Annotated in this window: 54 protein-coding genes; 42 read left to right on the top strand and 12 right to left on the bottom strand. The window is 45.4% G+C overall.

The annotated features are described in order from the left end of the window. The first annotated feature begins 213 nt into the window (after positions 1 to 213). The 18 genes from AACU59_RS03435 to flhB all read left to right on the top strand — a co-directional run bounded on the left by AACU59_RS03435 (position 214) and on the right by flhB (position 17,840). Positions 214 to 1,680 (top strand): sigma-54 dependent transcriptional regulator, encoded by a 1,467-nt coding sequence (locus AACU59_RS03435; RefSeq protein ID WP_088729045.1) that lies wholly within the window; start codon positions 214 to 216, stop codon positions 1,678 to 1,680. A 130-nt stretch (positions 1,681 to 1,810) separates the two neighbouring features. Further along, complete coding sequence (locus AACU59_RS03430) at positions 1,811 to 2,869, top strand: sensor histidine kinase (RefSeq protein ID WP_094145631.1); 1,059 nt, start codon at positions 1,811 to 1,813, stop codon at positions 2,867 to 2,869. After that, positions 2,869 to 4,278, top strand: coding sequence for a sigma-54-dependent transcriptional regulator (locus AACU59_RS03425; RefSeq protein WP_026028065.1), 1,410 nt, complete (start codon positions 2,869 to 2,871; stop codon positions 4,276 to 4,278). Before AACU59_RS03430 ends, AACU59_RS03425 begins: the two co-directional genes overlap by 1 nt. An 84-nt stretch (positions 4,279 to 4,362) precedes the next feature. Then, positions 4,363 to 4,674 (top strand): flagellar hook-basal body complex protein FliE, encoded by a 312-nt coding sequence (gene fliE / locus AACU59_RS03420; RefSeq protein WP_026028064.1) that lies wholly within the window; start codon positions 4,363 to 4,365, stop codon positions 4,672 to 4,674. A gap of 14 nt (positions 4,675 to 4,688) precedes the next feature. Further along, complete coding sequence (gene fliF / locus AACU59_RS03415) at positions 4,689 to 6,431, top strand: flagellar basal-body MS-ring/collar protein FliF (protein WP_019281597.1); 1,743 nt, start codon at positions 4,689 to 4,691, stop codon at positions 6,429 to 6,431. After that, positions 6,424 to 7,473, top strand: a complete 1,050-nt coding sequence (gene fliG / locus AACU59_RS03410; protein WP_013856310.1) for a flagellar motor switch protein FliG — start codon at positions 6,424 to 6,426, stop codon at positions 7,471 to 7,473. Before fliF ends, fliG begins: the two co-directional genes overlap by 8 nt. Positions 7,474 to 7,503: 30 nt before the next feature. Beyond that, positions 7,504 to 8,307, top strand: coding sequence for a flagellar assembly protein FliH (fliH, locus tag AACU59_RS03405; RefSeq protein WP_047687806.1), 804 nt, complete (start codon positions 7,504 to 7,506; stop codon positions 8,305 to 8,307). After that, positions 8,307 to 9,629 carry a flagellar protein export ATPase FliI gene (gene fliI / locus AACU59_RS03400; RefSeq protein ID WP_094145630.1) on the top strand — a complete coding sequence of 441 codons (1,323 nt, stop codon included), beginning with the start codon at positions 8,307 to 8,309 and terminating at the stop codon, positions 9,627 to 9,629. Before fliH ends, fliI begins: the two co-directional genes overlap by 1 nt. A 3-nt stretch (positions 9,630 to 9,632) precedes the next feature. Beyond that, entirely contained in the window at positions 9,633 to 10,085 is a 453-nt protein-coding gene (gene fliJ / locus AACU59_RS03395) for a flagellar export protein FliJ (protein WP_094145629.1), read from the top strand. 172 nt (positions 10,086 to 10,257) lie between these two features. Continuing rightward, the gene (locus AACU59_RS03390; RefSeq protein WP_094124706.1) at positions 10,258 to 12,309 is read left to right on the top strand and encodes a flagellar hook-length control protein FliK; all 2,052 of its coding nucleotides are present in this window, start codon (positions 10,258 to 10,260) and stop codon (positions 12,307 to 12,309) included. 33 nt (positions 12,310 to 12,342) lie between these two features. Beyond that, on the top strand, positions 12,343 to 12,840 hold the full coding sequence (fliL, locus tag AACU59_RS03385) for a flagellar basal body-associated protein FliL (protein WP_013856316.1): 498 nt from the start codon (positions 12,343 to 12,345) through the stop codon (positions 12,838 to 12,840). 7 nt (positions 12,841 to 12,847) lie between these two features. Continuing rightward, positions 12,848 to 13,900 carry a flagellar motor switch protein FliM gene (gene fliM / locus AACU59_RS03380; RefSeq protein WP_013856317.1) on the top strand — a complete coding sequence of 351 codons (1,053 nt, stop codon included), beginning with the start codon at positions 12,848 to 12,850 and terminating at the stop codon, positions 13,898 to 13,900. 17 nt (positions 13,901 to 13,917) lie between these two features. Beyond that, the gene (fliN, locus tag AACU59_RS03375) at positions 13,918 to 14,328 is read left to right on the top strand and encodes a flagellar motor switch protein FliN (RefSeq protein ID WP_010318705.1); all 411 of its coding nucleotides are present in this window, start codon (positions 13,918 to 13,920) and stop codon (positions 14,326 to 14,328) included. A 33-nt stretch (positions 14,329 to 14,361) separates the two neighbouring features. Next, the gene (gene fliO, locus AACU59_RS03370; RefSeq protein WP_013856319.1) at positions 14,362 to 14,742 is read left to right on the top strand and encodes a flagellar biosynthetic protein FliO; all 381 of its coding nucleotides are present in this window, start codon (positions 14,362 to 14,364) and stop codon (positions 14,740 to 14,742) included. Then, positions 14,729 to 15,628: a flagellar type III secretion system pore protein FliP gene (gene fliP / locus AACU59_RS03365; protein ID WP_038170156.1), complete on the top strand. Its 900-nt coding sequence runs from the start codon at positions 14,729 to 14,731 to the stop codon at positions 15,626 to 15,628. The genes fliO and fliP overlap by 14 nt, the downstream gene beginning before the upstream one ends. A gap of 11 nt (positions 15,629 to 15,639) precedes the next feature. Beyond that, positions 15,640 to 15,909 (top strand): flagellar biosynthesis protein FliQ, encoded by a 270-nt coding sequence (gene fliQ, locus AACU59_RS03360; RefSeq protein ID WP_013856321.1) that lies wholly within the window; start codon positions 15,640 to 15,642, stop codon positions 15,907 to 15,909. 8 nt (positions 15,910 to 15,917) lie between these two features. Next, complete coding sequence (fliR, locus tag AACU59_RS03355) at positions 15,918 to 16,700, top strand: flagellar biosynthetic protein FliR (protein WP_094124522.1); 783 nt, start codon at positions 15,918 to 15,920, stop codon at positions 16,698 to 16,700. A 9-nt stretch (positions 16,701 to 16,709) separates the two neighbouring features. Continuing rightward, a complete protein-coding gene (flhB, locus tag AACU59_RS03350) occupies positions 16,710 to 17,840 on the top strand; it encodes a flagellar biosynthesis protein FlhB (RefSeq protein ID WP_013856323.1) in 1,131 nt (376 codons plus the stop codon). 56 nt (positions 17,841 to 17,896) lie between these two features. Here the strand turns inward: flhB and smrB are convergent, their stop codons facing one another. After that, positions 17,897 to 18,427 carry an endonuclease SmrB gene (gene smrB / locus AACU59_RS03345; RefSeq protein WP_013856324.1) on the bottom strand — a complete coding sequence of 177 codons (531 nt, stop codon included), beginning with the start codon at positions 18,425 to 18,427 and terminating at the stop codon, positions 17,897 to 17,899. A gap of 63 nt (positions 18,428 to 18,490) precedes the next feature. Between smrB and prmB the strand changes: the two genes are divergently transcribed. Together prmB and aroC are read left to right on the top strand one after the other, a co-directional pair. Further along, a complete protein-coding gene (gene prmB, locus AACU59_RS03340; RefSeq protein ID WP_013856325.1) occupies positions 18,491 to 19,423 on the top strand; it encodes a 50S ribosomal protein L3 N(5)-glutamine methyltransferase in 933 nt (310 codons plus the stop codon). 183 nt (positions 19,424 to 19,606) lie between these two features. After that, complete coding sequence (aroC, locus tag AACU59_RS03335; RefSeq protein WP_026028357.1) at positions 19,607 to 20,692, top strand: chorismate synthase; 1,086 nt, start codon at positions 19,607 to 19,609, stop codon at positions 20,690 to 20,692. Between the two features lie 153 nt (positions 20,693 to 20,845). On the opposite strand, the gene AACU59_RS03330 is transcribed toward aroC, so the two are convergent. After that, positions 20,846 to 21,469 carry a trimeric intracellular cation channel family protein gene (locus AACU59_RS03330; RefSeq protein WP_026027295.1) on the bottom strand — a complete coding sequence of 208 codons (624 nt, stop codon included), beginning with the start codon at positions 21,467 to 21,469 and terminating at the stop codon, positions 20,846 to 20,848. A 234-nt stretch (positions 21,470 to 21,703) separates the two neighbouring features. Between AACU59_RS03330 and AACU59_RS03325 the strand changes: the two genes are divergently transcribed. The 3 genes from AACU59_RS03325 to AACU59_RS03315 all read left to right on the top strand — a co-directional run bounded on the left by AACU59_RS03325 (position 21,704) and on the right by AACU59_RS03315 (position 23,172). Next, positions 21,704 to 22,234, top strand: a complete 531-nt coding sequence (locus tag AACU59_RS03325; protein WP_088729041.1) for an elongation factor P hydroxylase — start codon at positions 21,704 to 21,706, stop codon at positions 22,232 to 22,234. Between the two features lie 32 nt (positions 22,235 to 22,266). Then, complete coding sequence (locus AACU59_RS03320) at positions 22,267 to 22,530, top strand: YfcL family protein (RefSeq protein WP_013856329.1); 264 nt, start codon at positions 22,267 to 22,269, stop codon at positions 22,528 to 22,530. A 117-nt stretch (positions 22,531 to 22,647) separates the two neighbouring features. After that, complete coding sequence (locus AACU59_RS03315) at positions 22,648 to 23,172, top strand: NADPH-dependent FMN reductase (protein ID WP_026027294.1); 525 nt, start codon at positions 22,648 to 22,650, stop codon at positions 23,170 to 23,172. A gap of 114 nt (positions 23,173 to 23,286) precedes the next feature. On the opposite strand, the gene mnmC is transcribed toward AACU59_RS03315, so the two are convergent. After that, entirely contained in the window at positions 23,287 to 25,314 is a 2,028-nt protein-coding gene (gene mnmC / locus AACU59_RS03310) for a bifunctional tRNA (5-methylaminomethyl-2-thiouridine)(34)-methyltransferase MnmD/FAD-dependent 5-carboxymethylaminomethyl-2-thiouridine(34) oxidoreductase MnmC (RefSeq protein WP_094145628.1), read from the bottom strand. A 127-nt stretch (positions 25,315 to 25,441) separates the two neighbouring features. Between mnmC and fabB the strand changes: the two genes are divergently transcribed. From fabB to AACU59_RS03295, 3 genes are all read left to right on the top strand, one after another. After that, positions 25,442 to 26,653 (top strand): beta-ketoacyl-ACP synthase I, encoded by a 1,212-nt coding sequence (fabB, locus tag AACU59_RS03305; RefSeq protein ID WP_094145627.1) that lies wholly within the window; start codon positions 25,442 to 25,444, stop codon positions 26,651 to 26,653. Between the two features lie 226 nt (positions 26,654 to 26,879). After that, positions 26,880 to 28,025 (top strand): 4-phosphoerythronate dehydrogenase, encoded by a 1,146-nt coding sequence (locus AACU59_RS03300; protein ID WP_094145626.1) that lies wholly within the window; start codon positions 26,880 to 26,882, stop codon positions 28,023 to 28,025. Beyond that, on the top strand, positions 28,009 to 29,022 hold the full coding sequence (locus AACU59_RS03295; protein ID WP_013856334.1) for an aspartate-semialdehyde dehydrogenase: 1,014 nt from the start codon (positions 28,009 to 28,011) through the stop codon (positions 29,020 to 29,022). The genes AACU59_RS03300 and AACU59_RS03295 overlap by 17 nt, the downstream gene beginning before the upstream one ends. A gap of 115 nt (positions 29,023 to 29,137) precedes the next feature. On the opposite strand, the gene fcrX is transcribed toward AACU59_RS03295, so the two are convergent. Beyond that, positions 29,138 to 29,587: a ferric iron uptake transcriptional regulator FcrX gene (gene fcrX, locus AACU59_RS03290; RefSeq protein ID WP_010318689.1), complete on the bottom strand. Its 450-nt coding sequence runs from the start codon at positions 29,585 to 29,587 to the stop codon at positions 29,138 to 29,140. 214 nt (positions 29,588 to 29,801) lie between these two features. Here fcrX and AACU59_RS03285 point away from each other — a divergent pair, with 214 nt between their 5' ends. Continuing rightward, positions 29,802 to 30,320, top strand: a complete 519-nt coding sequence (locus AACU59_RS03285) for a DUF4442 domain-containing protein (RefSeq protein ID WP_010318688.1) — start codon at positions 29,802 to 29,804, stop codon at positions 30,318 to 30,320. Here the strand turns inward: AACU59_RS03285 and AACU59_RS03280 are convergent. After that, positions 30,317 to 31,201, bottom strand: coding sequence for a LysR family transcriptional regulator (locus AACU59_RS03280; RefSeq protein WP_094145625.1), 885 nt, complete (start codon positions 31,199 to 31,201; stop codon positions 30,317 to 30,319). The genes AACU59_RS03285 and AACU59_RS03280 overlap by 4 nt on opposite strands. 117 nt (positions 31,202 to 31,318) lie before the next feature. Between AACU59_RS03280 and AACU59_RS03275 the strand changes: the two genes are divergently transcribed. Both AACU59_RS03275 and AACU59_RS03270 read left to right on the top strand, forming a co-directional pair. Beyond that, on the top strand, positions 31,319 to 31,765 hold the full coding sequence (locus AACU59_RS03275) for a CidA/LrgA family protein (protein WP_013856338.1): 447 nt from the start codon (positions 31,319 to 31,321) through the stop codon (positions 31,763 to 31,765). Continuing rightward, positions 31,762 to 32,463, top strand: a complete 702-nt coding sequence (locus AACU59_RS03270; protein WP_094144632.1) for an LrgB family protein — start codon at positions 31,762 to 31,764, stop codon at positions 32,461 to 32,463. Before AACU59_RS03275 ends, AACU59_RS03270 begins: the two co-directional genes overlap by 4 nt. A gap of 66 nt (positions 32,464 to 32,529) precedes the next feature. Here AACU59_RS03270 and fldA read toward each other — a convergent pair whose 3' ends face one another. The 3 genes from fldA to AACU59_RS03255 form a co-directional block, all read right to left on the bottom strand. Next, on the bottom strand, positions 32,530 to 33,063 hold the full coding sequence (gene fldA / locus AACU59_RS03265) for a flavodoxin FldA (protein ID WP_013856340.1): 534 nt from the start codon (positions 33,061 to 33,063) through the stop codon (positions 32,530 to 32,532). A 48-nt stretch (positions 33,064 to 33,111) separates the two neighbouring features. Continuing rightward, positions 33,112 to 33,333 (bottom strand): DUF2788 domain-containing protein, encoded by a 222-nt coding sequence (locus tag AACU59_RS03260; RefSeq protein WP_010318683.1) that lies wholly within the window; start codon positions 33,331 to 33,333, stop codon positions 33,112 to 33,114. A gap of 108 nt (positions 33,334 to 33,441) precedes the next feature. Beyond that, a complete protein-coding gene (locus AACU59_RS03255; protein WP_017045728.1) occupies positions 33,442 to 34,212 on the bottom strand; it encodes an alpha/beta fold hydrolase in 771 nt (256 codons plus the stop codon). A 92-nt stretch (positions 34,213 to 34,304) separates the two neighbouring features. Between AACU59_RS03255 and seqA the strand changes: the two genes are divergently transcribed. Both seqA and pgm read left to right on the top strand, forming a co-directional pair. After that, positions 34,305 to 34,850 carry a replication initiation negative regulator SeqA gene (gene seqA, locus AACU59_RS03250; RefSeq protein ID WP_094144631.1) on the top strand — a complete coding sequence of 182 codons (546 nt, stop codon included), beginning with the start codon at positions 34,305 to 34,307 and terminating at the stop codon, positions 34,848 to 34,850. A 110-nt stretch (positions 34,851 to 34,960) separates the two neighbouring features. Beyond that, the gene (gene pgm, locus AACU59_RS03245; protein ID WP_026028060.1) at positions 34,961 to 36,607 is read left to right on the top strand and encodes a phosphoglucomutase (alpha-D-glucose-1,6-bisphosphate-dependent); all 1,647 of its coding nucleotides are present in this window, start codon (positions 34,961 to 34,963) and stop codon (positions 36,605 to 36,607) included. A gap of 68 nt (positions 36,608 to 36,675) precedes the next feature. Here the strand turns inward: pgm and AACU59_RS03240 are convergent, their stop codons facing one another. After that, on the bottom strand, positions 36,676 to 37,434 hold the full coding sequence (locus tag AACU59_RS03240; RefSeq protein WP_017048880.1) for a DUF1853 family protein: 759 nt from the start codon (positions 37,432 to 37,434) through the stop codon (positions 36,676 to 36,678). 86 nt (positions 37,435 to 37,520) lie between these two features. Between AACU59_RS03240 and AACU59_RS03235 the strand changes: the two genes are divergently transcribed. Continuing rightward, positions 37,521 to 38,276 carry a Nif3-like dinuclear metal center hexameric protein gene (locus tag AACU59_RS03235; RefSeq protein WP_094145846.1) on the top strand — a complete coding sequence of 252 codons (756 nt, stop codon included), beginning with the start codon at positions 37,521 to 37,523 and terminating at the stop codon, positions 38,274 to 38,276. Positions 38,277 to 38,361: 85 nt separating this feature from the next. Here the strand turns inward: AACU59_RS03235 and AACU59_RS03230 are convergent, their stop codons facing one another. Continuing rightward, positions 38,362 to 39,651, bottom strand: coding sequence for a citrate synthase (locus AACU59_RS03230; RefSeq protein WP_013856346.1), 1,290 nt, complete (start codon positions 39,649 to 39,651; stop codon positions 38,362 to 38,364). Between the two features lie 396 nt (positions 39,652 to 40,047). Between AACU59_RS03230 and sdhC the strand changes: the two genes are divergently transcribed. From sdhC to sucD, 8 genes are all read left to right on the top strand, one after another. Next, complete coding sequence (sdhC, locus tag AACU59_RS03225) at positions 40,048 to 40,440, top strand: succinate dehydrogenase cytochrome b556 subunit (protein WP_010318676.1); 393 nt, start codon at positions 40,048 to 40,050, stop codon at positions 40,438 to 40,440. After that, on the top strand, positions 40,434 to 40,781 hold the full coding sequence (gene sdhD, locus AACU59_RS03220) for a succinate dehydrogenase, hydrophobic membrane anchor protein (RefSeq protein ID WP_010318675.1): 348 nt from the start codon (positions 40,434 to 40,436) through the stop codon (positions 40,779 to 40,781). The genes sdhC and sdhD overlap by 7 nt, the downstream gene beginning before the upstream one ends. Beyond that, the gene (sdhA, locus tag AACU59_RS03215) at positions 40,782 to 42,548 is read left to right on the top strand and encodes a succinate dehydrogenase flavoprotein subunit (RefSeq protein ID WP_013856347.1); all 1,767 of its coding nucleotides are present in this window, start codon (positions 40,782 to 40,784) and stop codon (positions 42,546 to 42,548) included. Positions 42,549 to 42,563: 15 nt separating this feature from the next. Then, positions 42,564 to 43,277, top strand: coding sequence for a succinate dehydrogenase iron-sulfur subunit (locus AACU59_RS03210; protein WP_013856348.1), 714 nt, complete (start codon positions 42,564 to 42,566; stop codon positions 43,275 to 43,277). Positions 43,278 to 43,366: 89 nt separating this feature from the next. Beyond that, positions 43,367 to 46,177, top strand: coding sequence for a 2-oxoglutarate dehydrogenase E1 component (sucA, locus tag AACU59_RS03205; protein ID WP_094145847.1), 2,811 nt, complete (start codon positions 43,367 to 43,369; stop codon positions 46,175 to 46,177). 30 nt (positions 46,178 to 46,207) lie between these two features. Continuing rightward, the gene (gene odhB / locus AACU59_RS03200) at positions 46,208 to 47,416 is read left to right on the top strand and encodes a 2-oxoglutarate dehydrogenase complex dihydrolipoyllysine-residue succinyltransferase (RefSeq protein WP_013856350.1); all 1,209 of its coding nucleotides are present in this window, start codon (positions 46,208 to 46,210) and stop codon (positions 47,414 to 47,416) included. 201 nt (positions 47,417 to 47,617) lie between these two features. Then, a complete protein-coding gene (gene sucC, locus AACU59_RS03195; RefSeq protein ID WP_013856351.1) occupies positions 47,618 to 48,784 on the top strand; it encodes an ADP-forming succinate--CoA ligase subunit beta in 1,167 nt (388 codons plus the stop codon). Continuing rightward, on the top strand, positions 48,784 to 49,656 hold the full coding sequence (gene sucD / locus AACU59_RS03190; RefSeq protein WP_013856352.1) for a succinate--CoA ligase subunit alpha: 873 nt from the start codon (positions 48,784 to 48,786) through the stop codon (positions 49,654 to 49,656). The genes sucC and sucD overlap by 1 nt, the downstream gene beginning before the upstream one ends. 77 nt (positions 49,657 to 49,733) lie before the next feature. Here sucD and znuB read toward each other — a convergent pair whose 3' ends face one another. Together znuB and znuC are read right to left on the bottom strand one after the other, a co-directional pair. After that, positions 49,734 to 50,513, bottom strand: a complete 780-nt coding sequence (znuB, locus tag AACU59_RS03185; RefSeq protein ID WP_094145851.1) for a zinc ABC transporter permease subunit ZnuB — start codon at positions 50,511 to 50,513, stop codon at positions 49,734 to 49,736. Continuing rightward, positions 50,506 to 51,288 carry a zinc ABC transporter ATP-binding protein ZnuC gene (gene znuC, locus AACU59_RS03180; protein WP_094145848.1) on the bottom strand — a complete coding sequence of 261 codons (783 nt, stop codon included), beginning with the start codon at positions 51,286 to 51,288 and terminating at the stop codon, positions 50,506 to 50,508. The genes znuB and znuC overlap by 8 nt, the downstream gene beginning before the upstream one ends. Before the next feature lie 84 nt (positions 51,289 to 51,372). Here znuC and znuA point away from each other — a divergent pair, with 84 nt between their 5' ends. Further along, entirely contained in the window at positions 51,373 to 52,251 is an 879-nt protein-coding gene (znuA, locus tag AACU59_RS03175; RefSeq protein ID WP_094145849.1) for a zinc ABC transporter substrate-binding protein ZnuA, read from the top strand. Positions 52,252 to 52,423: 172 nt separating this feature from the next. Continuing rightward, positions 52,424 to 55,786 carry an AraC family transcriptional regulator gene (locus AACU59_RS03170; protein ID WP_094145850.1) on the top strand — a complete coding sequence of 1,121 codons (3,363 nt, stop codon included), beginning with the start codon at positions 52,424 to 52,426 and terminating at the stop codon, positions 55,784 to 55,786. Positions 55,787 to 56,318: the final 532 nt, after the last annotated feature.

Here is a 56,318-nt window from a genome sequence, read left to right as displayed (position 1 = left end):
GTTTTAACTGATGTCACACCAGCTCATTGCTTGGTTGCCTTATTTTTTTTATTCCATAGAATAGAAGCCATTACTAGCCTAATGGCTTTTTTTGTTGCTGAATTCCACAAATTGTCTATCGTTTAATCAAGTGATTATAGAAAAACAAAACTGAATAACGATTTTCAGAAGTGCGGCCACAATTTCTCTGATTTAAGGCAAATATTCTCACCTATGCAAGGTTTAGCAAAACTGCTTGTGATAGAAGACGATCCGCAGATCCGTCTCAATCTAAGTAACATTTTAGAATTTGTTGGAGAGCACTGCGAGGCGATCGAGTCATCCCAAATCAAGGATATTGATTGTTCAAGATTGTGGGGGGGCTGCATTATTGGATCGCTAAAAAGTGAGCAGTTAACTGATGAGATAGCTCAGTGGTTGACTAAGGCCAACTATATTCCACTTCTAATGGCAAACAAGCAGCCATATTCATTGGAAGAATTTACTCAATACGTCGGTGAACTTGAGTCACCCCTTAATTACCCTCAACTGAGTGACGCATTACGACATTGCAAAGAATTTTTAGGACGTAAAGGCGTGCAAGTTCCCTCTACATCGCGTAAGAATACCTTATTTCGTAGCCTTGTAGGCCAAAGTCATGGTATCCAAGAAGTTCGTCATTTGATTGAGCAAGTCTCAGGCACAGAAGCTAATGTGCTGATCTTAGGTGAATCTGGAACGGGCAAAGAAGTGGTTGCGCGTAACATCCATTATCATTCTGCACGCCGCAACGGCCCGTTTGTGCCGATTAACTGTGGTGCGATTCCGGCTGATTTACTTGAAAGTGAATTATTTGGTCATGAAAAAGGGGCGTTTACCGGAGCGATAACTGCGCGTAAAGGTCGTTTTGAGCTTGCCGAAGGCGGTACTTTATTTCTCGATGAGATCGGTGATATGCCGATGTCGATGCAGGTAAAGTTGTTGCGTGTGTTACAAGAGCGCTGCTTTGAACGTGTGGGCGGTAACACCACCATTAAAGTGAATGTGCGTGTGGTGTCAGCGACTCACCGCAATTTAGAAAACATGATTGATGATGAATCATTTCGTGAAGATCTTTACTATCGACTCAATGTTTTCCCAATTGAAATGCCAGCGCTAAAAGATCGCAAAGACGACATCCCATTGCTGTTACAAGAACTCATGACACGTATGGAAGCGGAAGGTGGACAGCCATTTTGTTTTACCCCGCGAGCTGTCAATTCGTTAATGGAACACAATTGGCCGGGCAATGTTCGTGAACTAGCGAATTTAGTTGAGCGGATGATCATTCTCTATCCAAATAGTCTCGTCGACGTCAATCATTTACCAACTAAATACCGCTATAGTGATATTCCAGAATTCCAACCAGAGCACAGCTGCTATGGCTCTGTTGAAGACCAAGAACGTGATGTGCTGGCGGGTATTTTCTCTGAAAACTTCAGTTTTGAAGACGTCGAAGAGATGCACGAAAATCTCAACGCACCGCAGTCATTGCCTCCTGAAGGCGTGAATTTGAAAGAGCTATTGGCGGATTTGGAAGTCAATATGATCAACCAAGCCCTTGAAGCTCAAGGCGGAGTGGTAGCGCGTGCCGCTGATATGCTGGGTATGCGCCGTACGACCTTGGTTGAAAAAATGCGCAAATACAATATGCAACGGTGATTCAAAAAACAGCATGGGTAAAGTTTAGTCAATATATTGGCAATGGATTAATTCTTTGATTTTAAAGAAAAATAGCCTGGCATGTATTTTGCGTGTTAGGCTATTGTTGTTTTATAGGTAGAATTTCGACATGCAGTCTCCTGACACACCCATTAATCAATCTCACTTAGATTCTGTAGAGGATCAAGTTGAGCGCTATAAACAGGTTCTTGATGTGATGCCTGCTGGCGTCATTTTGCTCGATACTCAAGGAGTAGTCAGAGAAGCTAACCCTGAAGCTCAGCGGTTATTGCAAGTCCCATTGGCGGGTGAAAAATGGTATTCCGTCATTCAAAGTGCTTTTGCGCCGAGAGAAGATGATGGGCATGAAATCTCGCTGCGCAATGGTCGTAAAGTTAGATTAGCCATTTCAGCATCAGCAACAGGCCAATTGATATTAATCACCGATTTAACCGAAACTCGGTTACTTCAATCGCGCATCAGTGATTTACAGCGCTTATCCTCACTCGGTCGAATGGTGGCGTCTTTGGCACACCAAGTTCGCACACCGTTATCCAGTGCCATGCTCTATGCCTCAAATTTAGGTGCCCCTAACTTGCCAAACGCTACAAGAGAGCGTTTTCAGTCTAAGCTGATGGATAGGCTTCATGATCTTGAAAAACAAGTCAATGATATGTTGTTGTTTGCCAAAGGTGGTGACAATAAAGTCATTCAGCCGTTTACAGTGACAGACTTGGTCAACGAATTTGTTCCCATGGTGGAAACGGCATTAAAAAATAGCGCAATTGATTATCATCAGGAAGTGGAACAAGAAGGGACAGTGGTGTTAGGCAATGCAAATGCCATTGCCTCTGCACTGAGTAACTTAGTGATGAACGCAATACAAATTGCGGGTAAGGCGTCACAAATTGATGTCTTTTTTCGCCCGGTAAATGGTGAGCTGAAAATCTCGGTACAAGACAGTGGCCCGGGAGTCCCTGCTGCGCTGCAAAGCAAAATTATGGAACCGTTTTTTACCACTCGCTCACAAGGAACGGGGTTAGGGTTAGCGGTGGTACAAATGGTCTGCCGCGCCCATGATGGGCGATTGGAATTAATTTCAGAAGAAGGGGAGGGTGCTTGCTTTACTATGTGCATTCCACTCGAGCGTCATGCCCCTTCTTCACCAACAGAGACTGGAGAAGGATGATGGCTCAAAGCAAAGTCTTAATCGTTGAAGATGATGAAGGTCTACGCGAAGCGTTAGTCGATACTTTGGCGCTGGCCGGTTATGAATGGCTGGAAGCTGATTGCGCCGAAGATGCACTGATTAAACTCAAAGCACATCCTGTTGATATTGTTGTCTCTGACGTTCAAATGGCTGGCATGGGTGGCCTTGCACTGCTGCGCAACATCAAACAGCATTGGCCCAATTTACCCGTGTTGCTGATGACGGCGTACGCCAATATTGAAGATGCGGTCTCGGCAATGAAAGAGGGCGCCATTGATTACATGGCAAAACCCTTTGCCCCCGAAGTGCTACTCAACATGGTTAGCCGTTACGCGCCAGTGAAATCGGATGATAACGGTGATGCGGTTGTTGCCGATGAGAAAAGCCTGCGCTTATTGTCACTTGCCGACAAAGTGGCAAAAACCGATGCTAACGTCATGATTTTGGGCCCAAGTGGCTCAGGAAAAGAGGTCATGTCTCGCTACATTCATAACTCATCTCCGCGTAAAGATGGGCCATTTGTGGCGATCAACTGCGCCGCCATTCCAGACAACATGCTCGAAGCCACCTTATTTGGTTATGAAAAAGGGGCATTTACAGGTGCGGTACAAGCTTGTCCGGGTAAATTTGAACAAGCACAAGGTGGGACCATTTTACTCGATGAGATCAGCGAGATGGATCTGAACCTACAAGCAAAACTGCTGCGTGTACTCCAAGAGCGTGAAGTGGAACGCTTGGGGGGGCGTAAAAGCATTAAGCTTGATGTCCGCGTATTGGCGACCAGCAACCGCGACCTAAAGCAGTATGTGCAGGAAGGCAATTTCCGTGATGATTTATATTATCGCCTCAACGTCTTCCCAATCTCATGGCCAGCGCTACGTGACCGCAAAGGGGATATTGAACCGCTGGCTCACCACCTTGTAGAGCGTCACTGCACTAAGCTTGGTTTACCTGTGCCTCGTATCGCGCCGCAAGCCATTAACAAGTTGCTTAGTTACGCTTGGCCGGGCAACGTCCGTGAACTTGATAACGTCGTGCAACGCGCGCTGATCTTGAGCGAGCAAGGAGACATTGCAAGTGAACATATCTTGTTGGAAGGGGTTGATTGGCAAGATGCTAGCAGCCTGCAACAAGTCGTAGAGCGCAGCGATATTGCCACACCAGAGATTAAGCCTGTAGCACAAGCCGAAGTGAACAAGCTGTTTAATAACAATGGCGCTGCATTGGGTGATGAGCTGAGAGATCAAGAGTACACCATTATCATGGATACTTTAGTCGAGTGCCAAGGCCGCCGTAAAGAGATGGCTGACAAGCTCGGAATTAGCCCTAGGACACTGCGTTATAAATTAGCGAAAATGCGTGATGCAGGAATTGATATCCCGAATTAACCCCAAAGTGGGTGATGGCATATAAATTGCTGCATCACAGAAAGAAGCAGCACAGCAGTCAAAGATTTGGCGTTAGAGGTAGCAATGAGACTTGATGGTTTAAACAGCGAAATGCAAACAATGATGTTGGAAGCAACCAATGCTCGTCCTACGGCAACTGGACAAAGTGTGAGTGCTGATTTTGGCGACATGCTTTCCAAAGCCATTAATAACGTGAACAGTTTGCAAAAGACCTCAGGTAATTTACAAACCCGCTTTGATCGGGGAGATGAAAATGTCTCACTATCGGATGTGATGATTGCTCGTAATAAGTCGAGTGTAGCCTTTGAAGCGACGATTCAAGTTCGGAATAAACTTGTCGACGCCTACAAAGAACTCATGAATATGCCCGTATAAATTAGGTAGCCGCCGTGGCAGAAGATAAGCAAACAACCGATCTTACCGTGACCAGTGGTTCTGACCACGCTTTAATGGCGAGCTCAGATCTAGACATGGACACGCAAAACCCAGATCTTGAAGAGAAGAGTTCATCCAAAAGTGATTTTGCGATGGGCGACTTGGACTTGTTGCGCCAGGTGGTGTTAGTCCTCTCTATTTCCATCTGTGTGGCACTGATTGTCATGTTGTTCTTTTGGGTTCGAGAACCTGAAATGCGCCCGCTTGGCGCTTATGAAACCGAAGAACTTATTCCTGTCCTCGATTATCTTGATCAGCAGAAACTGACCTACAAATTAGATGGTAATACTATCTTAGTGCCATCCAGTGAATACAACAGCTTAAAACTCAACCTCGTCCGTGCAGGGTTAAATCAAAACAAGCAAGCGGGCGATGAAATCTTGATGCAAGACATGGGCTTTGGTGTTTCTCAGCGCCTTGAGCAAGAGCGCCTTAAACTTAGCCGTGAACGTCAGCTTGCCAAAGCGATTGAAGAGATGAAGCTCGTCAACAAAGCTCGTGTGTTATTGGCGCTGCCTAAGCAAAGTGTATTTGTTCGTCATAACCAAGATGCTTCTGCCTCCGTATTTCTTACCTTGCGAACTGGCGCGAACCTTAAACAAGAAGAGGTCGACTCTATTGTCGATATGGTCGCCAGCGCTGTGCCAGGGATGAAACCCAATCGAATTACCGTGACTGATCAACATGGTCGGCTGCTCAGCTCAGGCTCTCAAGACCCCGTCTCTTCTGCTCGTCGTAAAGAACAAGAACTTGAACGCAAGCAAGAAGAGGCGCTGCGTGAAAAAATTGATTCGGTATTAATCCCTATTCTAGGTTTTGGTAATTACACCGCCCAAGTGGATATCCAACTGGATTTCAGTGCCATTGAACAAACGCGTAAACGCTTTGACCCGAATACGCCAGCGACACGCAGCGAATATACGCTTGAAGACTATAACAACGGCAATGTGGTGGCTGGCGTTCCAGGTGCATTAAGTAATCAGCCACCTGCGGATGCTTCGATCCCACAAGACGTCGCGCAGATGAAAGATGGCTCGGTACTTGGGCAAGGTTCGGTCCATAAAGAAGCCACGCGCAATTTTGAACTCGATACCACCATCAGTCATGAACGTAAACAATCGGGTGTAGTGAATCGTCAGACCGTTGCGGTGGCGATTAAAAACCGACCATCGGTTAACCCAGAGACTGGCGAAGTCACCTATACTCCCTTGAGCGAAAGTGAAATTAGCGCCGTGCGACAAGTATTGATTGGGACGGTTGGCTTTGATGAAAACCGTGGCGATTTGTTGAATGTCTTGAGCATGCAATTTGCCGTGCCTGAAGTTGAATCAATGGTTGATGTCCCTATTTGGGAGCATCCAAACTTCAATGATTGGGTACGCTGGTTTGCTAGTGCCTTGGTTATTGTGGTTGTGGTGCTGGTGCTGGTTCGCCCTGCGCTGAAAAAACTGCTCAACCCTGCTGCGGATGATGATGACCCAATGTACGGACCTGATGGTTTGCCGATTGGTGCTGATGGTGAAACCAGTTTAATTGGCAGTGGTATTGACGGTGGTGATCTCTTTGAGTTTGGTTCCGGTATTGATTTGCCAAACTTACACAAGGATGAGGATGTACTGAAAGCGGTGCGTGCTCTAGTGGCCAATGAGCCTGAACTTGCGGCTCAAGTAGTGAAGAATTGGATGCAAAATGCCTGATAATAAAAATAAGAGTGGAACAGAAGTGACAGAATCATCGGTTGATATTTCAACAATTTCTGGTGATGAAAAAGCGGCTATTTTGTTGTTGAGCTTAAACGAAGAGGACGCCGCTGGCATCATCCGCCATCTTGAACCTAAGCAGGTACAACGAGTCGGTAGCGCGATGGCGAAAGCGAAAGAGCTTAGCCAAGAGAAAGTGGGCGCGGTGCATCGTGCTTTCCTCGAAGATATTCAGAAATACACCAATATCGGTATGGGCAGCGAAGACTTTATGCGTAACGCGCTTATCGCTGCATTAGGTGCCGATAAAGCCAATAACTTGGTCGATCAAATTTTGCTTGGCACGGGTTCAAAAGGGTTGGATTCATTGAAATGGATGGACCCACGACAAGTGGCGAGCATCATTGTTAATGAACACCCACAAATCCAAACCATTGTTTTATCGTATTTAGAACCGGATCAATCGGCTGAAATTTTGGCACAGTTTGCTGAACGTGACCGTTTAGACTTATTGATGCGCATTGCCAACCTTGAAGAAGTACAACCTTCGGCATTGGCTGAGTTGAATGAAATCATGGAGAAACAATTTGCCGGTCAAGCGGGCGCGCAAGCGGCGAAAATTGGTGGCTTGAAAGCCGCGGCTGATATCATGAACTACCTCGATAACAATATCGAAGGCATCCTCATGGATCAGATGCGTGAGCAAGATGAAGACATGGCAACACAGATCCAAGATCTGATGTTCGTGTTCGAGAACTTAGTCGAAGTGGACGACCAAGGCATTCAAAAATTGCTGCGTGATGTACCGCAAGATGTACTGCAAAAAGCACTTAAAGGTGCTGATGACGCATTGCGCGAGAAGATCTTCAAAAACATGTCAAAACGTGCAGCTGAGATGATGAAAGATGATCTGGAAGCCATGCCTCCGATTAAAGTATCAGATGTCGAAGCGGCGCAAAAAGAGATTCTGGCGATTGCACGTCGTATGGCCGACAGTGGCGAAATTATGCTGTCTGGCGGCGCAGACGAATTCTTATAATCTAACCCTGACTCAACAATAGGTAGCATTATGTCTGGAGAAAGAAAACGCGGCTTTTTACGTTTAGATGCAGACGCTAATATTGAACAAGCCAAAAAGTGGGGGTTGCCGGACTACGGCGCAGAGATCAATAAAAAAGCCAAAGAAACGGCAATGAACTACGACCCCGGTTGGATGCCAAGTTTTGATGAGCCTGTGGTTGAAGAGCCGCTGCAACTCAGCGAAGAAGAGATTGGCCAGATCAAACAAGGGGCTTATCAAGAAGGTTTGCACCAAGGTCAAGAAGCCGGATTCAAACAAGGCTATGAAAAAGGCAAAGAAGAAGGACTGATTGCAGGACACCAAGAAGGTGTTGAGCAAGGCAAAACCGAGGGTGTCGCTGAAGGGCAAACCCTCATCCAGCAGCAGGTTGATATTTTCGTTGGTCTTGCCAATCAATTTGCTCAACCGCTAGAGTTGATGAATGCCCAAGTCGAAAAACAGCTGGTCGATATGGTTTTAACCTTGGTCAAAGAAGTCGTTCACGTTGAGGTACAAACTAATCCGCAAGTGATCTTAGATACCGTCAAATCGTCGGTTGAATCCCTGCCTGTATCCGGTCATGCCATCACATTAAAACTCCATCCAGAAGATGTTGACGTGATTCATTCTGCTTATGGCGAAAAAGAGCTGGATTTCCGAAACTGGACATTGGTCAAAGAGCCGGCATTAAATCGCGGTGACGTCCAGATTGAAGCAGGTGAATCGAGTGTGAATTATCGAATGGAAGATCGCATTCGTAGCGTGTTGAAAAGTTTTTGTGGCACCAATCGTCACCAACAAGGTGATCAATAGTGTTGTCTCTTGCCGATCGCCTTAGTCAATATAAAACCGAAGGGTTAACCTGCCGCCCAATGGCATCCGGCAAACTGGTCCGTGTGGTTGGTTTAACCCTTGAGGCTACTGGTTGTAAAGCCCCCATTGGCAGCTTATGTAAAGTAGAAACCATGTCCGGAGAAATGGAAGCGGAAGTGGTTGGCTTTTCTGGCGATAACCTCTATCTGATGCCCAGCGAACAGATAACAGGCGTACTGCCCGGAGCTAAAGTTACCCCAATAACAGGGGACGCTGGCCTACCAGTCGGGATGGAGCTGCTTGGACGGGTGATTGATGGTGTCGGTAATCCACTCGATGGGCTGGGGCCTATTTATACCGAAAAGCGCGCATCGTTTAATGCTGACCCCATCAATCCATTAGCTCGCAAACCCATAACAGAACCTCTGGACGTTGGCCTAAAAGCGATCAACGGTTTACTGACGGTGGGTAAAGGGCAGCGGATTGGTTTATTTGCCGGTTCTGGTGTCGGTAAGTCGGTAACGCTTGGCATGATGACTCGTGGCACAACCGCTCAAGTGGTGGTGGTGGGGCTGATTGGTGAACGTGGCCGCGAAGTAAAAGAGTTTATAGAAGAGATTTTAGGCGTTGATGGACGTCAACGTTCAGTTGTAGTAGCCGCGCCTGCGGACTCCTCACCGCTGATGCGTTTAAAAGGCTGTCAAACCGCGTTAGCGATTGCGGAATACTTTCGTGATCAAGGGTTAGATGTATTGCTACTAATGGACTCGTTGACTCGTTTTGCCCAAGCGCAACGTGAAATTGCGTTATCTGTGGGTGAGCCGCCAGCCACAAAAGGTTATCCGCCATCGGTGTTTGCTAAACTGCCCGCCTTGGTTGAACGAGCGGGAAATGGCGGTCCTCACCAAGGATCGATTACCGCTTTCTTTACCGTGCTCACCGAAGGGGATGATCTACAAGACCCGATCGCTGATGCATCGCGAGCCATTCTTGATGGTCACATTGTTTTATCACGTGAAATGGCCGATGCCGGACATTACCCAGCGATTGATGTAGAGAAATCGGTCAGCCGTGTTATGCCACAAATCACCACCGATGAACATCTGTTGATGTCGAAAGCGGTGCGTCAAATACTCTCCATCTGCCGGAAAAATCAAGATCTCGTCTCTATCGGTGCTTACAAGCCGGGGACGGACCCTGCGATTGACAGTGCATTTACGCTAAAACCTAGACTGGATGAATATTTGCAGCAAGGGATGAAGGATTCGGTTCCTTACGACATGTGCGTCAATATGCTCAAGCACGTTTTGCAAGTGGGGTAATCGATGGATAACGCACTCGAGTTTTTGCTTGACCAAGCCAAAGACAAAGAAGAAAAAGCCGTGATGGCGTTATCTAAATCGCGTGATGAGCTAGAGAGTTATTACAAGCAGTTAGCGCAGATTGAACAATACCGTCTTGATTATTGTCAGCAGCTTATGGAGCGCGGCATGTCAGGTTTGACGGCGAGCCAATATGGACACTTAAACCGATTTCTTACCCAGTTAGATGAAACCCTTGTCAAACAAAGAGATGCAGAACAACACTTCAAAAATCAGGTAGATAACTGCCAAGAGTATTGGATGGAAGTGAGAAAACAGCGACGCTCTTACGAATGGCTCATTGAAAAAAAACAGATAGAAGCGCAACGTCTGCAAGATAAACGAGAGCAGAAGCAGATGGATGAGTTTTCTACACTGCTCTTTAGCCGGCAACGTTCTAATCAACACAAGTTTTAAGCAACATAAGTTTTAATCAAAATAAGTTTTAAGTCACTGACGCCTCAAGTCGTCAACGTGTCCAATAAGATGGGTGTCATACTTTCTTATCGATATTGAAGGCTTGGCTCATTTCTTGCTTCTGACTAATCACGGAGTTCATTAGGTTAATCCACTGCGCCATCGTCAAAAAATGATGAAACATGGCTTACTGGCCAATAATGAATCCGCGTCATCCTCTGTTTTTAGTGCGAGCATCATGGATATGAATGTAAATATTACAACACCATCCGACACATCTAAAATGGCCAGCGTGAGTAAAGCAGGCTCTGATGCGGTGAGTGAAGGTTCTGAATCTCAAGGTTTTTTTGAAAAACTGACCGCCCTCATTATGGGTCGTAGCACTGAATCTTCGGCAGAAACTGACTTTAAGGCGCTTGATGAGGGAGCTGTGCTCACCGATGACGTGGCAGCCCAAAGTAGCGATGCCTTGTTAGATAAAGAACTTGGTGAGGCATTGAGTGAAGAGGCCGATGTTGATACCGTGCAAACAAAATCACCCCCTTCAGCAGAGGTTGATGACTCCGCTCTTCAGCTGAAAACTGCACAGGTTATGAGCGATGGCGATGAAATCCTTGGCCGTTTAAATAGCGCCAATCAAGCACTTGCTGACCAAAACGGCAAAACCTTGCCACAAAACACTCATCCGGTAGACGTGCAAATCGACGACAACGCAGGTGACTCCTCGGATCAAGTGGAGCAAAAAGCGCCAGCGGCTGCGCAAATATCAGCACAGGATGCATTCGCTAAACCCACTACTGAACCAGTAGCACCGACGTCAGTGAATGAGCAAGCTCCATTATCTGATCAGCACATCACGGAACAAGATGCAGAGCGTGTGCTGCCTATTCAGCAGGACAAAGAGCGTTTGATTGCTGCGGAAGGTTCACCTACGGCATCAAGCTTAAACGCAGAGACTGAAGAGAATGGTGAACTCATCCTGCCGGAATCAGTCCGAAAATTCATTCAGCCGCCTCAAGATACAAAGTCAGTGCAAGCAAGCGCTTTGTCGCAAGCGATAGAAGATGAGGCCACTTTACTTGCCACAACTGAAGTTGGCGATGCAGCAGTTAACGCGGTGGAAAAAAGTGACAACGCCATGCCCATAGAGCCATCACCTTTGGTTGAAGCGCAAGCACTTGATTCACAATTGACGACAAATTTAGCAGAGGGCAAGCTACCACTTTCCCCATCCCCATCGGCGAATACACCTCAAACCGATTCGGAAAATGATCTACAAGGGCTGCCCACAGAGGCGTTATTGACTGTCGCTGCCATTCCTTGGGCGAACACAGTTATTGCCGAAGGGCAAGCATTACCTCTAGATGTGGCACAAAGTGAAACGGTCCTCAAGGGTAAAAATACGCCGGTTTCATTAGCCCATTCTGTTCAGCAAGCCTTAGCTCAGCAACAATCTCAAACCATGCAGGCTGCCGTGGCGGCAGACAAAGCCGCACTAGCATCGTCACCTCTTGTGACAGCAAGCAATGAGTTATCCAATGTACAAATACAACAGTTAGCGAGTGCGGCCGCGATACCAGCTGCAACCCATGCTGAATTTCCACTCAACCCCGCGCTATTCAAAGCCGGATTAGGCGCGAAAGCGTTATCGGGTGTGAATGATGCAGGGTCGGCTCAAGAGCAAAAAGAGGGCACATTAACGCAGCAGCTTTCGAGTGCTTTGGGGCAACATGGTTTGAACGCGACGCAGAGCCGTGCTGACAACTTGCAAGCCGCGCAACAGCCTCCTTTGTTGCTTAACCGAGAAATGGCCAGTGAGCAAATGGCGGAACGGCTGCAAATGATGATGTCGAAAAACCTTAAACATGTCGATATTCGCTTAGATCCACCGGAATTGGGGCGTTTACAAATTCGTATGAATATGAATGGTGATCATACGACGGTTCATTTTACGGTCGCTAACCATCAAGCACGTGATGTGATTGAACAATCTATGCCAAGGCTACGAGAAATGTTGGCACAACAAGGTGTGCAGTTGGGTGAGACCTCTGTCCAACAACAGAGCGCTGGTCAGCAACAAGCGCGCTACACTGCCGACGGGGATGCCCAATCTGGTCAATTAGCGCGCAACGGAAGCTATTTAGACGAAGAAAACCTTGATACAGACGTCAAACTTGATTTGAATGTCGCATCAAAGCGTGATGGAATCAGTTATTACGCTTAAACTAATATTAAAAATAACGACATAGAGAACATTATGGCCGATGAAGAGTTAGGCGCGGAAGCCCCCAAAGGGAAGAAAAAACTGCTGATTATCATTATTGCTGCCGTAGTGTTACTGCTTGGTGGTGGTGCAGCTTTCTTTTTGATGAGCGGAGATGAGGGTGAAGCCACGAGTGAGCAAGCCCCCGCAGCGCAGCAAGCTTTGCCAACGGATCCTGTGGCTTACGTTAATATTGCACAGCCGTTTGTGTTTAACGTCACGGGTGATAAGAAAGATCGTTTGGTGCAAATCAAAGTACAGTTGATGGTGCGGGGTTCTGAAAATGAAAGCCTTGCACGTTACCATTCACCTTTAGTGGAAAGCTCTTTACTGGCCACTTTTGCGTCTGCCACTGTGGAACAGCTTCGTAGCCCTACCGGGCGAATTGAGCTGAGAGATAAGGCGACCGATGACATTAAAGCGGCACTCACTAAAGCGGTTGGGCAACCTGTGATCGAAAAAGTGTTGTTTACTGATTTTGTAATGCAGTAGGTGAGAAGTGACTGATTTATTAAGCCAAGACGAAATTGATGCCCTGCTTCATGGTGTAGACAGTGTTGATGAGGCGGAAGACGATGACGATGTTGCCGATAAATCGGCGATTAACTTTGACTTCTCTTCACAAGACCGTATCGTCCGTGGGCGCATGCCTACGCTGGAGCTTATCAACGAACGTTTTGCTCGTCACATGCGTATTAGTTTGTTCAACATGCTGCGTAAAACGGCTGAAGTGTCGATCAACGGCGTACAGATGATGAAGTTTGGTGAATACCAAAATACGCTTTATGTTCCGACTAGTTTGAACATGGTGCGTTTTCGTCCGTTAAAAGGGACCGCGTTGGTCACGATGGAAGCGCGTTTAGTCTTCATTTTGGTGGAAAACTTTTTTGGTGGCGATGGCCGTTTCCACGCTCGAATTGAAGGGCGCGAATTTACGCCAACAGAACGTCGTGTCATTCAATTACTGTTAAAAATTGTTTTCGGTGACTACAAAGAAGCTTGGTCACCGGTGATGGGCGTTGAGTTTGAATATTTGGATTCAGAAGTGAACCCAAGTATGGCTAACATCGTTAGCCCAACGGAAGTGATCGTAGTGAGCTCGTTTCATATCGAAGTCGATGGCGGCGGCGGCGATTTCCACGTGGTCATGCCTTATTCGATGGTTGAACCCATTCGTGAGTTACTCGATGCGGGTGTCCAGTCGGATAAAATGGAAACTGATGTGCGTTGGAGTTCTGCACTGCGCGAAGAGATCATGGATGTACCCGTCAATTTCCGAGTCAATTTATTAGAACAAGACATTTCATTGCGTGACTTAATGGATCTACAAGTAGGCGATATCATCCCAATTAAAATGCCCAAAAACGCAACGATGTTTGTTGAAGAGCTGCCTACTTACCGAGTGAAAATGGGCCGCTCTGGTGAAAAACTGGCGGTTCAAGTCTCTGAAAAAATTAAACGCCCTGATGTAGTAAAAACGGATCTCGCCTTTTTAGGCAAAGACATCATGTCTGAATTTGAAGATGATGACGAAGAAGATAACGAAGAATAATAGAGTAGGTAACGAAGATGGAACCAAGTGACGACCAAAGATTGGCAGACGAATGGGCAGCCGCATTAGGGGAAGACCCGTCCGCGCCTAGTATTGATGTAGATGAAATTCTGGCCGCGCCTCTTGATGAATTGAAAGACACTTCACCACCGATCACCGAAGATGAGCGCCGCAAACTTGATACGATCATGGACATTCCGGTGACCATTTCGATGGAAGTGGGACGTTCGAAGATCAGCATTCGTAACTTACTGCAATTGAACCAAGGCTCGGTGGTTGAGCTTGATCGCATCGCGGGTGAGTCATTGGATGTGATGGTGAACGGAACCTTGATTGCTCATGGAGAAGTGGTAGTGGTTAACGATAAATTCGGTATTCGTTTAACCGATGTAATCAGCCAGACTGAGCGTATTAAAAAGCTGCGTTAGCATAACGTCAGTTTACGAAAAAGAAGTATTTGGATGAAAAAACTGATCGGTTTATTGCTCTGTTCAAGCCAAGCGATGGCAGCGCCGAATGATCACTTAGATTTAGCGACCACTTTCGGGTCGCTTTTGTTCGTTATTGCGCTAATTCTCTTTTTGGCTTGGGTGTTAAAACGAATGCGAGTGCCCACGTTCGGTAATCAAAAAGGGTTGAGCATTGTACGTCAACTGCCAGTGGGTACTAAAGAGCGTATCGTTATTGTGCAAGCGGGAGAAGAACAATTTCTCGTCGGAGTCACGTCACAATCCGTCCAATTGATCGCAAAATTAGATGCCCCACTCAAACAGGAGGAGGCTGAGGTCAGTCCGTTTGCCGGTCAACTGACTCAGCTGCTAAAGAAAAATGACAAGAAATAGTCGCACGGCCTCATTGGGTTACCTTGCTCATCTATGGCATCTTTCTATGTTGCTGGTGGCATTATTGTTTACCCCGTTTGCGTTTTCAGAGCAAGAGTTAGCCACACCAATTCCTTCCAGCGCCGTAGGCGCAGAAACGGTGACAGTAACGGCGATGAATAAAGACAGTGGCGCCTCTAAAACCATAGCCGCTGGTAGCGTCAGTGGTGGTGGCGGTATTCCAGCATTTACCATGACGACCAATTCAGATGGCAGTCAAGATTACTCGATCAATCTACAAATTTTAGCCTTGATGACCATGTTGGGTTTTTTGCCTGCCATGGTCATTTTGATGACTTCCTTTACACGTATCGTGATTGTGATGTCGATCTTGCGCCAGGCAATGGGCCTGCAACAAACGCCGTCAAACCAAGTAATTATCGGCATCGCTATTTTTCTCACTTTTTTCATTATGTCACCAGTCATCAACGCCATTAATGAGCAAGCTGTGCAGCCATATCTCAATGAGCAGATGACGGCGCGTCAAGCGTTTGATACGGCTCAAGAGCCACTAAAAGCCTTCATGCTGAAACAGACGCGAGTCAAAGATTTAGAAACCTTTGTTGAGATATCGGGCTCTGACGCAACCAATCCTGAAGAGGTCTCGATGGCGGTGCTGATCCCTGCGTTCATCACCTCGGAGCTAAAAACGGCGTTTCAAATCGGCTTTATGCTATTTTTACCCTTTTTAATCATTGATTTAGTGGTGGCGTCTGTTTTGATGGCGATGGGTATGATGATGCTTTCGCCGATGATCGTTTCGCTGCCTTTTAAACTCATGCTGTTTGTACTAGTGGATGGATGGAACTTGATCCTCTCAACGCTAGCCGGCAGTTTTGCTTTATAGCGGGGGCGCGAATGACTCCTGAAGTCTTTGTTGAGCTGTTTCGAGACGCGCTGTGGATGGTGCTTATCATGGTGTGCGCCATCATCATCCCGAGTTTGTTGATTGGCTTAGTGGTCGCCATTTTCCAAGCCGCGACCTCAATTAACGAACAGACGTTGAGCTTTTTACCGCGTCTCATTGTGACGTTACTGGCACTGATGTTCTTTGCCCATTGGATGACGCAGATGTTGATGGAGTATTTCTTCTCTATCGTTGAACGGCTACCACAGGTACTGTACTAGGAGCTTGAATGGAGTACCCAACAAGCCTCGTTTTAGAGTGGATTGCTAGCTATTTTTGGCCCTACACTCGTATTTCCGCCATGCTGATGGTGATGTCAGTCACTGGGGCCCGCTTTGTTCCGACCCGAGTGCGGCTCTACTTAGGTTTGGCTATTACCTTCGCCGTGATGCCCGCGATTCCTGTCGTTTCAGAGACCGTTGAACTACTTTCATTTAAAGGTTTTTTGACCACCTTTGAGCAGATTATTATTGGCGTTGCAATGGGCATGATCACCCAGTTTATAATCCAAACCTTTGTTATGCTTGGCCAAATATTGGGTATGCAAGCCAGCTTAGGTTTTGCTTCAATGGTCGACCCCGTAAACGGGCAGAACACCCCTTTGCTTGGTCAATTGTTTATGTTTTTAGCGACCTTGTTCTTCTTAGCAACCGATGGTCATTTAAAGATGATCCAACTGGTGGTATTCAGTTTCAAAACCTTGCCTATTGGCGATGGGGCATTAACGACCGTGGATTTTCGTGAGCTCGCATTGTGGCTGGGAATTATGTTTAAAGTGGCGCTGAGTATGTCTCTTTCTGGCATCATTGCGCTATTAACCGTCAACTTATCATTTGGTGTAATGACTCGTGCAGCCCCTCAGCTCAACATTTTCTCGTTGGGTTTTGCGTTTGCGCTTTTGGTCGGCTTGTTACTCTGTTGGTATATTTTAGGCGGCCTGTATAGTCACTACGAACTATTCTGGTTAGAAGGCGAGCAACAAATTTGTCGCCTTATCCGTATGAACTGTTAGGAGGCGCGTTTGGCAGAGTCAGACGGTCAAGAACGTACCGAAGACGCCACGCCCAAGCGATTGGACGAGGCGCGAAAAAAAGGTCAAGTCGCTCGTTCAAAAGAGTTAGCGTCCGTTTCGGTACTGGTAGTGGGTGCGATTGCATTGATGTGGTTTGGCGAATCGTTAGCCCGAGCCTTGTACGCTTTGATGGGTCGAATCTTCAACTTAAGCCGAGAAGAAGTGTTTGATCTCGGAAAGTTGTTTGATATTGCGGCTGGTTCTCTTGCGACCCTGATATTGCCACTCTCGCTTATCTTAATCACGTTATTTATTGCTGCATTAATTGGCGCGGCTGGCATTGGTGGAATTAACTTTTCTGTCGAAGCTGCGATGCCCAAGCCCTCCAAAATGAACCCGCTCAGTGGCTTAAAACGTATGTTCGGTTTGCAAAGTTGGGTTGAGTTATTTAAGTCCATTTTAAAAGTACTGCTTGTTTCTGGCGTTGCTTTTTATCTGATCAATGCATCGAAAGAAGATCTATTTCAACTGAGCATGGATGTCTATCCACAAAATATTTTCCATGCGCTCGATATTTTGCTTAACTTCGTGTTGCTGATCAGTTGTTCTTTATTGGTCGTGGTCGCCATCGATATCCCATTCCAAATCTGGCAGCACGCTGACCAATTAAAAATGACCAAGCAAGAAGTAAAAGACGAATACAAAGATACGGAAGGAAAACCTGAGGTTAAAGGCCGAATTCGGATGTTGCAGCGTGAAGCGGCCCAGCGGCGGATGATGGCGGAAGTGCCACAAGCGGATGTAATCATCACCAACCCAGAACACTTCTCAGTTGCGCTGCGCTATAAACAAAATACGGATAAAGCACCGATTGTGGTGGCTAAAGGCGTCGATCACATGGCGATGAAAATTCGTGAAGTAGCACGTGCGCATGATATACACATCATCCCCGCACCGCCTTTGGCTCGAGCGCTTTATCACACAACCGATCTTGAGCAGGAGATCCCCGACGGGCTTTTCGTGGCGGTTGCGCAGGTACTGGCTTATGTCTTTCAGCTTAAGCAGTATCGTAAACGCGGTGGCCAAAGACCCAAACTCGATGAGAATAACATGCCGATTCCACCGGATTTACGACATTAATCCTCATCGTTATGCTGGAGCAAAAGCGTTGATGCTGAAGTTAGCGTCAGTTTAAATCACTTATCAGGAATAGAAAGCAGCACCAACACCGCGCCATGCCCGCCAAATTCAAGAGGGGCTTGATGAAATGCCATCACATCAGGATGTTGAGCGAGCCAGAGAGGAACTTTTTGTTTGAGAATGTGTTTACCGATCCCATGTTGGACACAAGCGCAGTGAATATTTTCTTTCACACAATAAGCAACCATCGCCCCAAGTTCTCGTTTCGCTTCTTGCTGTGTCATGCCGTGCATATCCAAAAATACATCCGGCACATAGACGCCACGTCTTAACCGTTTAACTTCATATTTCGACACATCATCACGAGCATAGCGCGTCGGGCCTTCATCGCTGAGTTTTGGTATAAACTCATCGGAAAAATAAAATTCGGTATCGCTGGCTTCCCGCGCAATACGGCGGATTTCTTTTTGTTTGGGGTTTCTGTTTGGCGGCTGGATTATGGTATCCTGTCGCAACTTTTTAACGCCCTTTACTGCATCCCGAAACAAGTCGAAAGCGTCATCGTGTTCGGTCTCTTTTTGGCTCATTGGGTTTGGTCATTTTCTAACAGATCGATATTGGCAGTATTGTAGCGCTTTTCGGAGGCAATTTTGGATAAGATTTTTGTAGAAGAGGCGGTTTCTGAACTTCACACGCTTCAAGATATGATTCGTTGGACGGTCAGCCGTTTTAATGCCGCCAACTTATTTTATGGTCATGGGACCGATAATGCGTGGGATGAAGCCGTTCAGCTAATCCTACCGACACTCTATCTTCCGATTGATGTTCCTCCGCATGTACTGAATTCTCGTTTAACAGGCAGCGAACGTCTGCGTATTGTTGAACGGGTGATTAAGCGCATTAATGAACGTACTCCTATCGCTTATTTAACCAATAAAGCGTGGTTCTGTGGCCTTGAGTTTTATGTGGATGAGCGAGTACTGGTGCCACGTTCACCGATTGGCGAATTGATTGAAGCGCAGTTCCAACCTTGGTTGATCGACGAGCCTGTACGTATTATGGATTTGTGTACTGGCAGCGGTTGCATCGCCATTGCGTGCGCCCACGCGTTCCCTGATGCTGAAGTGGATGCGATTGATATCTCAACCGACGCACTGCAAGTGGCAGAGCAAAATATTCAAGATCACGGTATGGAGCAACAAGTTTTCCCGATCCGTTCCGATCTATTCCGTGATTTGCCAAAAGAGAAATATGACCTAATCGTGTCGAATCCACCGTATGTGGATCAAGAAGATATGAATAGTTTGCCCAAAGAGTTCAAACACGAACCAGAACTCGGCTTAGCCGCCGGTACCGATGGTTTGAAATTGGTGCGTCGTATTTTGGCCAATGCGGCGGGGTACCTCACTGATAACGGTATTTTGATCTGTGAAGTGGGCAATTCGATGGTGCATATGATGAACCAATACGACCACATTCCGTTTACTTGGCTTGAGTTTGAAAATGGTGGGCATGGCGTATTCATGCTAACTCGCCAGCAGTTGGTTGATTGCGCTAGCGACTTTGCGCTTTATATCGACTAATGCCGTACGCATAAAAAAACGCCAGCCACAGTGCTGGCGTTTTTTTATCCATTAGAAAAATACACATTGCTTTATTTTGGGGCTTTACATCATTTCGTAATAAAGCCACTATGAATCCACGAACAATAGAATGAAGCGGTGATAGAGAGCATGTCGCTCTGTGTCATCAATATTGAGGAAGTAATGGCAGGAAACAGTATCGGACAACATTTTCGGGTGATGACATTCGGAGAAAGTCACGGTATCGCACTAGGATGTATCGTCGACGGATGCCCTCCGGGCTTAGAAATTACAGAAGCTGACTTACAGATAGACCTAGATCGTCGCCGTCCTGGCACATCTCGCTATACAACGCAGCGCCGTGAAGCGGATGAAGTCAAAATTCTTTCTGGTGTATTTGAGGGGAAAACCACAGGTACATCGATTGGTCTATTAATTGAAAATACCGACCAACGTTCAACCGATTATTCAGACATTAAAGACAAGTTTCGCCCCGGTCATGCCGATTATACCTACCATCAAAAATATGGCATTCGCGACTATCGTGGTGGTGGCCGTTCATCAGCACGTGAGACAGCGATGCGAGTGGCAGCGGGAGCCATTGCGAAGAAATATCTCAAACAAGAATTTGGGGTTGAAATTCGCGCTTACTTGTCACAAATGGGTGATGTTTGTATCGATAAAGTGGATTGGAATGAAATTGAGAATAACGCCTTTTTCTGTCCAGATGCAGACAAAGTGGCGGCATTCGACCAACTGATCCGTGATTTGAAAAAAGAAGGTGATTCGATCGGTGCAAAGATTCAAGTTGTCGCGACCAACCTGCCTGTTGGTTTAGGTGAGCCGGTATTTGATCGTCTAGATGCGGATATTGCACATGCTTTGATGAGCATTAATGCGGTGAAAGGGGTAGAGATTGGTGACGGTTTTGATGTCGTGCAGCAAAAAGGCAGCCAGCATCGAGATCCTCTAACACCGAACGGCTTTCGCTCAAATCATGCCGGCGGTATTTTAGGCGGTATTTCGACTGGGCAAGATATTGTTGCCAGTATTGCGCTTAAACCCACGTCAAGTATTACAGTACCTGGCGATACCATTACTCGCACGGGTGAACCCACACAACTTATCACGAAAGGTCGCCATGATCCTTGCGTTGGTATTCGCGCCGTGCCCATTGCCGAAGCAATGCTGGCGATTGTGTTGATGGACCACTTACTTCGTCATCGCGGGCAGAATTTTGCGGTTCAAACCGAAACGCCTAAAATCTAATCCAGCATAACCGAATTAAAATGAAAAGCGCCCTTTTTGTAAGGGCGCTTTTGTTTTAAGTGTTTTAAGCAATTTTCTGTTTGGCCAATTTCCGCGGCTGAATGAATTTTTTTATCGAAACAAGTCAGCTAAATATCTAACACCGGATTATGGCTAATGAATCTGATTTTCAGCATCAAGCTGGAAAGAAGGCAAACGCCATTTAAAACGCACTGCCGCCATACGCAATAAATAACCCACAATAAGCGTTACTATCGTGCTGGTGACATCATTGATGCCGAATGCGAGTAAGGTTAAATAAAGCCCTGAAGCGACTAATGAAACCGAAGCGTAGAGCTCTTCATGCAGTACCAATGGCGTTTGTCTGCAGATTAAATCGCGTAATAACCCACCAAACACCCCAGTGACCAACGCAGAAACCATACAAATGCCGGGATGCAAACCCATGCCCATTGCGACTTTTGTGCCTATGATACTGAACACAATTAGCCCCAATGCATCTAAACGAATGAACAACCCTTTGAGTTTGATTACCCATTTAGCTAAGCCGGTGGTGAGAACGCCTGCGATACAGGTAATGGCTAAAAACTCCGGATTCTTCACCCAACCTAGCGGATAATGGCCGAGTAAAATATCCCTCACCGTACCGCCTCCAATCGCAGTGGCACTCGCTACTAACATCACACCGAACCAATCCATTTTTCGACGGCCTGCACTCAATGCGCCAGTCATCGCCTCGGCAGTAATACCAATAATATATAAAACACTGAGCAACATAATGCGGTACTCCGACAGCACTTCCTTGGGTATATAAGAACCGAGAAAGCGGTTGAACTTAAAAATGGAGGCGCAAGTGTAGTAGTAAAGTCAGGCGATGGCGAATGAGATTTTATGCCAAGAAACCGTTTGACCGATTAATAAAACTAATGAAGTGAGGCGATTGAATGGCTTTACCTGACTACAGAAAAATAAGAGAATGCGTTGAGAAATTTTTGCCTGCATGACTGAGCGATGACACATCACTACCAAGACTTGATCTCCCTGTTCAATGACACTTTTTTTGAGCCATTCAATACGCGTTTAGAGCTCGGTGGTGATGAGCCGATTTACTTGCCTGCTGATGCGCAAATCAATCATCACCGCATCATTTTCGCACGAGGCTTCTTTGCCTCGGCACTGCACGAAATCGCGCATTGGTGCGTCGCCGGCCCTGAACGACGATTGATGGAAGATTTTGGCTATTGGTATCAACCAGACGGGCGAACCGCGCAAGTCCAAGCCGAATTTGAAAAAGTAGAGGTTCGCCCTCAAGCGTATGAGTGGATTTTATCGGTCAGTGCTGGCTTTCCTTTTACTGTGAGTTGTGACAACCTACACGGCGATTTTGAACCAGACCGCATCGCCTTTATGACTCAGGTACATCGTGAGGTAGTCGCTATCTTACAGGTTGGGCTTCCACCCCGAGTGAAGATGCTGTCAGATGCATTACGTGCTTTTTATGGTACGACAGAATTAAGGCTAGAGCACTTTATCATCAGATAACTAGCTAAATAATAAGAGAAAATGAGAGTTGTATGATTATTGGATTTGAAGAAAAACTGCTGGAAATGATTGATGCACGTATTGCGACGGCATCGGACGATGAATTGTTTGCGGGTGGTTATTTGCGAGGTCATATTTCTTTGTCTGCAGCCGCGTGTGAAGATGAAGGAATTGACGATCTATCTCTGTTTAAAGCACGAATTGAGCAAAGCCTAGAGCAAGCGCGCACAGAGCTTACGCCTGCAGACCGCGTGATTGTGTTCGATTTATGGACCGAGCTTCACAACCAAGCTTAAGATGAGCACACTTAACTCATTCGAATTCTTTGAATGAGTCCGTAAAATTTTTATGGTTGTTGTTAATTTGTGCGATCGCTATGCTTAAGCCATATTCGAACACACAAGGGCAACACCATGAAAGTCATCGCATTTGGAGCATCAAACAGCTCAACTTCAATCAATAAAGCATTGGCCACTTACACCGCTCACCTCATTGAAGGTGCAGACGTGGTGGTGCTTGATATTAACAACTATACCGTTCCTATGTTTAGCGAAGATCTTGAAAAAGAGCTTGGTCAAGCCGAAGGCGCTCAAGCTTTTCTGCGTGATCTTGCTCAAGCGGATGCGTTTGTTATCTCTTTTGCTGAGCATAATGGTCACTACCCAGCGGCGTACAAAAATTTATTTGACTGGGCAACACGCATTGACCGTGAACTATTCAAAGGTAAACCTGCTGTTTACCTAGCCAGCTCTCCTGGTCCTGGTGGCGCGCAATCGGTTTTGGCGGCGGCAAATAATTCTGCTCCTTATTTTGGTGGTAATGTAAAAGCGTCTGTTTCGGTACCGAGTTTTTATGACAATTTTGACTTGGCTACGGGTCAAGTGACTAACCCAGAAGTGGCGGCACAATTGAAAGACGCGGTTGCGAAGCTCGTATAGTTTTCTTGTCTCGTTTTAAGTTCGTCTCACGTTAAGTTTCACGCCTTTTCGCGTGAAAAAGTGAGCATTAAAAAAGCCTTGCTGGATAAGTAAGGCTTTTTTCTATGATGGGTTTTATCGAGGAGTACGTTCGGTGATGGCTTTGCCTTTTTTGAGTTTTCTCACCCACATTCGACTTGGATGAAGCGTTTCGAGAACATCAACAGCAAGTGGTAGCGGATCGCCACTCATTTGTGAAGCCAGCAATTCAGCCATTAACGGCGCAGAACTTAGCCCTCGCGATCCTAGCCCGAGCATGCAGTACAAATGAGGATAGTGAGCCACAGATGGAGCCTGTTGCGGCTCTTGGGACGGTAACGGCTGGTAGTCGAGCTTGATCTGTTCAAAGTTGCCTACATTCCCGACAAATGGCAAATGATCGCGGCTAACACAGCGAACGCCTTGGCGAGATTGATTGCTAGATGTATCGACTTGCTGTGTCCAGTTTTGGTCGTTAATACAACGGGTTAAGCGTTGTCCATTCTCTTGCTGCGCCACCGCATCGAATCCTTGGTTGATTTGACTTCGGTCATAACTTGCGCCAATGCAGTGCTGTTGAGTGTTGGGGTTGTGCGGCGTCATATAGCCGTCATAACACAAGACGCTGCTTAGCTTTTGCAATGTTTCTGTGGTTGGAATATGGCTCACTTGTCCTTTCACTTTGCCAAGTGGCAACGCTTGTGTTTGCTCGAAATGGTCAAATTGATGACCGTTTGCAATGACCACACACTGATGGTGCTTTTCGCTACCATGAACACTTAATATCCACTGCCGCTGTATTTCATCCCAGCGCAAAGACTCCACCTTGTGATTAAAATAGGCGTTGAATCGCTCACTTTGGCTTAATTGATCAAACAGGCCTTGTGTCAGTTGAGCAGGGCAAAGCCACCCTCCTAGTGGGTAATGTAAGCTGGCCATATCAGTCGGTAAGCCGACGTTTTGTAACGTTGCTTGTTGATCGCAGTAGTGCATTAGCTGAGGGTTAAATTTCCCTTCAAGCATCGCCATCTGTTTTTGGGTCGATTTTTCATCCCACATCAATTGGGTCACACCACACCAATCATGATCAAAAGGGACGGTTTGCGCCATTTGCTCAACAAATTGCCGAGCAAACAGAAAAGCGGGTGCAAAAACACGCGATACACCACTGTGGTTTTTATTCAGCAGTGGGTAAACCGCACCTTGTCGGTTACCTGAAGCACCTTGAGCGGCCTGAGGATCGGCGCAATACAGGCTGACATTGATACCGCGGCGATTGAGCATTTTAGCTAATGCGGCACTAGCAATGCCGCCGCCGATGATCGCCACGTCGGTAACATTGGTCGTCGGCGCAATCGCAAACCAAGGTTTTATATTGTTGTACGGCGTTTTGTGTTCCAGTTGACCAGCAATCATCTCTCTTTTGGTGCCAAAGCCTTTCACTTTTTTCATCGAAAAGCCTGCTTCTATCAATCCGCGTCGTACAAAACCTGCGGCGGTAAAAGTGGCGCACGTGGCTTTGTGTTTCGCCAGTTTGGCCATATTCTCAAACAGCGTTTGATTCCACATTTCAGGGTTTTTACTGGGAGCAAAACCATCCAAAAACCATGCGTCTACCACGCCTTGCTCGGTTGTGGGAACTTGCGGCATACACTCTTTGATATCACCGAACCAAAGATCAAGGGTAATGGCGCCATCATCAAGAACAATGCGATGACATTCTGGTACTGCAATCGGGTAGTGTTGTTGAAGCTTTTTCGCATAAGTCGCTAATTCAGGCCACGCTTGGTGCGCTGTTATCAAGTCGTGTTTATTGAGCGGATATTTTTCAAAACTGATAAAATGCAGCGCTTGCAATGGCGCATTTGGGTTTTGTTGCCTAAACGCATCAAATTCTTGCCATACAGCGAGAAAATTTAACCCAGTGCCAAACCCCGTTTCGGCAATGACGAATCGTTTTTGGTCATATTGGTGCCATCTTTGTGGTATATGATTTTGGGAAAGAAACACGTAACGCGTCTCTTCTAGGCCGTTAACGTTGGAAAAGTAAACGTCATCGAATTGGTCGGAAACGGGTGTGCCCGCTTCATTCCAACCCAGTGTTGCGTTGGTTATGCTGGTCATAATGGTGTAATTCTGTGAAATCGGGCGATATATAGCTCGAGATTGTACGAATTTCTGGGAAAGCTGACCACTTTTGTTATTCTTCTTAGTTATTATCTAAGCGAATTTTGAATTATAGGAATGTCACATGAAACGAGTCGTAATCACCGGTATGGGTATTGTTTCAAGTATCGGTAACAACGTCGAAGAAGTTTTAGCGTCTCTAAAAGCAGGCAAATCAGGTATTACCGCTTCTGAGCAGTTCAAAGAGAACGGTTTACGCTCTCAAGTGTGGGGTAGCCTGAAAATGAACCCTGCTGACCATATTGATCGCAAACAGATGCGTTTTATGGGTGATGCGGCCGCGTTTGCATACCTATCAATGGAACAAGCGATTGCCGATTCAGGTTTAGCACCAGAGCAGGTCTCTAATGACCGCACTGGTATTGTGGCTGGTTCTGGCGGTGCGTCGTCGTATAACCAAGTTATTGCTGTCGACACATTGCGCACAAAAGGCGTGAAGCGCGTTGGTCCTTACATGGTTCCACGTACTATGTCTTCGACTGTTTCAGCCTGTCTTGCTACGCCATTTAAAATCCGTGGCGTCAACTACACCATGAGCTCCGCTTGTGCGACGTCGGCTCACTGTATTGGTCACGCAATGGAACTTATCCAATTGGGTAAGCAAGATGTTGTGTTTGCAGGTGGTGGTGAAGAGCTCGATTGGTCTTTAACTATGATGTTTGATGCAATGGGTGCGCTGTCAACTAAGTACAACGAAACACCAGAAAAAGCGTCACGTACTTACGATGCTGACCGCGATGGTTTCGTGATTTCAGGCGGCGGCGGCATGGTTGTGGTTGAAGAGCTTGAGCATGCACTGGCTCGCGGCGCAAAAATTTACGGTGAAATCGTCGGTTACGGTGCGACATCCGATGGCTACGACATGGTGGCTCCATCAGGTGAAGGCGCTGTGCGTTGCATGAAGATGGCAATGCAAGCGGTAGATAGTGTGGATTATGTCAATACACATGGTACTTCCACACCTGTCGGTGATGTAAAAGAGTTGGGTGCCATTCAAGAAGTGTTCGCTGGCAACAGCCCAGCTATCTCGGCAACAAAAGCAATGACTGGCCACGCATTGGGTGCGGCAGGTGTGCATGAAGCCATCTACTCTACCTTGATGCTTCACCACGGCTTTATCGCGCCAAGCATCAACATTGACAATTTAGATCCAGCGGCTGATGGCCTTGATATTGTGACCGCAATGCGCGAGCAAGAGCTAACCACTGTGATGTCTAACAGCTTTGGTTTTGGCGGTACGAACGCGACGCTAGTGATCAAAAAGTATCAAGGCTAATGCGCCTACACACCTCTAATAAAAAGGTTTCCAGAGCGGGTCAGCTTAGCTGATCGAACAGACGCAGACTCTGTCCCATGGAGAGCGGGACGGGATCCTTTTGTTCTGGGTTTTTGCCCGGTTTCCGTGAGGAGCCGGGCATTTTTATGGAAAGCGGGATTTCTTCTCGACAGTCTGTGCGCTTTTCTGCACAATTCCTTCAATTTCGAAAATTGTGAACTCCGCTATGAAAATCCTTATTGATGAAAACATGCCTTATGCTGAATCGTTATTTAGCCAGCTTGGTGAGGTGGTGTTGAAACCCGGTAGAAGCTTAACGGCTGATGATCTTATCGACGTTGACGCCTTGATGATTCGTTCTGTTACGAGAGTAAATCAAGCACTATTAGCGAAAGCCAATAAATTAAAGTTTGTTGGTACGGCGACGGCAGGTATGGACCACGTTGATCAAGCGCTTTTGGCTGAAAGAGGCATCTTTTTTACTGCCGCACCGGGGTGTAATAAGGTGGGAGTGGCTGAGTATGTTTTCAGTGTATTGATGGTGTTAGCACAGCAGCATGGTTTTTCTGCCTTAGAGAAAACCGTTGGCATTATTGGTGCTGGTCAAGTCGGCAGCTATTTAGCCGAGTGTTTAGCGGGGATTGGCATTAATGTGCTGCTCAACGATCCCCCAAAACAAGCACAAGGTGATTGCCGCGAGTTTACTCATCTTGATGTTTTACTTGATAAAGCGGATGTCATTACGCTGCATACACCCATTACTAAAAGTGGTGAATGGCCAACTCATCACTTGATTGATGAAGTTCGACTTGCCCAGTTGCGCAGTGATCAGATCTTGATCAATGCGGCTCGTGGCCCTGTGGTGGATAACCAAGCGCTGAAACAACGCCTACAGAAAAATGATGGTTTTATTGCCGCTTTAGACGTGTTTGAATTTGAACCTGAAGTGGATATGGAACTGCTGCCTTTGCTCGCCTTTGCGACGCCGCATGTGGCTGGCTATGGGTTAGAAGGTAAAGCCCGAGGCACGACCATGATTTTCAATAGTTTTTGTGAGTATCTTGGCGATGACCATTGCGCGAATGCCAGTAGTTTATTACCCGAGGCTCCCATTGCCAAAGTGTATTTATCACGCGGTTGGGATGAGGAAACATTACACAGTTTAACCCAATTGATTTATGACGTACGCAAAGATGACGCCTTGTTTCGCCGTGAAATTGGCAAACCAGGTGCTTTTGATCAAATGCGTAAACTTTATTGGGATAGAAGAGAATATAGCGCGATGACTGTCGTCGGTAGTGAGTCGTGTGATCTCACTACCTTAGCTAAATTAGGTTTTAAAACAGAGGTAACAAATGAGCCAAGAATTTAATATCGCTATTTTAGGAGCAACCGGCGCGGTTGGTGAAACCATGCTTGAAGTGCTCAAAGATCGCAAATTCCCCGTTGGTGAACTTTACCTACTTGCCAGTGAGCGTAGTGAAGGTAAATTCTACCGCTTCAATGGTAAGACCATACAAGTACAAAATGTTGAAGATTTCGATTGGTCACAAGTTCAGATTGCACTGTTTTCCGCTGGTGGTGAATTGTCCGCAAAATGGGCACCTATTGCCACAGAAGAAGGCGTGGTAGTCATCGATAACACCTCACATTTCCGCTATGAGTACGATATTCCACTTGTTGTGCCTGAAGTGAACCCTGAAGCGATTGCGGATTTCCGTAACCGCAATATTATTGCGAACCCAAACTGCTCAACCATCCAAATGTTGGTGGCGTTAAAGCCGATTCACGATGCTGTGGGTATCGAGCGAATTAACGTATCAACTTATCAGTCCGTTTCAGGAGCCGGGAAGTCAGGCATTGATGAGTTGGCGGGACAAACCGCAAGGCTATTAAACGGTGTTTCGGCCGATCCTGATGTTTTTAGCCAGCAAATTGCGTTTAACTGCATCCCACAAATCGACCAGTTTATGGATAATGGCTACACCAAGGAAGAGATGAAAATGGTGTGGGAAACGCAAAAAATATTCAATGACTCAACCATTATGGTCAACCCAACTTGTGTACGCGTGCCGGTTTTTTACGGCCATGCTGAGTCACTGCATATTGAAACACGCTTACCGATTGATGCTGAGCAAGTTATTGAGTTATTAGAGAAAACTGAAGGTATTGAAGTATTCAGCGGGAATGATTTCCCAACGCAAGTTCGCGATGCGGGAGGGAAGGATACGGTTCTTGTAGGGCGTATTCGCAACGATATCAGTCACCACAGTGGCATTAACATGTGGGTAGTGGCAGATAACGTGAGAAAAGGCGCTGCAACAAATGCGGTACAAATTGCGGAAGTGTTGATTCGAGATTATTTCTAATTAATACCTAGTAAAAAGGAGTGGCTTACCACTCCTTTCTCTCTACACAAAAAAGCCGAGTGATTGATTCACCCGGCTTTTTTATTATCGTCCAGCTCAAGGCTGAGAATGATGGCTATCTTTTTGACTTGTGCGCGTTAGGGTTCTGCTTGCAACTGCCGTCGGCACATTTACCATATAGATAAAGGCTGTGATTGGTGAGCTGTACATTATATTGCTCGGCAATCTCTCTTTGGCGTTGTTCGATCACCTCATCTGAAAACTCAATCACTTCACCACAATCTAAGCACACTAAGTGGTCGTGGTGGTGTTGTGTTGAAAGTTCAAAAACGGATTTTCCACCTTCAAAATGGTGACGAGTGACAATACCCGCATCATCAAATTGGTTTAATACTCGATAAACAGTCGCAAGACCGATTTCTTCACCAAGATCAATCAATTTCTTATACAGTTCTTCAGCGCTGATATGTTGGCATTCAGGCTGCTGTAGCACTTCTAAAATTTTTAGCCTAGGAAGGGTAACTTTAAGACCTGCATCCTTGAGCGCTTGGTTATTATCTGACATACACTTTCCTGTTGATGATCTGCAGCAGTTAACAGAATTCATAATTGCGATCATTATAGGGGAGTCACTGCTAACAATAAACCACGAAGTTCAAAGGGTTACTTTATATTTGTCACAAAGCCGCGTTATATCACTGATATAACAGCTCTTACCAGTTACAATTGCGTAACATTTATTAGTGATTGAGTCGATAGGTTTAAAAGGTGAGCACGGAATGAATCACTCTTTAGCAAGATTTTATAAGCCAAATATTGTTAAGTGGGCGTTAAATAGCTGGCCTCCTTTTTGGGGAGCTGGTATCCACATTGATGAAATTAGTAGCGACTTCCGTCAGGTGAAAATGCGCCTAAAGCTGCGGTGGTGGAACAAAAATGCCAATCGCACTCAGTATGGTGGCAGCATTTTCTCTCTTACTGACCCTGTTTACTCTTTGATGTTAATGGGGATTTTGGGTGAGCAATATTATGTATGGGACAAAGAGGCCAGCATCAACTTTATCAAACCGGGCCATTCTGATTTGTATGCGGAGTTTCTGATAACGCAAGACCAACTGGATTCAATCTTAGTGAGCACGGCCAATGGGGATAAATGCTTTCCGGAATTTGTTATCCATGTTAAGGATGCCAAAGGCGAAGTGGTCTCTGAAGTGCAACGTAAATTGTACGTGCGCAAAAAACCTAAATACAGAGAAGAGAGTGATGCAGACAAAATGGTTACTTTTTGTGACCGCTAAGGCTGTTCATTCTGCATTTGGCACAGCTCAATCCAAGCTTCGGCGGTGCGAGAAACGTACCGTTCCGCGTGCCATATTAATCCTAAGTGCCAATCAATACTGGGTGTCATAGGTTTGACTAAGACGCCTTCTCCTTGAATTCGTCGACAAAGTGGTTCGGGTAGAAAGGCAACACCTACGCCACTTTTGACCAACGCGACTAAAAAATCCCACTGGCTACTGCGCGCTGCAACTTGTGGTGTAAATCCGTGTTGTAGGCAGAATGAGTGGATGTAGTCACTCAGCGTAAAATCATGGGTATAGAGGTAAAATGGCTCATTTTGTAGTTGCTCCCAACCGATGGCTTCTTGCTGCTTCCAAGGAGATGAATCGGGGAGTACGGCGCAAATGGGGTAACTGTCTAAGGAGAGTGACCGCAGATTATCAATCGGATGAGACGAAAGCATGGTGACGGCTACGTCAATTTCTCCATTTAGAATAGCTTGCTCTATTTTACGTCCGCCATACTCAACGATGGTGAGCTCTACATGAGGGTAGGTTTGACGGTATTGGCGGATCAGACCTGCATAAAGGTGTCCAACCATTGGTGGAATACCGAGATGCAGTTGTCCACGCTTTACCTGATTGAGATCGATCAGTTCAGCTTCTAACTGAGACATCTGCGCTAAGATCTCTAGCGCTCTTTGATAGACAACTTCTCCTGCATCGGTAAGCCAGAAACGTCGACCTTCACGATGTAATAGTGGCTGTTCAATTTCCTGCTCTAGACTGCGGATCATCTTACTGATGGTGGGCTGGGTGACGAACAGTTGCTCGGATGCGCGGGTAAAGCTTTGTTGATTGACCAATTCAACAAAATAGCGCAGTGCTTTAATATCCATAATATCTCCTTTTGATCATTCCATTTTGGCATGAAAATGATAATAAAAAGTCATTTTACGATGGTTTCATAGCTTAATATAATGTGACTAATTTCACAAAACGGCATTAGTCTCATCATGCAAAGAATAAGAAACAGCCAAAGGGTAAAAAACAATCTGCAAACAGTGGTACAAGTTGTTGCGCTATCAATGATTTGGTTTTTGGCGGATTTTCTAGTCAGCACTTTTCATATTCCTTTACCCGCAAATTTAACTGGCATGCTATTGCTATTAACTTTAGTGATTATGCGAGTTGTAAAAGTTGATTGGTTGCGTAAGGGAGCAACTTGGTTATTGGCGGAAATGCTGTTGTTCTTTGTACCAGCGGTCATTGCGGTCGTTAACTATCAAGAGTTAATGCAACAACAAGGGTTACGAATTATGGCGGTACTTGTCATCAGTACCATCATGGTCATTGCTATTACTGCTTGGACCGTTGATAAAATGTATCGTTTAGAGCTTATATTAGCGCGTAGAAAAAGCAACCGGGCAATACGCCTAACTAAAGTGGAGCGTTCATCATGAGCTCACTACTTACCTCAACACTGCTTGGTGTATTTTGCTTGCTGTTAACCTTGGCTTTTTACTATGGCAGCAAGTGCCTTTATCAACGTAAACGTTCTATTTTCTTAATGCCGCTGCTATTGGCCCCTATATTGTTAGTGGCTGTTGTGATGATCTTTCACATCCCTTACCAGACCTATATGGCAGAATCTCATTGGTTATTGTGGCTACTTGGTCCGGCTACAGTGGCTTTTGCTATTCCGGTCTATGACAACCGATTGTTGATCAAGCGCCACTGGCTCTCTCTATCCGTGGGAGTGTTCGTATCGGTTGTGGTGGCTGTGGGAAGCACGGTTTTATTGGCTCGTTGGTTTGAATTACCCGATATGCTTCAGCGCAGTTTAGCGATGCGCTCGATTACCACGCCTTTTGCTGTTGAGGCAACGAAGTCAATTGGTGGGCAAAGTGATCTGACTGCTCTGTTTGTGGTACTTACTGGGGTGATAGGCATGGCGGTAGGTGAAGTGGTGTTAGCGTTATTATCCATTCGCTCTGGGCTTGGTAAAGGAGCCAGTCTTGGTGCTTCCGCGCACGGTGCAGGAACGGCAAAAGCGTATCAAATTGGCAATGCTGAAGGGGTAGTGTCGAGTGTGGTGATGATGATTGCGGGCATGGTCACTGTGTTGCTTGCTCCATTTATCGGTCATCTACTTTGGTAAAGCAAAGTGCTTGAACATGGACCAATAAAAAATCCCCTCGCAAGGGGATTTTTTATGTTTAAGAGATTAGCCTTCAAGTTCAGCTAAACACATCTCTTCATAAATCTGCTTAACCCATGTGCTGACGCGCTGTTCAGTCAGCTCTGGTTGACGATCTTCATCGATGCATAAACCAATAAAGTGGCTATTGTCACCCGCAACCAAGGCTTTAGAGGCTTCGAATTCATAACCTTCAGTTGGCCAGTGGCCAATAATCGTTGCGCCTTTGCTTTCGATAATGTCACGCACTGTACCCATCGCGTCACAGAAGTATTCAGCGTAGTCTTCTTGATCGCCGCAACCAAAAATAGCAACTAATTTCGTTGAGAAGTCGATCGCTTCTAATTCTGGGAAAAAATCATCCCAATCACACTGCGCTTCACCGTAGTACCAAGTAGGGATACCCAGTAACAATAAGTCAAAATTATCAATGTCTTCTTTGCTGCTTTTCGCAATATCTTGAACGTGAACGAGCTGCTTACCCAGTTGCTTTTGAATCATTTTCGCAACGGCTTCAGTATTACCGGTATCGCTACCAAAGAAGAGGCCTACACTTGCCATAGAATCATTACCTTTAATTTGTCATTTTCTGGCGGATGAGCGTGTTCTTTACCCCAGTCCGGTACCTTCCCAACTGAGTTGGATAAGTCCTTTAAGAATAAAGCCAGCACAACCTAAAAACAGAACTAGCCATACAATACGGCGCCCAAATGGCGGTACATTACCTTGCTTAAGGACATCTTTTATTGCCATACCGATAAGGAAAAATATAGACGCAAAAAGAAGATCGAGTCCAATCGACTCAAGCATGTTCATGTAGTCGTACAGCATGGGTATCCTTTATGCCAATTTGCTTGAGCGCACTATAACACTGTTATTCGTCAAAGTTAATGCGCGCATTGGTACCTATTTCACACTTGTTGTTTCACAGTAAAGCGGCTAGCTGCCAATGAACTTCCTGATCGCTCGTAAAACTTCAACGGGCTTTTCTGCGTGTAGCCAGTGCCCTGTGTTGGCGATGACGTGCGCTTTCGCTTGGCTAAACTGCTGCTGGATCATTTCTTGGTGTTCCGCTAGTAGATAGTCAGAGTTGCTGCCTTTAACCAATAAGGTTGGAACAGAGCTGCAAGGGATTGGTTCCCAGCCTAAAATATTCCAGTAATTTTTTTCAATGGCGGGAACATTAAAACGCCAGCTCATTACACCATCTTCTCGTTTAAATAACGATTTACTGAGAAATTGTCGTACGCCTTCTAGCTCAATATGTTGCGCTAAAATGGCCATGACCTCTGCTCGCGAGGTAGGCTGCTGCGCAATAACCGCGTTGAGCCCCGCCAGTACGTTATCATGTTTCCGATGCTGATAGCTGACGGGTGCCATATCTAAAACCACCAGTTTGGCGACTTTGGATGAGGCGATGTCAGCCAGCTTCATGGCAACTTTACCGCCCATTGAATGGCCAATCAGCGTGACAGAATCACAAGCTAACTCTTCGAGTAAACTAGCAACATCGAATGCCATGCTCGCGTAATCATGTTCCTCACTGTGAAATGATTGACCGTGATTACGCAAGTCAATACTCAATACTTGGTGATCGGCTTTTAGGTCTCTTGCAAGTAAACCTAGGTTGTCTAAATTGCCGAATAAACCATGGATCAAAACAACGGTGTGACCTTCACCTTCGAGTTTGTAATTAAGAAGTGCTGACATTTTATCTTATTAGTGATTGGTTTAACGTAGAGTATCAGTGAAGATCTCGCTATAATCCCTCAGAGTTTAAACATTGAGATTGTGAAAAGCGAATGAAAACAATTGAGGTTGATGAGGATCTATACCGTTATATTGCCAGCCAAACCCAACATATTGGAGAAAGCGCGTCGGATATTTTACGCCGTTTGCTCAATGTTGACGGTAAAGTGTCTGCAGCAGCGGTCGTGACGCAAGTAAGTACCGAGCCCAAGGGCATTGTTGTGAGTAAAGATGCCGTACAAGAGATACAGATTGATAGCGTAAAAGAGATGCGTTCTTTGCTCATTTCTGATGAATTTGCGGCTTTGAAAAAAGCAATTGATCGTTTTATGTTGGTGCTTTCAACCTTATACCGTATCGATCCAGTAAGTTTTGCTGAAGCGACCTTAGTGAAAGGACGTAAGCGTGTGTATTTTGCTGACAACGAGCAAACCTTGCTTACTAGTGGGCAGACAACCAAGCCAAGAGCGATTCCAAACACACCATTTTGGGTCATTACCAATAACAATACTAGCCGCAAACAACAGATGATCGAGCAGCTGATGGTATTGATGAATTTCCCGAGTGACATTATTGAGAAAGTGACGCACTCAATCTGATTTGTGCCCATTCATAGATAAAAATCTGATTCAAGCCTCATACTGCGGACCACTAAGTCCGTATCATGAGGCTTTTTATTTCGTTGTTATTTTAAGAAAGGATGTCAAAAATGGCTATGCACCCACGCGCCGGACAAAAAGCACGGCAGGAAGACTTACATAATATCCCTGCGCTCGTTGCAAACTACTTTTTACTTCAACCTGATGCGGCTAACCCAGACCATAAAGTACAATTTGGTACTTCGGGGCATCGTGGTTGCGCGGATAAATCGACATTTAACGAAAACCACATTCTTGCTATTGCTCAAGCGGTAGCAGAAGTGCGCGCTCAGCAAGGAACCACTGGGCCGATTTTTGTCGGAAAAGACACGCACGCACTCTCTGAGCCTGCTTTTTCTAGTGTACTTGAAGTACTGATCGCTAATGAAATTGAAGTGATCGTTCAACAGGATAATGGCTATACGCCAACTCCGGGTATTTCACACGCAATCTTGACTCATAACTTGAAGCACGCGCAAAAAGCTGATGGCATTGTGATCACACCTTCTCATAATCCACCACAAGATGGTGGTATTAAATACAATCCTACCCATGGCGGCCCTGCTGAAGGGGAAATCACCCAAGCGATTGAAAACCGTGCCAATGAGATCATTGCAGAAGGCATGCAAGGCGTGAAGCGTCTGCCTATTATGTCGGCAAAGCAATCGCCGCTGTTTAAACAAGTTGATCTTGTGAAACCTTATATTGATGACTTAGTGAATGTGATTGATATGGAGGCCATCCAAAAAGCCAATCTAAAACTGGGTGTTGATCCGCTCGGTGGCAGTGGTATTGATTATTGGCGTCAAATTGGCAAAGCGTATCAGCTTGATTTAACACTGGTGAGCGAAGCGGTGGATCCGACATTCCAATTTATGTCACTCGATAAAGATGGTGTAGTGCGTATGGACTGTTCTTCTCCTTATGCAATGGCGGGGTTATTAGCGTTAAAAGATCAGTATGATCTCGCGTTTGGTAATGACCCTGACTACGACCGCCACGGCATCGTCACTCCGAAAGGTTTGATGAACCCAAACCATTTCTTAGCCGTATGCATCGATTATCTGTATCGTCACCGCAAGCAATGGCGTAAAGAAGTGGCTGTTGGTAAAACGTTAGTATCAAGTGCATTGATTGACCGTGTGGTCGCCGATCTTGGCCGTGAGCTGTGTGAAGTACCTGTCGGCTTTAAGTGGTTTGTTGATGGCTTATACAGTGGTCACTTCGGTTTTGGTGGTGAAGAGAGCGCAGGTGCGTCATTCCTGCGTAAAGATGGAACGCCTTGGTCAACGGATAAAGACGGTATTATCCTTTGCTTACTGGCGGCGGAAATCACCGCTGTCACAGGTAAAAATCCGCAGCAATATTATGAAGATCTGGCCGCGAAACATGGAGAGTCTAAATATAGTCGTATTCAAGCTGTCGCAAATGGCCCACAAAAAGCAGTGCTGAGCAAATTGTCACCAGAGATGGTCTCTGCGCAAACATTAGCGGGAGATGAGATCACAGCCCGCTTGACGCATGCTCCCGGTAATGGCGCAGCCATCGGTGGATTAAAAGTGACCACTGATTATGGCTGGTTTGCTGCTCGTCCATCAGGCACAGAAGATATTTATAAGATCTATTGTGAAAGTTTTAAGGGCGATGAGCACCTCAAGCAAATCGAAGCGGAAGCGCAACAGATTGTTAATCAAGTCTTTGCCGACGCTGGTTTGTAAGCAAACTTATCAATTAAAATAGGCGGCCAGAGGCCGCCTATTTTATATTTAGTCGTCTATTATCTTGGTTAAAGCTGAGGCCAACTGTCGGGAACGATGAACCAGAACTTTCCGCTGTCACTTTGGCAATGCACAAAACCATGCTCTTCATTTGCTGTGTAACGCGTGCAGTTTTTACCTTTCCCGCTAATCCATTGAGGCTTTTCCAGTAAGAATAACGCTTCATCTATTTGATGTGACTGGCTTTGATAACACCAAAAACCAGCAATTTGTGACGGATTGAGTTTATAACCTAGGCATTCACTAGGAACAGGCTCATCGTGAAAAGGGTTTACATATAAGCGCCCTTGCATCAGTAAATGACGGCTAACGTCACGCCAAAGTGGGTAAGCCGCACTAAATTGGGCTGATTGGGAAAGGGTCAATTGGTGGTTCAGCATATGTTCAAGTTTGAGATCTAATCGATCTTGAGCATTGGGACCATACCACAGCCCTTGATGTAGCAGGTAAAACTTCACTGCGACTTCCCAATGCTCATAACGCTGACTGCGTTTATTTTTGATGACAAAATCTAGCGAACCTAGTGTACTTCCTGCTTCGTTCAATTGAATTTCTTCAGAAACGGCGGAATAAGTGGGGTTTAGCGTAAACAATAAAGAACATAAATGCTGGTAGAGAAAGCCTAACCTAGGGTTCCCTCTATACTCTTCTTTCAATATCGGAACATTGGGTAAAAAAGGAGTACGTGCCGCGACTACACCCTCTCCTTGGAAAAGAGTAGGGGTTGTCGACACCCAGTGTGCCAGTGTGTTGAGGTCCATTGTCATTAATTGTTCTCGTCCTTATTTTTCGACATTCTAGCTTGAAATTGTTATAACCACGCTAATGATAAAACTCAATTTTGGAATGAAAGATGGATAATTTAAAACTTGAAGCTCTGCTCAATCAAAAGCTTAATCCTCAATTGATTAAAGACTATTGCCCTAATGGATTGCAAGTTGAAGGTCGCACTGAAATCAAAAAGATTGTGACGGGTGTGACGGCCTCGCAAGCGCTGATTGAACAAGCAATTGAACGAAATGCTGACGCTTTATTAGTGCATCATGGTTATTTTTGGAAAAGTGAGCCTGAGTCCATCCGTGGAATGAAAGGCCACCGGATCCGAGCTTTGATACGAAATGATATAAATTTATACGCATATCATTTGCCGTTAGACATCCATCCAGAATTAGGCAATAACAAGTTGTTAGCTGATTTGTTGGGGATTCATGTTGATAGCGGATTAGAAGGGCACCCGCAGTCGGTCGCCATGTTCGGCCATTTTGAACAAGCGTTGACAGCCGATGAGCTCAGTCAACGAATCGAGCAAGCTTTACAACGACGGCCACTGCACGTAGCTCCGAGCTCAAACAGAATCATCAAAACGGTGGGTTGGTGTACTGGTGGTGGGCAAGATTACGTCGATCTAGCGGCGCAGCATGGATTAGATGCGTTCATCTCTGGTGAAATATCAGAGCGGACTACCTACTCAGCAAGAGAGCAAAATATTCATTATTTTTCTGCAGGGCACCATGCCACAGAGCGTTATGGCGTTAAGGCTCTGGGAGAATGGTTAGCGAGCGAATATGGCTTTGAGGTTGAGTTTATCGATATCAATAACCCTGTGTAGCGGGTTTGTTTCTGATCAATGTATCAAATGAAAAAAGAGCGAGTGGGAACTCGCTCTTTTCTATTAAGTACTATGACTGGGTTTGCTATTCGCGTTCGTGTAATGGTTTAAAGTTACGCATTTTTTGACCAGTGTAAAGTTGGCGAGGACGGCCAATTTTATTATCTGGATCACTGTGCATTTCATTCCAGTGGGCAATCCAACCGATAGTGCGAGACATTGCGAAGATAACGGTAAACATAGAGATTGGAATACCGATAGCCTTCAGAATAATACCTGAGTAGAAATCCACGTTAGGGTAGAGTTTTTTCTCAACAAAGTATTCGTCAGAAAGCGCGATGCGCTCAAGTTCCATCGCCACATCTAACAGTGGGTCTTGAATATTCAGCTCTTTGAGCACTTCATGGCAAGCCTCACGCATTACCGTCGCTCTTGGGTCGTAGTTTTTATAAACTCGGTGACCAAAACCCATCAAGCGGAATGGATCATCCTTATCTTTTGCTCTGACGACATACTCAGGAATATTATCAACGTTGCCTATCTCTTCTAGCATACGCAGACAGGCTTCGTTAGCACCCCCATGAGCAGGCCCCCACAAAGAGGCAATGCCAGCCGCAATACAGGCAAACGGGTTAGCACCAGAAGAACCGGCAAGGCGAACCGTTGAGGTTGACGCGTTTTGTTCATGATCTGCATGCAGTGTGAAAATTTTATCCATCGCGCGTGCAACCACAGGGTTCACTTCATACTCTTCACACGGCGTTGCAAACATCATGTGTAGGAAGTTCTCGGCATAGCTTAAGTCATTACGCGGGTAGATAAATGGTTGGCCGACAGAATACTTGTAGCACATCGACGCCAATGTTGGCATTTTTGAGAGTAGGCGGTAAGCCGCTATTTCTCGGTGTATATCATTATTAATATCAAGTGAATCATGGTAGAACGCGGCAAGCGCTCCAACCACACCACACATTACAGCCATTGGGTGAGCGTCACGGCGGAAACCGTGGAAGAAACTTGCGATTTGCTCATGAACCATAGTGTGACGCGTCACCGTATGTTTAAACTCTTCATATTGCTTACGATTAGGGGCTTCACCGTAAAGAAGAATATAACAAACTTCCAAGTAATCAGCGTTATTGGCTAATTGATCAATAGGGAAGCCGCGGTGCAGTAACACCCCTTTTTCGCCATCGATATAAGTGATTTGAGATTCACAAGATGCAGTGGCAAGAAAACCAGGGTCAAAAGTGAAGTATCCGTTGGCTCCTAGTTTACGAACGTCGATTACTTGTGGGCCTACAGTCCCATCCATAATCGGCAGCTCGATTGGCGCTTTACCTTCAATATGAAGGGTCGCTTTCTTATCTGCCATAACAATCTCCTTTGTTTATTATTTAATCCGTCCAGGATGTTTGTGTGACATTTTTTTACGTGTGTTCTTAATTAAAGTCAATTTTTCTCGTCTGATGTGTGCACTTGTTTTGATTTTTTATACATATAAAGTTAAAAATCTGTTCTGTGTAGCAAAAATTGTTACATCAATTGTATTAGAATGTTGCGAGCCGTATAGTGGCACTGAAAATTTTGGTGAACACCTTATAAATAAAAGGCTAGAAACTGTATTTCAGTATTGCATTCTGTCTTTGTTGTTAACGGAATTATTACATTTAACTGCGCGATATCGGGCTCTTTATGTTAAAATAATGTTAACTTTTGTGGGTTTTACAACCAAAATTCATTTATAACTATAAATGCTCAATGGAGCTGAGTGAGCAAGCCCGTGAAAGAAAGAAAGTCAAGACCTGTTAATTTAGATTTACAGACCATTCACTTTCCGATCAGTGCGATTGCATCCATCCTACACCGAGTGTCTGGGGTGATGATGTTCGTTGCGGTCGGAATTTTGCTGTGGTTACTCTCCCTCTCGTTAAGTTCTCCGGTAGGTTTTATGGAAGCCAGCAACATTGTTAATGGCTTTTTCGCAAAATTTATTTTATGGGGAATTTTAACAGCGCTGTCTTACCACATTGCAGGTGGTATACGCCATTTGCTGATGGACCTGGGCCACTTTGAAGAGTTGGAGTCAGGGGCTATGAGTGCCAAAGTCGCCTTCATCGCAACAGCAGTGCTTTCAGTTTTAGCGGGAGTATTGGTATGGTAAAACATGTTTCTTCTTTTGGTCGTAACGGAGTGCATGATTATCTGCTGATCCGTGCTTCTGCGATCATTATGACTCTTTATACTATCTACCTAGTCAGCTTCTGTGCTTTCTCTGGTGATATCTCCTATGTTTCATGGACACAGTTTTTTGGTGGAACCTTTACCAAAGTCTTCACAATGCTGGCGTTAGTCTCTGTCCTTATCCATGGTTGGATCGGTTTATGGCAAGTATTAACGGATTACATTAAGTGTTCTAAATTGCGTGGTGGCCTGCAATTGGTTGTTATCGCAGTGCTCTTTGGATACTTCTTCTCTGGCTTATTTGTATTGTGGGGTGCGTAAGTGACTATTCCAGTTCGTGAATTTGATGCCGTAGTGATCGGCGCTGGTGGTGCTGGCATGCGTGCAGCACTGCAAATTTCAGAGCAAGGTTTATCCTGTGCTCTGCTTTCTAAAGTTTTTCCAACACGTTCTCACACGGTTTCGGCTCAAGGTGGTATTACCGTTGCGTTAGGCAACGCGCATGAGGACCACTGGGAACAACATATGTATGACACGGTGAAGGGCTCCGACTATATCGGTGACCAAGATGCTATCGAGTACATGTGTAAGAATGGTCCAGAGTCGGTGATTGAACTAGAGAAAATGGGTTTGCCTTTTTCTCGTTTTGACAATGGCACCATTTATCAGCGCCCCTTTGGTGGGCAATCCAAAAATTTTGGCGGTGAACAAGCGGCTCGAACCGCTGCTGCCGCTGACCGTACTGGTCACGCACTACTTCATACCTTGTATCAACAAAACATTAAATATAAGACCACTATTTTCTCTGAGTGGTACGCACTTGATTTAGTGAAAAATGAAGAGGGTGCAGTACTTGGTTGTACCGCCTTGTGTATGGAAACAGGCGAAGTTTGTTATTTCAAATCTAAAGCTACAGTATTAGCGACTGGCGGAGCTGGCCGTATCTATGCTTCAACCACCAACGCGCACATCAATACGGGTGATGGCGTGGGCATGGCTATCCGCGCTGGCGTCCCGATGCAAGATATCGAAATGTGGCAATTCCACCCAACAGGGATTGCTGGTGCTGGCGTTCTTGTGACGGAAGGGTGTCGTGGTGAAGGTGGTTATCTTTTAAATAAAGATGGCGAACGTTTCATGGAACGTTATGCACCAAACGCGAAGGATTTGGCTGGTCGCGATGTAGTAGCCCGCTCAATGATGATTGAGATCCGTGAAGGTCGTGGTTGCGATGGTCCATGGGGTCCGCATATCAAGCTTAAACTGGATCACCTTGGCAAAGAAACTCTGGAATCTCGTCTGCCGGGCGTATGTGAGTTGTCACGTACGTTTGCTCACGTCGATCCAGTTAAAGAACCGATTCCAGTGATCCCAACTTGCCACTACATGATGGGAGGAGTACCGACTCAAGTTTCAGGTCAGGCGATTAAGCAAGATGCTAAAGGCGCTGATGTGGAAGTTCAAGGTTTGTTTGCGTGTGGTGAAATTGCATCAGTATCGGTGCATGGCGCGAACCGTTTGGGTGGTAACTCTCTACTGGATTTAGTGGTCTTTGGCCGAGCAACAGGCTTGCATTTGGGCGAAACGTTGAAAAAGCAAGCGGACGCAAAACCTGCCACAGAAGCGGACATTGAAAAATCGCTAGAACGTTACAACCGCTGGGAAAACAGTACAGGTGGTGAAGATCCCGCGCAAATTCGTAAAGATCTGCAACGTTGTATGCAAAATAACTTCTCGGTGTTCCGTGAAGGTGAAGCTATGGCTAAAGGTCTTGAAGAGCTTAAGGTGATTCGTGAACGTTTGAAGAACGCACATCTTTCAGACAAGTCAACCGAGTTCAACACTCAACGGATCGAGTGTTTAGAGCTGGAAAACTTGATGGAAACAGCATTTGCTACTGCGGTTGCTGCAAATTATCGTACCGAAAGCCGTGGAGCCCACGCTCGCTTTGACTATCCTGAACGCGATGATGCTAATTGGTTATGCCATTCAATTTACAACCCTGAGACTGAAAGCATGTCGAAGCGTAGCGTAAATATGGAACCAATTTATCGTGAAGCGTTTCCGCCTAAAGCGCGCACATACTAAGGAGAAGGCACTATTATGAAATTGAAATTCTCTTTGTATCGCTATAATCCGGACGTCGATCAAAAGCCTTACATGAAGGATTATCTGCTTGAAGTCGAAGAGGGCTCTGACATGATGTTGTTGGATGCACTCATTTTGCTGAAAGAGCAAGATCCCACCATTGCTTTTCGTCGCTCGTGCCGTGAAGGGGTGTGTGGATCTGACGGTTTGAACATGAACGGTAAAAATGGATTAGCGTGTATCACTCCATTATCTGCGCTTTTGGCCAAAGGCACGATCGTTATTCGACCTCTGCCGGGGCTACCAGTCGTCCGTGATTTAATTGTCGATATGGCCCAGTTTTATGAAAATTACGAGAAGGTTAAACCTTATCTTGTGACTGACGGAAACTTGCCTCCGGCTCGTGAGAACTTGCAATCACCAGAAGAGCGAGCGCATTTAGACGGTTTATATGAGTGCATTATGTGCGCTTGCTGCACAACTTCATGCCCTTCTTTCTGGTGGAACCCGGATAAGTTTATCGGCCCAGCAGGTTTATTGGCGGCTTATCGTTGGCTAATTGACAGCCGAGATACCGCAACAGATGAACGTTTATCTAATCTTGATGATGCTTTTAGCGTTTTTCGTTGCCATGGCATCATGAATTGTGTAAGTGTTTGTCCTAAGGGATTAAATCCGACGAAAGCCATTGGACATATCAAATCAATGCTTGTGAACCGTTCGGTTTAAAATGAATAAAAATTGCAGGTCTTCGGACCTGCCTTTTATAGCTCGGCATAGACCGAAGCAAACGTGAAAACTACTGGTTAAGGGAAAATATGCACAACGGCGTGATGAAGGCATGGCTCGAGTCTTCACACTTGGCTGGCGCCAATGCAACTTACGTAGAGGACCTCTACGAACTGTATCTAAGTGATCCTGATCTGGTAAGTGAGGAGTGGAAACGTGTTTTTGACGGCTTGCCTGCGCAAGCTGACAATGTGGTTGAACAGCCACATTCACGTGTCCGTGACTACTTCCGACGACTCGCGAAAGAAACAAAGCATTACAATGTCCAAGTTAGTGATCCAGATGTCGATGCTAAGCAAGTAAGAGTCTTGCAGCTGATTAATGCTTACCGTTTTCGCGGTCATGAAGCGGCTCAACTCGACCCCCTAGGTTTATGGCAACGCCCATTAGTGGCAGAATTAGACCCAGCGTTCCACAATCTTAACGAAGGTGACTTCGAAGAAACTTTCAATGTCGGCTCTTTTGCTATCGGGCAAGAGACAATGAAATTGAAAGACATTTATCAAGCCCTCAACAAAACCTATTGCGGTTCCATCGGTGCAGAATACATGCACATTATCGACACTGAACAAAAGCGTTGGATACAACAACGTCTTGAATCAGTCGTTGGTCAACCTTCTTTCAGCAAAGAAGAAAAACGAATTTTCCTCGAAGAATTGACAGCCGCAGAAGGCCTTGAGCGTTATTTAGGCGCGAAATTCCCTGGTGCGAAACGCTTTTCTTTAGAAGGTGGCGACGCACTCATCCCAATGATGAAAGAGTTGATTCGTCATGCCGGTAGTACAGGCATGCGTGAAGTTGTGATTGGTATGGCGCACCGTGGTCGTCTTAACATGCTTGTTAACGTTTTGGGTAAAAAGCCTCAAGATCTGTTCGACGAGTTTGCGGGCAAGCATGGTGAAAGCTGGGGAACGGGTGATGTTAAATATCACCAAGGCTTCTCTGCTGACTTTGCGACACCCGGGGGTGATGTGCATCTAGCCTTAGCTTTTAACCCTTCACACCTTGAAATTGTAAACCCAGTCGTGATTGGTTCAGTCCGTGCTCGACAAGACAGACTTGGAGATGAAGACGGTTCGACAGTACTGCCTATCTCGATTCATGGTGACTCTGCTATCGCTGGTCAAGGTGTCGTTGCAGAGACGTTTAATATGTCTCAAGCACGGGGCTATTGTGTTGGTGGTACGGTACGCATTGTTATTAATAACCAAGTTGGCTTTACCACCTCAAACCCTCGTGATACACGCTCGACTATGTATTGTACTGACATCGCTAAGATGGTTCAGGCCCCTATTTTCCACGTCAATTCTGATGATCCAGAAGCAGTTGCTTTCGTCACCCGCATTGCACTCGATTATCGTAATGAATTTAAGCGTGATGTCGTCATTGATCTGGTTTGTTATCGCCGTCACGGCCATAACGAAGCCGATGAACCCAATGCTACTCAGCCGTTAATGTATCAAAAGATCAAAAAGCATCCTACGCCGCGTAAGCTTTATGCTGATGTTTTGATAGAGCGTGGTGAGTTTGATATTGAGATTGCCACACAGTTAGTCAACGAATATCGTGATGCTCTGGATCATGGTGAAGTCGTGGTGAAAGAGTGGCGTCCAATGGCACTGCACTCTGTTGATTGGTCACCGTATATTGGCCATGAATGGGATATGCCATGGAATAGTAAAGTTGACCTTGAGCGTTTAAAAGAGCTGGGTAACCGAATTTGTCAGTATCCAGAAAGCCATAAACTGCAAAGTCGTGTGGATAAAATCTATACCGACCGACAAGCGATGGTTAATGGAGAGAAGCTTCTCGATTGGGGTATGGCTGAAACGCTGGCTTATGCAACCTTAGTCGATGATGGAAAGCGAATCCGCATTTCGGGGCAAGACTCCGGGCGTGGAACCTTCTTCCACCGTCACTCGGTATTGCATAACCAAAGTGACGCAAGTACCTATATTCCATTGGCGAATGTCCATGATAAACAGGGTCCTTTTGAAGTATTGGATTCGGTTTTGTCCGAAGAAGCAGTGCTAGCTTTTGAATATGGCTACGCGACAGCGGAGCCGAGTGGTTTGACGATTTGGGAAGCTCAGTTTGGTGATTTCGCCAATGGAGCTCAAGTCGTGATTGACCAGTTCATCTCTTCCGGTGAACAAAAATGGGCGCGTTTGTGTGGTTTAACCATGCTGCTACCTCATGGTTATGAAGGGCAAGGCCCAGAGCACTCATCAGCACGCTTAGAGCGTTATTTGCAACTGTGCGCCGAACAAAACATGCAAGTGGTGGTTCCCTCTACGCCAGCGCAGGTATACCACATGCTGCGTCGTCAGGTTGTTCGTCCAATGCGTCGACCATTGATCGTTATGTCACCAAAATCGTTACTGCGTCACCCACTATGTATCTCAACACTGGAAGACTTGGCTGACGGATCGTTTTTGCCGGCTATCGGCGAAGTTGACGATCTCAACCCAGCGAACGTCAAACGTGTTGTGTTCTGCTCTGGTAAGGTTTACTACGACCTGCTTGAACAGCGCCGCAATAACGAACAAGATGATGTTGCTATCGTCCGTATTGAACAGCTATATCCATTCCCGAAAGAAGAAGTGGAAGCGGTTATCGCTCAATACACTAATGTTGTTGACTATGTATGGTGCCAAGAAGAGCCTCAAAACCAAGGTGCTTGGTACAGTAGCCAACATAACTTCCGTTCTGCCATTCCAGCCGGTGCTGATCTGAAATACGCAGGTCGCCCTGCATCAGCATCACCAGCCGTTGGTTATATGTCGGTACACTTGAAACAACAAAAAGCGTTGGTTGAAGACGCTCTGACCCTAGCTTAACGAACTAGAAGTAAAAGGAAGACACAGATTATGACAATTGAAATTCTGGTTCCAGATCTACCTGAATCAGTGGCTGATGCAACAGTCGCGACATGGCATAAAAAGCCAGGTGAAGCCGTCGCTCGTGATGAAGTACTCGTTGAGATTGAAACTGATAAAGTAATTCTTGAAGTGCCAGCGCCTGAGGCGGGTGTTCTCGAAGCCATTATCGAGCAAGAAGGTGCGACGGTGCTTTCGAAACAGTTATTGGCGAAATTAAAACCCGGTGCCGTTGCAGGTGAACCGACGAAAGACACCACCAACGATACAGAGCCGTCTCCTGATAAACGTCACAAAGCCACATTGACAGACGAAACGAATGATGCACTTAGCCCTGCGGTACGCCGTTTACTCGCCGAGCATGGTTTGGAAGCAAGCCAAGTGAAAGGCTCTGGTGTGGGTGGGCGTATCACGCGTGAAGATATTGATGCTCATCTAGCGGCCGCAAAATCAGCGTCAGCAGTTGCTTCAAGTCAACCTGAGCCTGTCGTTGCTATGGCGCGCAGCGAAAAACGTGTACCGATGACGCGTTTGCGTAAACGTGTTGCGGAGCGTCTGCTTGAGGCAAAAAATAGCACGGCGATGTTGACGACGTTTAATGAAGTTAACATGAAGCCTATCATGGATCTTCGTAAGCAATATCAAGGTCTGTTTGAAGAGAAACACGGTATTCGTTTAGGCTTTATGTCTTTCTACGTGAAAGCGGTAACAGAAGCGTTAAAGCGTTACCCAGAAGTGAATGCATCTATTGATGGCCAAGATATTGTGTATCACAGCTATTTTGATATTAGCATGGCAGTTTCAACGCCTCGTGGCTTAGTGACTCCGGTTCTTAAAGATTGCGATACGCTAAGCCTTGCCGAAATTGAGAAGGGCATCAAAGAGCTTGCACTCAAAGGAAGAGATGGCAAATTGACGGTTGAAGAATTGACTGGCGGTAATTTCACAATTACGAATGGCGGTGTGTTTGGATCGTTAATGTCAACACCGATCATCAATCCGCCGCAAGCGGCCATATTGGGCATGCACAAAATCCAAGACCGCCCAATGGCTGTGGATGGCAAAGTAGAAATTTTACCAATGATGTACCTAGCACTTTCTTACGACCACCGTTTGGTGGATGGCCGTGAGTCAGTTGGTTTCCTTGTGACAGTAAAAGAGCTACTTGAAGATCCAGCACGTCTGCTACTGGACGTGTAACCTCACTGAACGTTGTTCAGTGAATTTAAGGCTAGGCAGGCTCACGTCTAGCCTTCATTTAAGCAAAAAGCTACAAGCTATCCTCTTGGATAAATTGCAGCCGCTTAATTTGAGAAGCACCCTACAGATATATGGCGCAGCATAGCTGCCGCTTTATGGAAATAATAAATCCCCTAAGGGATAAACAAACGGAAGAACATAATGAATTTGCATGAATATCAAGCCAAACAGCTGTTTGCAGAATTCGGTTTGCCTGTACCGGAAGGTTATGCCTGTGATACTCCACAAGAAGCTTTTGAAGCGGCGGGTCGGATTAGTACAGCGAAGAAAGTTGTTAAGTGTCAAGTGCATGCAGGTGGTCGCGGTAAAGCGGGTGGCGTTGAGTTGCACGACACTAAAGATGGTGTCAAAGAGTTTGCTCAAAAATGGCTAGGTAAACATCTGGTTACTTATCAAACGGACGCAAATGGCCAGCCAGTATCAAAAATTTTGGTTGAAGAAGCCTCTAATATCGCGAATGAGCTTTACTTAGGCGCTGTTGTTGACCGTGCGACTCGTCGTGTCGTGTTCATGGCCTCAACAGAAGGCGGCGTGGAAATTGAAAAAGTAGCGGAGGAGACTCCGGAGCTGATTCATAAAGCCGCGATTGATCCTTTGGTTGGTCCGCAAGCCTACCAAGGCCGCGAACTTGCTTTCAAACTTGGCTTGGAAGGCGACCAAATTAAGCAATTTGTGAAGATCTTTCTAGGTCTTGGCGCTATGTTTACCCAGTATGATCTTGCACTGCTAGAAATCAACCCATTAGTTGTCACCGCTGAAGGGAACTTGTTGTGCCTTGATGGCAAGATCAACATCGACTCAAACGCACTTTATCGTCAACCTAAACTTCGCGAAATGCACGATCTCTCACAAGAAGATGAGCGCGAAGCTCATGCTGCTCAGTGGGAACTGAACTATGTTGCTCTTGATGGCAATGTTGGCTGCATGGTGAACGGTGCTGGCCTTGCAATGGGCACCATGGATATTGTTAACCTTCATGGCGGCAAACCTGCAAACTTCCTTGATGTTGGTGGTGGTGCAACCAAAGAGCGTGTTGCTGAAGCGTTCAAAATCATTTTGTCTGATGACAACGTGAAAGCCGTATTGGTGAATATTTTCGGCGGTATCGTACGTTGCGATATGATTGCAGAAGGCATTATCGGTGCGGTGAAAGAAGTTGGTGTAACGGTTCCCGTAGTCGTGCGTTTGGAAGGTACAAACGCGGAATTAGGACGCGGAGTACTCGCAAATTCTGGTCTTGATATCATTGCAGCTGAGTCGTTAACGGACGCAGCTCAGAAAGTTGTTGCTGCGGCGGAGGGTAAATAATGTCGGTACTTATTAATAAAGACACCAAAGTAATCTGCCAAGGTTTCACTGGTGGTCAGGGAACTTTCCACTCCGAACAGGCGATTGCCTACGGTACACAAATGGTCGGTGGGGTTTCTCCGGGTAAAGGTGGTCAAACTCACCTTGGTCTGCCTGTATTTAATACGGTGCGTGACGCAGTGAAAGCAACGGGTGCAACGGCAACCGTTATTTATGTACCTGCACCATTTTGTAAAGACGCTATTTTAGAAGCAATTGACGCTGGTATTGAACTTATTGTGACGATCACTGAAGGTATACCGACTACCGATATGATTGACGTAAAAGTGAAGCTCGAAGAGACTGGTGTGCGTATGATTGGCCCGAACTGTCCGGGTGTGATTACACCGGATGCGTGTAAGATCGGCATCATGCCAGGCCACATTCATAAGAAAGGAAAAGTGGGTATTGTTTCTCGTTCAGGAACGCTAACTTATGAAGCCGTTAAGCAAACAACAGATGAAGGCTTTGGTCAGTCAACGTGTGTTGGTATCGGCGGTGACCCAATCCCGGGCTCTAACTTCATTGATATCTTGAAACTATTCCAAGATGATCCTGAAACTGAAGCGATTGTGATGATTGGCGAGATCGGTGGTACAGCCGAAGAAGAAGCCGCGGCATTCATTAAAGAGAATGTCACGAAACCGGTTGTGTCTTATATTGCTGGTGTGACAGCGCCTCCGGGTAAACGGATGGGCCATGCTGGTGCTATCATTTCTGGTGGTAAAGGGACAGCTGATGAGAAATTTGCAGCGCTTGAAGCCGCGGGTGTGAAAACTGTCAAAAGCCTTGCTGATATCGGAAAAGCATTGCGTGAAGTGACAGGTTGGTAATCACGCCGCCCTTAGTTTGAAGACAAACCCCGAACCTTGTTTCGGGGTTTTTACTTTAGATTCAATAGGTTTTGATACTAGCGTTTTACAAGTTGACTGCACATAAACATCGTTGTAGCCGTCACAACAACCGAAGGGCCTGCAGGTGTGTCAAAATGCCACGAGAGGATTAGCCCGCCCAGCACAGCTAAAGCGCCAATCAAAGAAGCTAATATTGCCATTTGCTCTGGGGTTTTTGTGAGTCGCCTAGCGGTCGCCGCGGGAATAATCAGCAGCGATGTCATAATCAGAGCACCAACAAATTTCATTCCTAGTGCAATCACCACCCCAATCAATAGCATCAGCAGCAAACGCATTAAATCAACGTTTATGCCCTCAACAAACGCAAGTTCTTCGTTCACTGTAGTTGAAAGTAATGGACGCCAAAAAAGAAATAGCAGTGCACTTACTGCAATCGCTCCTCCCCAAATGAAGGCTAAATCAGTAAAACTTACCGCCAATAAATCGCCAAAGAGATAGCTCATTAAATCTATGCGGACGTTATCAAGGAAGCTTACTGCAATGAGACCAATGGATAACGAGCTATGAGCAAGAATGCCGAGCAAAGTGTCTGTCGCCACAAGCTGCTGTTTCTGCATAGTAACCAAAATGATTGCAAGCCCAAGACAGCAAACGAGCAACGCAAGATAAAGGTTGATATCAAGCAAAAAACCTAGCGCCAATCCCATCAGCGAGGCGTGTGCGAGGGTATCGCCAAAATAAGCCATTTTTCGCCAAACCACGAATGACCCAAGGGGACCTGCGATAACGGCAATACCAAGGCCTGCTAATATTGATGGAAGAAGAAATTCAATCATGATGGTGACCGTGTGAATGATTTGAACAGCAAGTTGCATCTCCTTTCACAGGTTGGCCTGCTAAGTCGTGATGATGCTGATGTTTGTGATGGTAAAAAGCTAAGGCTTCGTGATTGCGCGTACCAAATAAAGCGATATAGCTTGGGTGTTGAGTAATCGTTGCAGGTGAACCGAAACAGCAAACATGGTGATGAAGACAGATAACATCATCCGTTTTTGCCATCACCAGATGCAAATCGTGAGAGACCATGAAGACACCACAACCGAAACGATGTCGTATGGCATCAATAAGATCATACAGATCAATTTGCCCTTGCACGTCAACACCTTGGGCTGGTTCATCAAGAATTAGAATATCTGGGCGCTGTAGCAATGCACGGGCGATAAGAATCCGTTGCGTTTCACCACCGGACAGCTTATGCATATCATAATCAAGAAGATGCTCGGCCCCGACTAGTCTGAGTGCGTCTAGCAACTCTTGTTGACTAAAACGTCCGGCCAAACTTAAAAATCGTTTAGCGGGGAGTGGTAACGCGTCATTAAGTTTTAATTTTTGAGGAACATAACCAATTTTAAGGTTTTTTACGCGCGTCATCGTTCCGCTATGGACGGGCTGTAGCCCGAGCAATACTTTAACGAGCGTCGACTTGCCCGCACCATTAGGACCTATCAGTGTGGTAATCTTCCCTTTTTCTAGGTTGATACTGACATTGTCCAAAACACGGCGGTTGTTGAATTCGACACAAATGCCTTGCAGCTGGATTAAGTTGGACATGAATGGAACTTATTTGCAATTCGGAAGTGTTATAATGTAACATTTCGTTCCCTTTAACGCTATATACCGAATGGAAAAACCATCATGTTGCGTCAGATTATGCTCCTTCTTTGCTTAATAACATTATCGCCTTTGGCGTGGTCTACGGTCATTTTGACCAGCATCAAGCCGATTCAGATGATTACATATGAATTGACTCTCGATGTGAATGAACCAGAAGTACTACTGGGGGCAAATACCTCACCGCATGACTATGCGTTGCGCCCTTCTGATGTTAAAAAAGTCAGAGCGGCGGATTTAGTGATTTGGTATGGAAAAGACCTTGAGCCATTCTTAAGTAAGACATTAGCGAGTCACCACAACGTTTTGACCATCAGCCAAATTGATGGCCTGACACTGAGAGAGCTCAGTGGCGAACAACACGATCATGATGGGCATCACCATGGTATGTATGACCCACATTTTTGGCTTGGAACCGATCAAGCCAAGCAAGTGGCAGCGGCGATTACCGCAAGTTTAGTGAAAAGTGATAGCGCTAATACCGAGCAGTATAAAGTAAACTTAGTCCGCTTTTTGGCTCAATTAGATTCGACCCATCAAGCAATCACGCAGAAGATGAGCAAAATTAGTGATAAAGGGTATTATGTTTTTCATGATGCATACGGCTATTTTGAACAGCAATACCATTTGAATAACCTCGGCCATTTTACCGTTAGTCCTGATAGAAAGCCGGGTGCTAAAACCCTAATCACCATTAAAAATTCAATCATTAATAATGAAGCGAAATGCGTGTTTTCAGAACCTCAGTTTACTCCGGCGGTGATTGATACTGTGACTCGTGGCACTAAGGTTAAAACGGGAGTACTTGATCCATTAGGCGCAGATATCAAAGTGAAAAGTGGCAGCTATTTTGAGCTGTTAAATCAGCTGAGCAACAACTTTTACACTTGTTTGTCTCAATAGATGTACGCTGTATTGTATGTTGTACGATCTGCACTGAAATCTAGGATAAAGATTCACAGATTGTCGCTTTCTTAGCTTCAAAAAGCCTTATCTTTGGTTAGAATGTTTTGATAATTATCGCCACGAAAAAACAGTTTGCAATTTGGCGTGTTATTGATTGAGGCTCTGTCTGTTGAAAGGAAAGAACGACTATTTTAAACCTTTGCTCTGGATCTTGGGTTTTCTGACGCTTTTATTAGCGCAGGGGACACAAGCTCTAGACAAAGCACCTTCTATCTTCTATCCATTGCCAGCTCAGGCTCAAGGGAAAATTTTTGCCGCACAAAATTTGTTTTTAGGTGAAGAAGGGGGAATTTGGATACACGATGTGCATGGCAAAGTGGTTTTCTTTGATGGACAAAACATCCTTCCCCGGCGTGGCTCAGTGCTTTCACAAGAGAGCGAAAATATTACCTATCTTAATAACGCTTTTTGGACGTTCATTGATAATGAACTTTATCGAACTTATCCCGCACAAGATCGCGAATTAGTATTTAGCTTAACGCCTGGAATCATCATAAAAAAAATAGGTTCGTCAGGTAATTTCATCTGGTTAGCCGATGAGACGCACTTTTATACATACCATGCGCAAACCCACAAGTTAGTTACTTATTCTTTTAAAGAAATGTATCAATTAAATCAAGCTAGTCGATTGATCGTTAATGATGCGAAGTTTGTGCTTTCTAAATGGGTATTAGCCACTAATGCTGGAGTCTATCTGTCAGATGGAGAGAGTTTTTCTCACGTGCTCAGCTCTGGTAAAAACTTCATTGAGAAACTCTATTTTTCCGAGAAACGTAGAGAGCTTGTGATTGGAATGCTCAATGGTGGGCTGATTATTGATGTCGAGGACCCAAAGCGCCAACAAAAGTTGGTTGGAGATTCCCATGTATTATCTGTTGCTGAGACAGATCAAGAGTATTGGATTGGTACTGAAGATGGATTATTTGTTCATTCGTTTTTGACAGGTAAAACCGTCAAGTTAGAAAGTAATGACCAAGACAATAATGGGTTACCAGGCAATAAAATTTATTCATTGGTCAATGACTTACAAGGTGGGATTTGGATCGCAACGGATAAAGGTGTTCGTTACTTTTCTCTGTTTGGACAAAAATTTAAGCGTCATTCCATTGCACCGCTCACCAATAATCCCATGACAAAAATTGTAACAAGGTCAGATAACAACGGGTATTTGTTTTTAACTCGACAAGGGTTGTACCAAGTCGATGCTGAAGATTGGCAAGAGCCTAAACTTATTTTCTCTGGAGAAGTGCATGATTTCGCTCAAATAGATGGTCATTCTCTATGGATAGCTACACATACAGGCATCGTTATTCATCACTTGCAGACAAAAAAGATGATAGAAACGAGCGTTTTACCTCTGAAGCTGCGTTCGAATGATACTAAACACCTTGAATTTGATCATGAAGGACTGTTATGGGGAGCAACAGGTAACAATTTGTGGTCATATCAGTTGGCCGATAACTCGCTAACCGATTTCGGTTCTGAATGGTTTGTTGATGCATTTTTGCCTGCAAAAATAATAAAACTTAAGTCAACTCGGCGAGGGGTGTTTATCGGCACTAACCATGGTGTTTATCTTTTTGGCAAAGGCAAAATTGTTTTTCTCCGAGCGACTAGTCATTATGGACAAAGCATTGATATATTTGAGAGTAGCAAGGGCGATGTTTGGTTTGCTAGTGCTTATGGCGTTTTTGTTTTAGCACATGATCGTAGTGATATTCGATCTATTGATATGGTTGAAGAGAATATTAGCCCCAAATGTTTAACTGAAACGGGCAACGGTATTTGGCTGACTTCCTCACAAGGAATCTCGCTCTACAATACTATGGGTGAGATGGTAAAGCATTTTGGTGATCCACACGGATTGATGAATAATGAATTTAAAAGTGGAGTTTGCGAATCAAGTATTATCAATAGCCAACAGCAGTTGCTGTTAGGTTCCCGTTTTGGCTTAGTGACAGCATGGTCCTCTGAACTCACAGTTGCTACCCCTCCCAATACAAATATTATCTTTAGCCAAGTGAATGTCGATCACATTCCTGTCATGTTCGGTCGTGGTCGTTTTCAGACACTAGAATTGGAATATGGAAGTTCGATAAGCTTTTTGTTTGGTGCATTGCCAGAATCGAGATCCTTATTATTGGAGTATCGTATAGCAGGAGATAAGGAGTGGCAGAGATTAGAAAGCGCTCAGTTGACACTTGATCACCTGTTACCTGGACACTATCGTTTGCTGGTGAGAAATTACAGCCCACATCCGCAAAACAGTATGATAAACAGTCTATCATTTATTGTGGATAATCCGTGGTATTGGTCTTCATGGGCGATTGTTCTTTACCTTTGCCTTTCTATAGGCCTTATTGCTTTTGCTTCATGGTGGCGTTCTCGTTGGGTTACCAAAGTAAACCGAAAGTTAAAAGCTCAGGTGGCCTTGAAAACGGATCAACTACGGCATCAAAGCAAAATTGTTTTGACTAATAACCAGCAGTTGCGCAAGCAATTACAAATTCGCCATATCGTTGTTGAACAGATGTTAGATTCTATTACTCCTACATTAAATCAGCTGATTTATCGCTCGCAACTCCATCAACTCGCGCGACTTGAGTCTTTAGCTTTAAAAGTAAAACGTGAACTGGCGTTACTTCGTAACGTAAGAAATGATAAAACAGCGACTCAGTTGCTCTACGACCTATCGATCATCTTGAACTCTTGTGTGGACGGATGGCGTGAAGAGTTCGCGAAAGCGAATATTTCGTTGGCGGTGAACAATGAGCTTAAACAAGCTTATATTGAATCTGCCCATTTTAACCTAGACATCATTTTCAATACGCTACTGTCTGATGCGGTAAAACGTCTTTATAGAAATCAAGAGCTACAAATTCATTGTTATGAAAGGGAGAAAAGACTGTTTATTGTGATGATTGACTGTGGCGATCAGGTGCAATCCATCAATAGTGATAAGCGTATCTCTGGTTTTGAACTAGAGGAGATGCAACTGTTAGTACAGCGCAGTGGTGGGGAAATACATATTTTTTCATCGCCAGAACGAAATTTAGTTGAGCTTTCTTGGCCATCAGTTGAGCTTGTGAGTGATGCACCTGAAATGATCGTCGTAGAGGAGCATTCAGAGGACAAGTTTATTGATGTAACGGAAAAAGAGTGGCTTAAAAAAGTAGAAAAATTGGTACACAATTACTATTCAGATCCTGAATTTAGTACCTCTAGTGCGGCTAAATCACTCTTCGTATCGGAGCGTAGTTTGCAGCGTCGTTTTAAAGCGATCACCAATAAAACATTCAAAGAGTATCTAAATGAGATCCGACTAGAGAAAGCGTGCCAATATTTGCTTGCAGGAGGAAAAGTCGCCCAAGTCGCTTTTGATTGTGGGTTTAATGATCCGTCTTATTTCAGCCAAAGATTTAAACATCACTTCGGTTTATCGCCAACCCAATTTGTTGATGATAACGAGTAATACCGCCCCTGATAAATAGTGATAACTTTCCCACTTGAAGACTTGAAGACTTGAAGACTTGAAGACTTGAAGCTGCAGCGATGTTAGCGACATTCAGTCACCCTAATCATAAAGCTTATTCAGGTGTGTGGATATGAACTCACTTTCCGCCGACCTGCAATCAAGCTGTATCTCCCTTCTTGATTAGATTGGCTGCTGTGTTAGTTGCGCATATTTGTCTATGTTTGCGTAGATACACTCATTAATACTCAAAGTCGTAATATCAATTTATTTTGGGAATAGCACTTACTCAATAAACAGGCTGGGTCGGTGATTGTGTTGCAGTAAAGATGAGATGAGTAGAAAAAAAGATCGTGGTATAGCCGGGGGGACTATACCACGGGTGTCAATGACACCTTCGCTTGCTGCCGGAGTGATACGAGTAACACCCGTACCACCTCTGGAATTTGTATCTAAGGAGTAATTCCTTTCGATGGATTTACTATATGACAAAGGACTTATTTCATTTATAAAATTAACGACAACCTAGTAT

Source organism: Vibrio sp. V23_P3S9T160 (assembly GCF_963886625.1).
Taxonomy (GTDB): domain Bacteria; phylum Pseudomonadota; class Gammaproteobacteria; order Enterobacterales; family Vibrionaceae; genus Vibrio; species Vibrio anguillarum.
Note: the sequence above shows the minus strand (reverse complement) of the source record. Positions and strands in the feature narration are given on the sequence as shown.

Excerpts from the sequence above, each read along its gene's own strand:
- AACU59_RS03435 (WP_088729045.1), top strand. The coding sequence starts at position 214 with ATGCAAGGTTTAGCAAAACTGCTTGTGATAGAAGACGATCCGCAGATC.
- AACU59_RS03430 (WP_094145631.1), top strand. The coding sequence starts at position 1,811 with ATGCAGTCTCCTGACACACCCATTAATCAATCTCACTTAGATTCTGTA.
- AACU59_RS03425 (WP_026028065.1), top strand. The coding sequence starts at position 2,869 with ATGGCTCAAAGCAAAGTCTTAATCGTTGAAGATGATGAAGGTCTACGC.
- fliE (WP_026028064.1), top strand. The coding sequence starts at position 4,363 with ATGAGACTTGATGGTTTAAACAGCGAAATGCAAACAATGATGTTGGAA.
- fliG (WP_013856310.1), top strand. The coding sequence starts at position 6,424 with ATGCCTGATAATAAAAATAAGAGTGGAACAGAAGTGACAGAATCATCG.
- fliH (WP_047687806.1), top strand. The coding sequence starts at position 7,504 with ATGTCTGGAGAAAGAAAACGCGGCTTTTTACGTTTAGATGCAGACGCT.
- fliJ (WP_094145629.1), top strand. The coding sequence starts at position 9,633 with ATGGATAACGCACTCGAGTTTTTGCTTGACCAAGCCAAAGACAAAGAA.
- AACU59_RS03390 (WP_094124706.1), top strand. The coding sequence starts at position 10,258 with ATGATGAAACATGGCTTACTGGCCAATAATGAATCCGCGTCATCCTCT.
- fliL (WP_013856316.1), top strand. The coding sequence starts at position 12,343 with ATGGCCGATGAAGAGTTAGGCGCGGAAGCCCCCAAAGGGAAGAAAAAA.
- fliN (WP_010318705.1), top strand. The coding sequence starts at position 13,918 with ATGGAACCAAGTGACGACCAAAGATTGGCAGACGAATGGGCAGCCGCA.
- fliO (WP_013856319.1), top strand. The coding sequence starts at position 14,362 with ATGAAAAAACTGATCGGTTTATTGCTCTGTTCAAGCCAAGCGATGGCA.
- fliP (WP_038170156.1), top strand. The coding sequence starts at position 14,729 with ATGACAAGAAATAGTCGCACGGCCTCATTGGGTTACCTTGCTCATCTA.
- fliQ (WP_013856321.1), top strand. The coding sequence starts at position 15,640 with ATGACTCCTGAAGTCTTTGTTGAGCTGTTTCGAGACGCGCTGTGGATG.
- fliR (WP_094124522.1), top strand. The coding sequence starts at position 15,918 with ATGGAGTACCCAACAAGCCTCGTTTTAGAGTGGATTGCTAGCTATTTT.
- smrB (WP_013856324.1), bottom strand. The coding sequence starts at position 18,427 with ATGAGCCAAAAAGAGACCGAACACGATGACGCTTTCGACTTGTTTCGG.
- aroC (WP_026028357.1), top strand. The coding sequence starts at position 19,607 with ATGGCAGGAAACAGTATCGGACAACATTTTCGGGTGATGACATTCGGA.
- AACU59_RS03330 (WP_026027295.1), bottom strand. The coding sequence starts at position 21,469 with ATGTTGCTCAGTGTTTTATATATTATTGGTATTACTGCCGAGGCGATG.
- AACU59_RS03325 (WP_088729041.1), top strand. The coding sequence starts at position 21,704 with ATGACACATCACTACCAAGACTTGATCTCCCTGTTCAATGACACTTTT.
- AACU59_RS03320 (WP_013856329.1), top strand. The coding sequence starts at position 22,267 with ATGATTATTGGATTTGAAGAAAAACTGCTGGAAATGATTGATGCACGT.
- AACU59_RS03315 (WP_026027294.1), top strand. The coding sequence starts at position 22,648 with ATGAAAGTCATCGCATTTGGAGCATCAAACAGCTCAACTTCAATCAAT.
- mnmC (WP_094145628.1), bottom strand. The coding sequence starts at position 25,314 with ATGACCAGCATAACCAACGCAACACTGGGTTGGAATGAAGCGGGCACA.
- fabB (WP_094145627.1), top strand. The coding sequence starts at position 25,442 with ATGAAACGAGTCGTAATCACCGGTATGGGTATTGTTTCAAGTATCGGT.
- AACU59_RS03300 (WP_094145626.1), top strand. The coding sequence starts at position 26,880 with ATGAAAATCCTTATTGATGAAAACATGCCTTATGCTGAATCGTTATTT.
- AACU59_RS03295 (WP_013856334.1), top strand. The coding sequence starts at position 28,009 with ATGAGCCAAGAATTTAATATCGCTATTTTAGGAGCAACCGGCGCGGTT.
- fcrX (WP_010318689.1), bottom strand. The coding sequence starts at position 29,587 with ATGTCAGATAATAACCAAGCGCTCAAGGATGCAGGTCTTAAAGTTACC.
- AACU59_RS03285 (WP_010318688.1), top strand. The coding sequence starts at position 29,802 with ATGAATCACTCTTTAGCAAGATTTTATAAGCCAAATATTGTTAAGTGG.
- AACU59_RS03280 (WP_094145625.1), bottom strand. The coding sequence starts at position 31,201 with ATGGATATTAAAGCACTGCGCTATTTTGTTGAATTGGTCAATCAACAA.
- AACU59_RS03275 (WP_013856338.1), top strand. The coding sequence starts at position 31,319 with ATGCAAAGAATAAGAAACAGCCAAAGGGTAAAAAACAATCTGCAAACA.
- AACU59_RS03270 (WP_094144632.1), top strand. The coding sequence starts at position 31,762 with ATGAGCTCACTACTTACCTCAACACTGCTTGGTGTATTTTGCTTGCTG.
- fldA (WP_013856340.1), bottom strand. The coding sequence starts at position 33,063 with ATGGCAAGTGTAGGCCTCTTCTTTGGTAGCGATACCGGTAATACTGAA.
- AACU59_RS03260 (WP_010318683.1), bottom strand. The coding sequence starts at position 33,333 with ATGCTGTACGACTACATGAACATGCTTGAGTCGATTGGACTCGATCTT.
- AACU59_RS03255 (WP_017045728.1), bottom strand. The coding sequence starts at position 34,212 with ATGTCAGCACTTCTTAATTACAAACTCGAAGGTGAAGGTCACACCGTT.
- seqA (WP_094144631.1), top strand. The coding sequence starts at position 34,305 with ATGAAAACAATTGAGGTTGATGAGGATCTATACCGTTATATTGCCAGC.
- pgm (WP_026028060.1), top strand. The coding sequence starts at position 34,961 with ATGGCTATGCACCCACGCGCCGGACAAAAAGCACGGCAGGAAGACTTA.
- AACU59_RS03240 (WP_017048880.1), bottom strand. The coding sequence starts at position 37,434 with ATGACAATGGACCTCAACACACTGGCACACTGGGTGTCGACAACCCCT.
- AACU59_RS03235 (WP_094145846.1), top strand. The coding sequence starts at position 37,521 with ATGGATAATTTAAAACTTGAAGCTCTGCTCAATCAAAAGCTTAATCCT.
- AACU59_RS03230 (WP_013856346.1), bottom strand. The coding sequence starts at position 39,651 with ATGGCAGATAAGAAAGCGACCCTTCATATTGAAGGTAAAGCGCCAATC.
- sdhD (WP_010318675.1), top strand. The coding sequence starts at position 40,434 with ATGGTAAAACATGTTTCTTCTTTTGGTCGTAACGGAGTGCATGATTAT.
- AACU59_RS03210 (WP_013856348.1), top strand. The coding sequence starts at position 42,564 with ATGAAATTGAAATTCTCTTTGTATCGCTATAATCCGGACGTCGATCAA.
- sucA (WP_094145847.1), top strand. The coding sequence starts at position 43,367 with ATGCACAACGGCGTGATGAAGGCATGGCTCGAGTCTTCACACTTGGCT.
- odhB (WP_013856350.1), top strand. The coding sequence starts at position 46,208 with ATGACAATTGAAATTCTGGTTCCAGATCTACCTGAATCAGTGGCTGAT.
- sucC (WP_013856351.1), top strand. The coding sequence starts at position 47,618 with ATGAATTTGCATGAATATCAAGCCAAACAGCTGTTTGCAGAATTCGGT.
- sucD (WP_013856352.1), top strand. The coding sequence starts at position 48,784 with ATGTCGGTACTTATTAATAAAGACACCAAAGTAATCTGCCAAGGTTTC.
- znuB (WP_094145851.1), bottom strand. The coding sequence starts at position 50,513 with ATGATTGAATTTCTTCTTCCATCAATATTAGCAGGCCTTGGTATTGCC.
- znuC (WP_094145848.1), bottom strand. The coding sequence starts at position 51,288 with ATGTCCAACTTAATCCAGCTGCAAGGCATTTGTGTCGAATTCAACAAC.
- znuA (WP_094145849.1), top strand. The coding sequence starts at position 51,373 with ATGTTGCGTCAGATTATGCTCCTTCTTTGCTTAATAACATTATCGCCT.